Below are 57,197 nucleotides of genomic sequence, written 5' to 3' on the forward strand. Positions count from 1 at the left end.
CAAATTATGGGAGAAGATAAGGGCTGGGATTATATGAAGAAACTTCATGATAATATGGCAACTTATACGCATTCAGGTTCAAAACCAGCGAAATTAGCAGGGGCAGGTGAATATCCAGTTGGTGTATCAATGGTTTATAGTGCTTTGAAAGAGAAACAAAAAGGTGCACCAGTTGAAGTTGTACTGCCGAAAGAAGGATTAGGTTGGGAAGTAGAAGCGAACGCACTTATTAAAAAAGATAATGCAAAAAATGATAAATTAGCACAAGCATTTTTAGATTGGGCAATTACAGATGATGTAATGAAGTTATACTTTGAGAAAAATGGATTTGCGACAATTAAAAATGATTATAAACTTCCAGATGGGTTCCCTAAAGATGTGACAGAAAAGTTATATAAAAAGAATGACTTTAAATGGGCAGCAGAAAATCGCGACAAAATTTTAGAAAAATGGGAAAAAGAGTTTGGCCAAAAAGCAGAACCGAAAAAGTAAGTGAGTGGGAGAGAGAAAAATGAGCGAATATTTATCAATTCAACACATTCAAAAACAGTTTGATGCATTTACAGCGTTAAAAGATATTTCTTTTACTGTGAAAAAAAATGAGTTTGTTTGTTTATTAGGCCCAAGTGGTTGTGGGAAAACGACGTTGCTCAGAATTTTAGCAGGACTGGAAGAGGCAACAACAGGTAGTATTGCTGTGAATGGAAATGATATTACAGCATTACCACCTGGAAAGAGGAACTTCGGAATGGTTTTTCAATCGTATGCATTATTTCCGAATTTAACTGCACTTGAAAACATTGAATACGGCTTAAAGACAAAAAAATATGGAAAAGCAGAAGTAAAAGAGAAAGCGCTATCGGCGTTAGAACTTGTTGATTTGATGAATGTAAAAGATAAATATCCTGCTCAAATGTCCGGTGGACAACAGCAGCGAGTAGCACTTGCACGTGCGCTCGCTCTGTCTCCCGATATTTTGTTACTTGATGAGCCGTTATCTGCTTTAGATGCAAAAGTGCGTGAAAAGTTGCGTAGAGAAATGCGTGATTTGCAAGAAAAAGTGGGAGTAACAACTATTATGGTAACGCATGATCAAGAAGAGGCATTAACGATGGCTGATAAAATTGTTGTAATGAATCATGCGGAAATTATGCAGATTGGAACACCAGAGGAGATTTATCAAAGACCAGCCAATCCGTTTGTGGCAGATTTTATTGGTTCTATTAATTTCTTTTCGAAAAATAACGAAGAACATGCAATTCGTCCTGAACATGTAACTATTGTACAAAATAATGGTATTAAAACAGTTGTAGAAAGCATGGAATTTCGCGGGTCTGTATACCGGACGGAAGTGCGGGTCATAGAAGAGAGAACACACCTTTATAACGAGAAAATTGTAGTGGATATATTGGCATCAGAAGTAGAGGAAACTGCTATTAGAAAAGGAAAGCCAATTCAAATCTCTTTCTCAGAAAATCATATGTTGTCATATGGAAAGAAGGTCATTGTATAGATGGAGATGTTAGAAAACTTTAAGGCAGAAAGTACAAAAAAAAAGATTAAGAGACGTATCGGTAAAGAAGAGTGGATACAAAGACTATTAATTATTGGTATGCTTCTTTCATTTTTAATCATGCTTGTATTGCCTTTATTACAACTGTTTACACAAGCCTTTTATGATAAAGATGGAGCTTTTGTTGGTGTTGCGAATTTCAGTAAATATTTCACAACACCAACGCTAGTTCAATCACTACAAAATACGATATGGATTTCGGGCGCTACAACAATTATTTCGGTTACACTCGCTTTCGCTTACGCATATGCGATCGCTCGTACAAATGTTTTTGGAAAGCGCGTATTTCAATACATAGCATTATTACCATTATTCGCACCGACGATGATGCACGGTATTGCGCTTACATATTTATTTGGTAATCAAGGGTTAATAACAAAAGGGGTGTTTGGTTTATTTGAAGGAATACAAATACCGTTATACGGACCAGTAGGAATTGTAATGGCTGAAGTTATGTATACATTTCCGCAAGCATTCCTTATTTTATTAATTGCTCTTCAAGGTTCTGATTATCGTTTATATGAAGCTTCTAATATGTTAGGTGCAAGTAAAGTGAAACAGTTTTTTACGGTTACTTTACCTAGTGTGAAATACGGATTAATTAGTGCGATGTTCGTTGTATTTACACTTAGTTTCACTGATTTTGGGGCACCTAAAATTGTTGGAGGACAATATAACGTACTTGCTACTGACGTATATAAGCAAGTAATTGGACAGCAAAATATGTCCATGGGCGCAACTGTCGGAATGATTTTATTAATCCCAGCTATTTTCGCATTTGCAGTTGATCGTATTACGCAAAGAAAACAGGCGAATCTCTTATCCTCAAAAGCAGTACCTTATAGAATAATAAATAATAAGAAAAGAGATGTTATTTCATTCGTATATTGTAGCGTAGTCACATTTATGATCATTCTTTTATTTGTGGCAGTTGGTATTGCTGCAAGTGTGAAAGTGTGGCCCTACAATATGAGTTTTACACTTGAGCATTTTAATTTTTCAAGTTTGACAGGAGACGGACTTGAAGCATTTAAAAATAGTGTAATTGTCTCAGCCGTTACGGCAGTTATCGGGGCGATTTTAACATTTGTGTTCGCTTATGCGATTGAAAAAATAGAACAGCTACATTTTTTCAGAAAAGTAGGTTACTTTTTTTCTATTGTACCGTTAGCGATTCCTGGATTAGTACTTGGATTAGGATATGTCTTTTTCTTCAGTCAACCAACAATTCAAATTCTAGGACTTTCAGTAACAAATCCGTTTCATTCCTTATATGGCACAATTGCTGTTTTAGTATTAGTAAATATCATTCATTTTTACTCTGTAACGTTTGTTACCGCAACGACTGCTTTAAAGAAACTGGACCGAGAGTTTGAACTTGTTTCACAGTCGATGAGTGTACCATTCTATAAAACTTTCTTTCGAGTAACAGTACCGATGTGCTTACCAGCTATTTTAGAAATGGTTATGTACTATTTCGTAAATTCAATGGTAACTGTATCGGCAGTAGTGTTCTTATACGCGGCTGATTTTAAACTAGCTGCTGTATCAATTGTAAATATGGATGATGCAGGAAATGTAGCACCAGCAGCTGCAATGAGTGTACTTATTGTTGTTACAAATATTGTAGTGAGAGTTGTATATGAATGGGGAACGAAAGCACTTCGTAACCGAACTTCACAATGGCAAAAAAGATAAGTAAGAAGGGTGATGGATAGAATGAAAATTGAAGCAGTTATTTTTGATTGGGCAGGTACAACAGTTGATTACGGATGTTTTGCACCACTGGAAGTATTCATGAAAATTTTTCATAAACGTGGTGTTGAAATTACAGCAGAAGAAGCACGTAAGCCAATGGGATTATTAAAAATAGATCATGTAAGGGAACTAACAGAAATGCCTCGTATTGCGAATGAGTGGAAGCGTGTTTTCGGACAATTACCAACAGAAGCAGACATTCATGAGATGTATAAAGAATTTGAAGAAATTCTCTTTGCTATTTTGCCAAACTATGCCACGCCAATTGATGGGATAAGAGAAGTAATTACTTCATTACGTAAAAGAGGCATTAAAGTTGGCTCAACAACTGGCTATACGAGAGAAATGATGGACATTGTTGCAAAAGAAGCAGAGATACAAGGGTATAAACCTGATTTTCTTGTGACACCAAATGATGTTCCAGCAGGCCGTCCGTATCCGTGGATGTGCTATAAAAATGCGATGGAATTAGGTGTATATCCAATGAATCATATGATAAAAGTTGGAGACACCGTATCAGATATGAAAGAGGGCAGAAATGCTGGAATGTGGACAGTTGGTGTAATCCTCGGTAGTAGTGAGCTCGGTTTAACGGAAGAGGAAGTTGAGAATATGGATCCGTTAGAGCTTCGTGAAAAAATAGAAGTAGTTCGTAATCGTTTCGTTGAAAATGGGGCTCATTTTACAATTGAAACGATGCAGGAGCTCGAAAACGTAATTGAACATATCGAGAAACAAGAACTTATTATTTCATAAAGGAGGCATAGGGTCATGAATGAAAATCACTATTTATTATTAACGCCAGGACCATTAACGACAACAAAAACTGTAAAAGAAGTTATGTTATACGATTGGTGTACGTGGGATGTTGAATATAACACGATGGTGCAAGATGTAAGAAATAGGCTTGTATCGTTAGCGACAAAGGAAGAAGAAAAGTACACAACAGTTTTAATGCAGGGAAGCGGTACGTTTTCGGTTGAAGCAGTAATTGGTTCTGTTATTCCTAGAAACGGAAAGCTGCTAGTTTGTACAAATGGTGCGTACGGTAAGCGGATTGTACAAATGGCAGAGATGTTACATATAGATGTGGTGGTCAGTCAAACAGAAGAGTGGGAGCCTACTAATATTGCAGAAGTAGAACAGTTATTGCAACAAGATAAAAAGATTACGCATATAGCAGTTGTTCATTGTGAAACAACGACAGGTATTATTAATCCAATTGTAGATGTATGTGAATTAGGAAAACAATACGGAAAAGTTACACTGGTTGATGCGATGAGTAGTTTCGGTGGTATTGAAATAGATATCGCTGAGTTGCAAATTGACTTTCTAATTAGTAGTGCGAATAAATGTATTCAAGGTGTTCCCGGATTCGGTTTTGTCATCGCAAATCGTGATGAATTATTGAAATGCAAAGGGCAAGCCCGTTCTTTATCATTAGATTTATATGATCAGTGGGAAACGATGGAAGAGCAAAATGGGAAATGGCGCTTTACCTCACCAACCCATATTGTACGTGCCTTCTATCAGGCATTGCTTGAATTAGAAGAAGAAGGCGGGGTAAGAGCCCGTTACAATCGATATTATAACAATCAAAAACTATTAGTGAACAAAATGAAAGAAATAGGCTTTAAGTCATTAGTAGATGAAAAATATCAATCTCCTATTATTACATCTTTCATTTATCCAGAAGCAGGATTTGAATTTAAGCAGCTATATAACGAATTAAAGCAGTATGGATTTGTTATTTATCCAGGTAAAATTTCGAAAGTAGATACGTTCCGCATTGGAAATATCGGTGATGTACATGAAGAAGATATTAATCGCTTAGTTGATAGTATTGCTAAAGGGGTTGTTATAGGGTGAAAGTATTTTGCTTAGGTGGAGCAGGTAAAATTTGTCGTGAAGCAATTTTAGATTTAGTTCAATTTTCATCTTTTGAGACGATTACGGTAGCCGATTTTAATGAAGAGGAAGGCCGAAAAGTAGTAGAGTGGTTAAATGATCCTCGTGTTGATTTTGTAAAAGTCGATGTGACAAATCATGAGGATACGGTCGCAAAAATGAAGGGCTATGACATTGTAATGGATGGCACGACGATAAAGTTAAATGGCTTGTCTACTCGCTGTATTGCAGATGCCGGCTGTCACGGTGTGAACTTGAATGGATTTGGTGAAGAAAATAAATCCCATTCTATATTTGTTCAAAACGGAAAAGCATGTTTACCTGGGTTTGGTATGACGCCAGGTGTAACGCAAATGATGGCTATGTATGCAGCAAATCAGCTAGATACTGTAGAGTCAGTTAGAGTAAGTCATGGCTCATATCGTCCAATTGCTTTTTCTGCATCAATTACAGAAACAACGACATATGAATATGATCCACATTTACCGTCGCGTACAGTGTATGAAGATGGTGAATTTAAGCAAGTACCTCCGTTTGCGCGCCCGAGAGAAATTGAATTACCAGCGCCTTACGGAAAAACAATGCAGTATATCATCCCGCACTCAGAAACGATTACGTTAGCGAAGGCACTGGAGGATAAAGGTGTTGGGCTGATAGAAACGAGAGGTACTTGGCCAGAGCAAAATATGCAGCTCGTTCGTGCTTTATATGATTATGGTATATTGCGTAATGATCAAATTGAAATAAACGGTAAAGAAATTGGTATTATGGATTGTATTTCGAAGTATCTATTACAATCGAAAGAAGGGCAAGCAACAGAGCTTTATGGTTATGCACTTCATGTAGAAGTAGTAGGTATGAAAAATAATCAAAAACAGCGACATGTATTATACCATACACATCCGCTATCTGACGGTTCTGTAGTAGGTTGGGAGAAATTAAGAGCCTATACAAGAAATGTTGGTATCCCATTTGGAGTTGCTACAGAGTTAATTGCAAAAGGAGTAGTTAATAAAGTCGGTGTTATTACTCCTGAAGAAGCTTTTGAAAATCCACAAATTATTTTTGATGAATTGGAAAAGCGTGGTATTTATATTCATGAAGAAATTTTCACTGAAAAAGAAAATTATAACTTTGTATAAGTAAGGCAGTTTATGAGGTAGATATAAATGGGGTGAGGCTATGTCTGTAGTAGGTGAAGAGAGAAAGAGGACAATTCTTGAGAAGGTAGAGTTTAAAGGGAAAGTAAAAGTTTCAGAATTAGCGAGAGAGTTCGCAGTATCAACAGAGACGATTCGTCGGTATTTAGAAGAATTAGATCGTGAAAAAAAATTGAAGAAAGTGTATGGTGGAGCTGTTCAACTTCCGGGAGCTGGGATAGAGGCACCGATGTTAGAACGAGAGATGCTGCATATAGAAGAGAAGAAAAGAATTGGGTATAAAGCAGCAACGTTTGTGGAAGATGGGGATGTTATTGCGATTGATGATGGAAGTACACCACTTCAAATGGTGCCATATCTTGTTCATCGTAAAAATTTAACGATTGTTACGAGCTCTTTTCCAGTAGCGACACAATTAATATCTTCTATTAATAAAAAGATGTTTCACGGTGAAGTTTTATTTATAGGCGGGAAAGTATCTCCAAAACATTCACGTGTGTCGGGGTCTATTTCGCAGCAAGTGATTCATCAATTCCATTTTCATAAAGCATTCGTTTCGATTGATGGATTGTTACCTAGCTTTGGGGTTTCCAGCTTTGAATTAGAAAAAGCGAAACTGTCAGAAGCGATGATTAAATTATCGGAGAAAACGTATATTTTATGCGATCATACAAAGATAGGCGTAAAAGGGAACTACCGAATATCAGGATTTTCTCGTATTCAACATGTTATTTGTGATAAGAAAATGCCATATAGTTTTGAAGAAGAAGTTAAAAAGCATAATATTCAATGGACAGTTTGCTAGTAAGCGGCGGGAGGTTTCATCTTTCGTTAATTATTAGCAAGGACTAGCCACTCAAGCTTTTATGGATAGTGGGGCTTACTTAACAAAAATTTTGATATGCTCTCGAATAGTGAGAGAAAAGATTTGCATTCGTGCAAAAAGTGGACACATTTTCTCGCTTCCTTCATATAATTTACCAATAGAAAAAAAGTTGGCTGAAGGAAAGAGGGGACAGGAATGTCGGAACGAATATATAATAAGCTTGTAGTTTACACGAATATTTTGCAGAAGATCGGTGTTATTAATGAGAAGGAAAAAAGTGAAATTCTTCATACAATAGGTAAAAAAGCCCTTTGAATAAAGGGTTTTTTTATTTTTTATCGTCGGAAATATAATTTTAATGTAATATTCTCGTTGACAACGATAATGAGATTCATTATCATTTATTTGTAGGTAATTGATAAAAGTTATCAATTACTAAAAATTATATAAGACAAGGGGATATTATTTTGAAAAAAAATTATATTAAGGCGCTAGTAGTAGCAACAACATTAGCAATTCCATTTGCTGCGTATTCTACTCCAGCATTAGCAGCAATAAAAATTGAAGCAAATCAGTCGGTAGCAGCAGCGAGTGATCGTACGTATGATACTGAGATTAAAATTTATAAGGATCAAAAAGACGAGCCATCTATGGTTTCTCAATACATAAAAAATCCTAAAGTAGCGATTGAAGACGGGAAAAAAATTGTTACTGTAACTGTACAAGATAGCGATTATTTTCAATACCTTAGAATAGAAGATAGAAACCAGCCGGGTGTATTTCATGATGTGAAAGTTTTGTCAGAAGATAAGAGAAAAAATGGGACGAAAGTAGTTCAATTTGAAATTGGTGAATTTGAGAAGAAGCATAATATGCAAATGCATATACTTATTCCGGCTATTGGATATGATCATAAATATCAAGTTCAATTTGAAATTAAAGATCCGACTTTAGGCGAGAAAGAAACAGGGAAACCAGATGATGATTCTAATTCAGGCAATACGGAAACGGATACTCCAGTTGATAGTCAAAACATGATAACAGATAAGAAACTACGAGAACTTGTTAATAAAAAAGTATTTAATAGAAAAGATTTAAATACACCAATTACGAAAGAAGAGTTATTACAAGTAAATGATTTGTTTTTAAATACGAATGAGATTCTTGATTATAGTGCATTAAAATATATGCCAAATTTAAAATCTTTAACAGTTGCGAATGCGAAGATAAAAGATCCGTCGTTCTTTACGAACTTAAAGCAATTGAAACATTTGGCTTTACGCGCTAATGAAATTGTAGATGTAACACCACTTGTTAAGATGGATAATTTAGAATCTCTTGATTTAAGTAATAATAAAATTACGAACGTTGCACCACTAACGGAAATGAAAAATGTAACAAGTTTATATTTAGCAGGAAATCAAATTGAGGATGTAGCACCATTAGCGAAAATGGAACAATTAGATTACTTGAATGTGGCAAACAATAAAATTTCAAACGTTGCTCCGTTAAGTAAGTTGAAAAATGTAACATACTTATCTTTAGCAGGAAATCAAATTGAAGATATTACACCGCTGTATACGTTACCGTTAAAAGATTTAGTATTAACGCGTAATAAAGTTAAAGATTTATCAGGAATTGATCAATTGAATCAATTACAAGAGTTATGGATTGGGAAAAATGAAATAAAAGATGTTACTCCTCTAAGTAAGATGACACAGTTGAAAGTTTTAAACTTACCTAACAATGAGTTAAAGGATATTACTCCATTATCAAGTCTAGTAAACTTACAAAAACTTGATTTGGAAGCAAATTACATTTCAGACTTAACACCAGTTAGCAATTTGAAAAAGTTAGTATTTCTAAGTTTTGTTGCAAATGAAATCCGTGATGTTCGACCAGTTGTAGAACTAAGTAAAACGGCTTACATCAATGTTCAAAATCAAAAAGTATTTTTAGAGGAAACAGAAGTAAATAAAGAAGTGAAAGTACCTGTATACGAAAAAGATGGTAAAATCTCTACAAAAATTCGTTTGAAGAGTGAAGGTGGTACGTATAGTAACGATGTAGTTAAGTGGAGTACACCAGGTGAGAAAGTATATGAATTTGGTGTGAAAGATCCATTTGCGGATACAGGAATCTTCTTCACAGGGTCTGTTATTCAAAATGTTGTAAATGAAAAAGTAGCGGAAGAAGTAATTGAATTTAAAGATGTGCCAAAGGGTCATTGGTCAGAAGAAGCAATTAACTATTTAGCGAAAGAAAAGTTATTTATAGGCTATGGAAATGGGCAATTTGGATTTGGTGACAACATTACTCGCGGGCAAGTAGCACTTCTAATACAAAGGTATTTAAAATTAGACACTGATTTAGAACAAAAAACGATGTTTACAGATACGAAAGGAAATATGTATGAAAAGGCTATTGATGCAGTGGTACAAGCTGGAATTATGACAGGATACGGTAATGATAAGTTCCGTCCAGATGGAGTATTAACTCGTTATGAAATGTCAGTGGTATTACAAAGAGTATTCCAGTTAAAGGAAAATGAAAATAGTGTAGAGATCTTTAAAGATGTGCCATCTGGTCATTGGGCGGAAGGATATGTGAAAGCTTTAGTGGATAATAAAGTATCAAAAGGTGACGGAAAAGGTGATTTTTCAGGTGATGATTTCGTAACACGTGAACAATACGCACAATTTTTGTATAACGCAATAATTAAATAATAAATGAGAAAAATACGTTATTTTTTAATAAGAAGAATAACGTATTTTTTATATGTACAAAATCAGGTGCGAAATAGACAGGAGTGCTTATATGTGATATGCCTATTTTTCCGATAGGTGCTGAAACCGTATTGACAAAAAGGTATTCTCGTGTGATAATTCAATTAAATTTTTAGAATAATCAAAAAATATTCCTTTTACATAGAAAGGATTTGAACATTATATTAATATTACGCCGGGGGTGACGAAATGTTATTTTTTCTGAAGAAATGGAACGAATTAAAAGATGTGAAAGCAGAATTGGCACTTCGCGATTGGTTTTATGGTACAAAAATTAGTTTATCGCTGTGTACGTCAAAAGAGCCATTAACATTTTTAGTGAATGTAGAGGGAAGAGATAAAGGGGTATTTTCTGAAGAAGATTTTATTGTCGTAAATTGCATGTGTGAGCCAGTATTTGAAAACGAAGAAAAACCAGCTACAGAGTCATTTATGCATGCGGATATTTATAAAAAAAGTAGTGCAGAATGTATTTTACAAGTGCAAACTGTAGATAGTCATTTAATGTCAGAGCTATATGGGAAAGAAGGAGAAGTAACATTCGAAAAACGCAGTGTGGAACGTGTTTTTGGAAAAGAAGGTATTACAGAAATGACAATTCCGATTGTAGAAGATGAAAAGAAATTCGCTGATTTATTAGAAAGTAATGTTCCAAATTTTATTGAAGGCGGAGGAGTAGTTCTTGTTCATAATTACGGAATGATCGTGTGGGGGAAAACGCCAGAAGAAGCGAAAAAATGGTTGGAAGGTATAGAATATTTAATGAACTATCACGTAAAGCTTTTAATGATAAAAGGGGCAAAGAGCTCTGTTATATAAAAATGTATTCACAGTGGTTACCATTCCATAAAGAAATGAAAGCGTTTTAAAAATAATTTTACTCATAAAATATAGGTCTCCTTATTATATATAGATTACATGTTGACATGTAAGGAGGAACATATTTTGCGAGTTAAATATCATTTTCTGCCGAAACAGCAGGTGACATTTTGCAAAACGAATGATTCTGGTGAAAAGGCGTTACAAATTATGAATGAAACGGGATTCCGCGCAATCCCTGTATTAGCAGAAAATGAGAAGGAATTCACGGGGATTATTTATAAAGTAGATCTTTTAGAAAAGAAGTGTAATAGCAGATTAGAGGATGTAAGTACAGAAGATGTACTGGAAAATTCAAATTCGTTTATTTTTGAAAAAGATTCTTTTTTTAGAGCTTTTTACGTTATTCGCCGTCTCCCGTTTTTAGCGGTTTTAAATGAGTATAATGAATTTGTCGGCATTTTAACACATTCTAATGTATTTGATGTTATTGAGGATTCGTTCGGTATGCGGACGGGTGGTTATATATTAACAATTGCAACACAAGATTGTAAGGGCACAATTAAAGAGCTTGGGACATTATTAAAAGCATATAATATCGGTGGACTGTTTACGCTTGATAACGGTGATCAATATATTCGCCGTGTTATCGTAAATATATCGGATGAGTTAAATGAAAAAAAATTAAAGCAATTAATTGAAAAGATAGAGAAAAAGGGATTTAGGGTGAGTCATGTAGATTATATTTAAGTTAAACAAGGTACCTATCTGCTATGTGTAGATAGGTACCTTGTTTAGTGCGAGAAATGAATCTTATTTTGAAACAGAAGGTGGAGACAATGCTAAATCAGATAAAAAAATAAAGTCTGCATGCTCACGAATTTTAGGAATAGAAGTTTCTATAACACGTGATGTAATTTCACCTGGAGCCCCAACGTGTCCGATAGCTACCATAATGGGTTTGTCTTGGATTTTTTTAATGAGTAATTGTGCTTGTTTTGAAATGTGATTTACCGTATATACATCATCAAAAAATAATTGGTTTTCAATAATAGGCACGCCTAATTCTTTCCCGATTTTTGGGACAACACTATTAGGGTTTGTTTTACTATCTAAATAAAATAAACCGTGTTTTTTACAGGCAGAAAGTATAAGACGTACAATCCTTTCATCAGCGGTTACTTTTGATCCCATATGATTGTTCATACCTATTGCATGAGGTATTTCTTGAATTGCTTGTTCGAGTCGGTTGTTTATTTCTTCATCGCTTAAATCTGTTGTAATCGCTTTTGGTCCAAGCCACTCTTTTTTTCCTCTAATTGGTTCCATTGGCATATGTATAATAACTTCATGCCCTTTTTTATGGGCAGCTATTGCATCTTGTTTAGTAGAAGGAAGAAATGGCATAACAGCAACAGTGAGTGGAATAGGAAGTGATAACATCTTATCTGTGCCTTTCATATTATTGCCGAAATCATCGATGACAATAGCAACCTTATTCGTATGAGCGTTTGCTTGAATAGGAAATAAGAAGAAGGGTATGAACAGGGTGAAGACGAGAAATGTAATAGTATATTTGCGCATATAAATATTTCCTTTCTATTTTATCCCGCTATTTGCGGGCAGTAAGACTCCCACCTCAAAATTCGGCTGGAGCAAAGAAGTTAGGTGGGAGATCCACTGCCCGTAAACGCCCGATTGGTGAAGGCTAGTAATCGGTGGGGGATGAACAAAACCCCCACTGATTAAAGTTTCACTTTATCAATCATCATTATGTTTTGCGTTTTTATATAAATTAAACAAAAAATGTCGAAGAAAAGTACATTGAAAATAGAGAACCCACTGTTTACTGAGTATTTACAAAAAAGAAGATGAAAAAAATGTCTATTATTGCGAATGTATTTACAAAGATAGAATAATTTGTAATAATTCTCAAAGTGAGGGTAAAGATTTGTAAATTACAGGGGGAAAATGTTAAATTTTCTGATTCTTCAAATTCAAATAGGGTTAAGTGTTTAAAGGGCTAAAGTAGAAGAGGCGTTGAGAGTATGGAAGAAAAATAAGGGGGATATGGATGTTTACTGTAAAAAGGAAGTACACATTAGAAAAGCTTTCGCATGATATTCATATGAAACGTGAAGAAATGATTCATTTAGGATTAACAAGTGGGTTAAATAGTATGGAGACAATTCAAGTTAGTCAAGAATTGGACAAGCTTATCGTACAGTATCAGCGTTACAAAGAAAAACAAACACCGAAATGGTTTTCAATTATAAAGGTTCCTATTTTTCAAATTGGGTATGAAGGGAAATCGAGCAATTTTTGGAGAATGTTTGTGGCTGGTTTTATGAAATAAGTATAATTACCCTTTTAGGATAAGGATAATTATACTATGTGTAATGGAATCTCTATATGAACTGTCGTTCCTTTGTTTTCTTTACTATCAATAAATATATGCCCATTGTACATCTCTACAATTCGTTTACATATAACAAGCCCAAGACCTGTTCCAGTATCTTTATTAGTAAAGAACGGATGAAAGAGGTGTTTTTGAATATGTTTTGGAATCCCTTTTCCAGTATCAATAATTTGCAATTGTGCGTGTTTTTCGTTGTTTGTTACTACAATGGTTAATGTATCACCAGAAGCCATGGCTTCAATTGCATTTTTTGTAATGTTTAAAACCACTTGTTTCATATGGTCTTTTGAGCAACGTATATGAACAGGGTGGTCTGGCAAATGTAAATGAAATACAATGTTATGTAGATTCGCCTCGGATTGAATAATTAATGCTACCTCATTAAGAATCGTTCTTACATCATATGTTTGTTCAATGATAGCAGTTGGCTTTCCAAGAATAAGAAATTCGCTTACAATTTCATTAATACGTTCTATTTCTTGTTCAATCACTGAAAAATAAAACTGATCCTGTTCATCTTTATATTTTTCTTTTAACAGAGCAACGAGTCCTTTAATTCCAGTAAGAGGGTTACGGATTTCATGGGCTGTACTAGCTGCAAAAGTTCCAACCAATTCAATTTTTTGCAGTTCATTTTGTTGTCTTTCTAGTTTTGTTTGACGTTTTAATAACATATATTGAGCAAGTAAAAATAAAATAGACAGTAAAAATAAAGTAGCTATACACTCTATTGAAACCCACTGGTATAAAGTTTTTTGATGAATAGGTAACGGAGAAACAGAGACTTTCCAATTTAATCTTTGGAGTGGGGTAGTAAGCATATTAGAATGCCCATCGCTTGTTTCGTTATTATCATCGGTTAGAAAAACTACATCATGTTTATCAGTCACTTCGAAATGATATTGTGGTTTAATAGCATTTAAAGAATATGAAATGTAGTCGAAGCGTAGACTTGCTAACAGTAAGCCTGAGAGTTCCTTTTGTCTATTAAATATTGGAGAGGCAATCATAATAGCTTGATGTCCAAGAACGCGATCTGTAATAACTGATGATACAGTTGTTTTCTTAGATTGCAATGCATCTTGGATGTATTGGCGGTCAGAAACGTCAATAGGCGGCGAATCGCCTTGGGATGCGATTGTAATCATCCCATCTGTCGTAGCATAATATAGACCGGAAAAACGTTCATCATTTCCATCGGTATCATGTACAATTTGTTTAATCCCATTGATGTTTCCAGTTTCGGTCCCTACGACTTTTGCGAGCATTTCTAAGGCAGATATAGCTTCACCAAGGTGATGGTCTAAATAGTCTCTATATAAGAAGAGAACAGTGTGAGCAGATAGTTTGTTTGCCTGTTTCATTTGATAAGTGTGATACGAAAAAAATGTGGCACCAATCCCTATCGTTGGCAGGATAACAAGCAGTATGTAAAAAACTATGCTTTGTAATTTGACTTTCAAATTTGGTACTCCTTCTTTTTTTATTATCATTATATATAAACTATGTTAAAATTGTCATGTTTTTATTCAAGAATCATTTGCATTACATTAGGGAAAGGAAAAGGGATGAGTGAATATTCATTCGGCAGTTGTAATGAAGCGCTATGTTGCTTTTCTTTTTGTTGCGGAGAATTTAAGTGAAGGGTTGAAATGGTATGACATCAAATAATGAGCGAGAAGACATTTCTCAATCTTTAAAAGTATTTATTGCACTATCCCGTGTACATCGTTCTGTTATGGATACTACAAATAAATCCATACAAAGTAATGGATTAAATCCAACTGAGTTTGCTGTATTAGAATTACTATATCATAAAGGAGGCCAACCACTTCAGCAAATCGGTGAGCGTATTTTAATAGCTAGTGGCAGCATTACATACGTTGTAGATAAGCTAGAGAAAAAAGGGCTTGTAAAACGAATTCCATGCCCAAATGATAGGCGTGTTATTTATGCGCAATTAACGGAGTCTGGAGAGAGCTTTATTGCTTCTATTTTTCCAGGTCATGAGCAAGTTATACATCAGTCTTTTGAAATGTTAACGAAGGATGAGAAGGATGAATTACTTGATTTATTAAAAAAAATTGGAAAGTATGAAAAATGATGATATGTTCCAAAGAAGCTTTGGATAAAGAAATCCAAGGCTTTTTTGTGTGCATATATTCATGACATCATCTACCGCATTTTGCTGAAGAATAAGAGGAGATTTGTAAGTAAGCATTGAATTATAGTAATGATGCATATAATGGAGAGGGGGCTCGTTCATGTCATTTAAAGACTATGAATATAAACGGCCAAATATTGAAGAATTAAAAGAGAAGTTTATTGTTGCTTTAGAAAAGTTCGATAAGGCAAAAACGCTTGAAGAACAGCAACAAGTAATTAATTCAATTAATGAAATTCGTAATGATTTTGGTACAATGGGGAATCTTTGTTACATTCGTCATTCTGTTGATACGACAGATGCTTTTTATAAGGAAGAGCAAGATTTCTTTGATGAATACTCACCAGTTGTACAAGGATATGGAACAAAATATTATAAGGCGTTAATTAATTCGCCATTCCGTGAAGAATTAGAAGCGTATTATGGAAAGCAATTATTTGCTCTAGCTGAATGTGATTTAAAAACATATTCAGATGAAGTAGTGAAAGATTTACAATTAGAGAATAAATTGTCGTCACAATATACACAGTTATTAGCATCTGCAAAAATTGATTTTGCAGGAGAAGAGAGAACATTATCGCAACTTATTCCGTTTATGCAAGGAAAAGAAAGAAGCGAACGTAAAGCAGCAAGTGAAGCATACTACGGATTTTTAGCTGAGAATGAGGAAGAGTTAGATCGTATTTATGATGAGCTTGTTAAAGTGAGAACGAAAATCGCAAAAACACTTGGTTTTAAAAACTTTGTTGAATTAGGATATGCAAGAATGTATCGTACAGATTATAATGCTGAAATGGTAGCGAACTATCGTCAGCAAGTATTAGATTATATCGTTCCGGTTGCAACAGAGTTAAGAAATAGACAAAAAGCACGCATTGGTGTAGAAAAGCTCGCTTATTATGATGAAAACTTTGAGTTTGCTACAGGTAATCCAACTCCAAAAGGCGATGCCGATTGGATTATTAATCACGGGAAAACGATGTATAAAGAATTATCAGCTGAAACAGATGAATTTTTTAATTTCATGCTCGATAATGATTTATTAGATTTAGTTGCGAAAAAAGGAAAAGCTGGTGGTGGATATTGTACATATATCGAGAATTATAAAGCGCCATTCATCTTCTCAAACTTTAATGGAACGTCTGGTGATATTGATGTATTAACACATGAAGCTGGTCATGCTTTCCAAGTATATGAAAGTCGTAAGTATGAAATTCCAGAATATAATTGGCCAACATATGAAGCGTGTGAAATCCATTCAATGAGTATGGAATTCTTTACATGGCCATGGATGAAGTTATTCTTTGAAGAAGATGCGGATAAATATTACTTCTCACACTTAAGTTCAGCACTTCTATTTTTACCGTACGGTGTATCTGTAGATGAATATCAACATTATGTATATGAAAATCCAGAAGCATCGCCAGCAGAACGTAAGTCAGCATGGCGTAACATAGAGAAGAAGTATTTACCACATCGTGATTATGAAGATAATGATTATTTAGAGCGTGGTGGTTTCTGGCAACGTCAAGGCCATATTTATAGCTCACCGTTCTATTATATTGACTACACGTTAGCTCAAATTTGTGCACTGCAATTTTGGAAACGTGCAAGAGATAATAGACAAGAGGCTTGGGAAGATTATGTGAATCTTTGTCAGCAAGGTGGAAGTAAATCATTCTTAGAATTAGTAGAAGTTGCAAATTTAACATCACCATTCGCTGAAGGGTGTGTAAAAAGTGTAATTACAGAAATTGAAGAGTGGTTACGTGCTGTTGACGACACAAAATTGTAAAAAATCATGCACTTTTTTCACATGTTTAACATCGACATAATGGAAAAATGATGAGATAATAAAAGAAAATTCAGAATTATTTCAGGGGTGTTTCTAATGGGGAGCACCCCTTTTCACCAACAAAAAGGGGGAAAGCACTATGCTTCAATCTAATATGGATGTTAGTTTAGAAACTTTAGTCCACTCATTACAGTCTACACGAAGCACGCTGTTATCAGAAATTGAAATGTTAAATGATACGGAGGTGAATGTAAAGCCACGCCGTGATAAATGGAGTATTATTCAAATTTTGCATCATTTGCATTTAGTTGAACAGTCTGTCACATCTGCCCTTGTATATGCTTTGCAAAAAAAAGAAAGAAAACTTGCTCCATTTAAAGACCTCCAACTTACGCTTGATCGCACACATAAACGAGAAGCTCCTCAACAAATGAAACCAACAGAAACATTAATGAAAAAACTGCAAGGAATTCAATTACTAGAACATTCACGACAAGAATTGTTTCATGCACTTCATAGTGTGATAGATGAAAAAGAATTATTTGAAAATGGATTAAAACATCCTATTTTTAATGATTTGAATTTATATCAATGGGTTCAATTTCTGGATTTACACGAACAAAGACATCTTACACAGCTAAAAGAAGCTAAACATGCAATTTTACAGCGGTAAAGTGAAACTTTAATCAAGGGGCATATCACTGATTATTAGTCCGCAACAATCGGGCTGCCCTCAAATAGCGGGAAAAAGGAAAAGAAGCGGCGAACCGCTTCTTTTCCTTTTTTACTCATGCATAGTTTTATTTCTTATTTTGGAATACTACATGAGGAAGAGAAAAAGGAGTTGAAAAGTATGTCAAAGAAAAAGAGAGAAGAAGAGCGCGCTTGGAAAGCTCGGAAAGAAAATCAAAAGCCGCATGGAAAGGTGAAAGCTTTTGCAGAATTAGTTGAAGGAACAGAAAAAACGTGATGAACTTCATCACGTTTTTTGTATGATCGGGAAAGTTAATAAAAATGTTGTACCTGTTCCTATTTCACTCATAATGTCAACCTTTCCATTCATTGCTTGAATAACACTGAAGACGACCATCATCCCCAGTCCGGTCCCTTTTTCTTTCGTCGAGTAGAAAGGTGACCCGAGGCGTTTTACTTGTTCTTGATCCATACCAATACCTGTATCTTTTATATATAATTGTATATGTTTATGATCTGGAACTAATGTAAGAATAAGGTCACCACCGTTAGGCATAGCCTCAATACAGTTTTTTAAAATATTTAATAGGCATTGGTTCAGCTTTTGCTTTTCACCAGCTATAAAGAAGGATGTACTTTGTTTTATGTAATGTATACGAACATTTGTTAAATTGGCGAGAGGTGTAATTAAAGATAACGCATGGAGTAATTCTTCCTCTACTTGTAATTGTTGTTCTTTTTCAATACTCGGTTTTGCAAAAGTTAAGTAGTCTGTAAGAACATGATTTGCTTGTTCGATACCATTAATGGCTATGTCGATATATAATTTTCGTTCCTTCTCAGAACATGTATCTGACTGTAAAAGTTGCAAAAATCCTTTCGTTGAAGTTAAAGGGTTGCGAATTTCATGAGAGATAGAAGCTGCCATTTCACCGATTAAATGAAATTTTTCAGCATTCATAAGTTCATTTTGGAGACGAACTTGCGTTTGTAATATGTGTAGCAAATATAAAATAAGGATTGTACCAAGCATCGTACATAGTTCGTACACGATAATATGTGGTATATAATCTGCCGTATTTGTAACCTCTGAAAGGAAAAATGGTATCCAGCCAAATCCGAATATGAGGCTGTAAAAGATAGCGAGTGCTATTTTTATACGATTAGAACTTCGGTTAAACAGTTTGTATGTTAATAGTAGAACAATGAATAGTAGAACCGAAGCTATAAAGGATGGGAAAACACCTATCCCTCCTAATAAAAAGCGATATATGTTTAATACAGATAAGATGGAAGCACCGGCAATAGGACCTCCTGTTAATGTACCGACAATTAATACGATATGACGCATATCAAATTGAAATCCATAGTTTGTTTTTGCTGCGAAAGTGATACATAGTATGGTAGCGAGGCAACATAATACAATAAACATAGCTGAATTTAATTTAGGAGAGCGTTTCCCTTTTTGATTCCAAAATAAATGATATAAAAGCATTGTAACAAGGATGGATAATATATTTAAAAAGAGATAAATAATAAAGAGTTTCAGTGGGATGTCTCCTCTCTTCTAACATTAAATTAATCATACTATAAAATGAAAGAAATGAAATATGAAATAGCGGAAAAAATCAGAAATTTTTTCTGGTAGTATACAATATGTTACAATAATCTTTGTCAATGAAAGAAGAAATTCCGTGCACTGCATGGGAGAGGTTCGCGAACTCCCTCTATAAAAAACTATGGAAACAACAATATCATTAGGTATTGTTTTGTTTTTTTATTGTGACAGTTCAAGAACGTTCTTTCTTCTTATTCGTAGTAGAGAAGGAGAATGAGTGAAATGAAAAAAGAAAAAGCGGTTGTTGTTTTTAGTGGTGGACAAGATAGTACAACATGTTTATTTTGGGCAATACAACAGTTTGCAGAAGTGGAAGCTGTAACGTTTAATTACAATCAACGTCATAAGTTAGAAATTGATTGTGCAGTGGAAATCGCGAAAGAGTTAGGAATTAAACATACGGTACTAGATATGAGTTTATTAAATCAACTTGCTCCAAATGCATTAACGAGAACGGATATGGAGATTACACATGAAGAAGGTGAATTGCCATCAACATTTGTAGATGGACGAAATTTACTGTTTTTATCATTTGCGGCTGTATTAGCAAAACAAGTTGGAGCACGTCATATTGTAACGGGTGTATGTGAAACTGATTTCAGTGGTTATCCAGATTGTCGTGATGTGTTTGTGAAATCATTAAACGTTACATTAAATTTATCTATGGATTATCCGTTTGTTATTCATACACCACTTATGTGGATTGATAAAGCAGAGACATGGAAATTATCTGATGAACTTGGAGCATTTGAGTTTGTTAGAGAAAAAACATTAACATGTTATAACGGAATCATTGGTGATGGTTGCGGTGAATGTCCAGCATGTCAACTTCGTAAAGCAGGATTAGATACGTATCTACAAGAACGCGAAGGAGCGAGCAACTAATGGATAACTTTTTTGGATTTCGCATCGTAGAAAATTTGCAAAAAATGGACAAGGATATTCAGCGTGAACAACTCAAATATCATAATAAAAGAGTAATGGTCAGCAAGGAATTTACATTTGATGCAGCGCACCATTTACACTGCTATGAAGGGAAATGTAAAAATTTACATGGACACACATATAAAGTCGTATTTGGAATTAGCGGATATGTAAATGAAATAGGCCTTGCAATTGACTTTGGCGATATAAAAGAGATTTGGAAAAATGAAATAGAAATTTATTTAGATCATCGTTATTTAAACGAAACATTGCCAGAAATGAATACGACTGCTGAAAATATGGTCGTTTGGATTTATGAAAAGATGGCAGAAGCATTAACGAAAGATAATCGTGCGAACGAATACAAGGGAGCTCGTGTTGAATTTGTTCGTCTTTTTGAGACGCCGACTAGTTATGCGGAAGTAAGACGGGAGTGGATGCTCGATGAGTAAAATCCCCGTCTTAGAAATATTTGGTCCGACCATTCAAGGAGAAGGGATGGTTGTAGGACAAAAGACAATGTTTATCCGTACAGCGGGCTGTGATTATAGCTGTGCTTGGTGTGATTCTGCTTTTACATGGGATGGATCGGCCAAAGATCAAATTAAACAAATGACACCGGAAGACATTTGGAATGAGCTTGTAGAAATTGGTGGAGAAAATTTTTCTCATGTTACGATTTCGGGTGGAAATCCTGTTTTGCTGAAAAATATGCAATTTCTTCTTTCTATATTAAAGGAGAATGGAATGCGAACAGCGGTAGAAACGCAAGGGAGTAAATGGCAAGATTGGTTGCTTCAAATTGATGAGGTAACGATTTCTCCAAAACCACCAAGTTCAACTATGCAAACAGATTTTCAGATGTTAGATTCTGTTATTCATAAACTAGCAGAGAAAGATTTTAGTTTAAAAGTAGTAGTATTCGATGATCAAGATTTTGAATATGCAGTTAAGATGCACGAGCGTTATCCGAATGTACCATTCTTCTTACAAGTAGGAAATGATGATACGAAAACAGTGGATGATGCGGTGCTTATAAAAAACTTATTAGAAAAATATGAATGGCTTATTGAAAAAGCTGTGAATTGTAAAGAAATGAATGATGCGAAAGTACTGCCTCAGCTTCATGCATTAGTATGGGGAAATAAACGAGGGGTATAATGAGAAGGGATGTTTAAAATGGCAGGAAGATTAGATGAAGATTTAAAAGATGTAACATTATTAGGAAATCAAAATACAAAATATTTATTTGAATATAGCCCGGGAATTTTAGAGGTATTTGATAATAACCATCCAAACCGTGATTACTTTGTAAAATTCAATTGTCCTGAATTTACAAGTTTATGTCCGAAAACAGGACAACCAGATTTTGCAACAATTTATATTAGCTACATTCCAGAACAAAGAATGGTAGAGAGTAAATCTTTAAAGCTATATTTATTTAGCTTCCGAAATCATGGTGACTTCCACGAAGATTGCATGAACGTTATTATGAATGATTTAATTAAATTAATGGATCCACGCTATATTGAGGTATGGGGGAAATTCACACCACGTGGTGGTATTTCAATCGATCCTTACTGTAACTACGGCCGCCCAGGAACTAAGTATGAGAAAATGGCAGACTACCGTATGATGAATCACGATTTATATCCAGAAAAGATCGATAATCGTTAATATAGAAAGAAAGGATCTGTATGATATACAGATCCTTTCTTTCTATTATATTATGCATGTTGATTAATGACAGTATAGTTTTTATGGCTTACAACTGTAAGAGGTTCCATATCTAGTTCTCTAAAATTCTCCATAATTGTTATATCAACAATAACGGAGTTTTGATTTACCTTTTGAACACGGCCTTGCATTCCACCTTTAAATTCAATGATATCTCCAGTTTCTGCGATCTGCATAAGCAACTCTCCTTGTTCCAGTTTTCCCAAAAAAAGAATAATTTGGGCTTTTTTATTTCCTCTTATTTTGAACTATATTTACTACTTTGTAAATGTTTCCAAAGTAAAAATTCGAAAAATATTCACTTTTTGTAAGGAAATATGTAAAAAATATTGTTTAGGAGAGGAATGATGAAAGTGCATACATCTTTATATAGGAGTATAATGAAAGATACAATAACCTACTAAAGTGGGAGAAATTAGGGGCGGTAAAATGATGTTTGAAGTTGTGGGGAGCTTTATAGCGATTTTATTATTTTTATTTTCTTATATGCAGTTGAAGAAAGTGCGTCATCATGAAACAACTACATATTTTGATGGACTGGATGGTGTGCACACATCGATAACATATGATAGTGGTGGGGATATATAACTTTCTTTTTATGCATGGTATGATGGCAATAAGAAATAGTACGTAATATAGTTCGTAAGTGATGAATGGGGAGTGGAAAGAATGCGAATTTCTTTTATTCGTCATGGTCGTTTGGACAGTACTATAGAGCCAATGACAATTATTTCATTTCGTGAATGGATGAAGCAATATGATTTAGGGACTACAGTAAAAAAAACTCCTATACCAATTGAAACAATTGAGATGATTGAATCAGCGAATTTGGTCGTAACGAGTGATCAGAGGCGTGCTGCGCGATCAACAGCCGAATTAACGGATTCTTTATCTTTTGTGCAAAATCCTCTTTTTAGGGAAGCTGAAGTTCCAACGAGTTTTTATGCTCCAAAATGGTTGAAATGTAAACCTAATGTATGGATGTTTATTGGACGTACACGATGGATAGTTGGTTATAGTAAAGATGTTGAGTCTTATAAGGAAGTACGAGAAAGAGCAAGGCAAGCTGCTAATATGTTGCACCGTTATGCGCTTGTACATGGACGTATTGCCCTTGTAGGTCATAGTTATTTTAATCCGATGATTGGGACTGAACTGAGGGCAATGGGGTGGTCTGGTTCGCCTATTTTCCATAGGAAGCCATGGGGATGTACAACGTATACATTTCATGAGGCGATGGATGGAAATGTATTAAATACAAAATTAACTTAAAAGAGGCTGTCCCTTTGGCAGCCTCTTTCTCTACATAACAAGCAAAAAAAGAATTGTCTTTTTAAGATATAGAAACCAATGACCGTAATGGTTTTATTAGATGGGCATACGGTTCGCCAACGAGCATAACGGTTGTATCTTTTTTATAACCAAGTTTTTCATATAGTGAAAAAGCACGTTTGTTTTCTAAATTAACAAGTAAGGCAATTTTTTCATGACCTTTTTCAGTTGCATGAAGTTCAGCGGCATCGATTAATTTAGAGCCAATGCCACGTCCACTGTACATATTTGAAACTGACAACGTGTCAATATAATACTCATCAAGTTCAGCTTCTTTTTCTAACGTAATGGATTCATCTTCATGTAGTTCTCTTAAGTGGTGTACGATTGGTGCATCAAGTTGCTCAGCGTCACTACCGTGATAAACGACAATAACTCCAACTACTTTTCCATCTTGTTCAGCCACTAAACAGTTTTCATAGCTCAATCGATTATTTTCTTTTGCGAACCATGTTTCAAGTCCTAGTATTACTTTTGCTTCAATTGTGCTACCTGTGATTTTTTCAGCAATTTCGTGCAGAGCGTCATACAGTAAAGGTGCTACTCCTACCGCATCTGTCTTTTTTGCTTTCCGAATCATAGTATCCCTCCTAGTTCTATGTATATATTGTAGCATAAAATAAAATAACAAACAGTGGCTTGGAACTTTGTTATACAGAGCGTCAAAAAGTTTGATATAGAGAAGTAGCTATGTTAGTATATGATATTTAGTGCGAATATAATAAAGTGATATAGCTATAAAAATAATGAAAGTGAATTACATAATAGCAACGGGATAATTTTACCGTTGTCGACCTATAGAAGATGCGATAAAATAAACTATTGCAGAGAGGTGAAATACATGGATAAACAATTAGCAAATGCAATTTTGGATCAGCTGAAAAATGGTGAAATAAAGGAGTATGTTGCGACGAAAGATGTATTTTATACGTTCAGGGAAGTTGTTGTAAATCGAGAAGATTTTAAACATATTATCGGGAACGCACAGCGCGGTGGACAGGTAATTTATACATATTCAGAAACACCACGTTCATAAATAGAAGATAAAGGAGAGGAGAATTATGGGGGATTTTAAACAAGGCATCTTGCCACATTGGGATTACATGTGGAAAGATAGAGCTGGGAATAGGTTTATGGGAATGGTTATGTATCCAGAGAAACGAAAATGTTCAGCAAAAATGCTTCAGAAAATAAAAAGAGCATATGAGCAAGCAATAGAAATTAAAGTAACTGTACAAGTTCAACATACATATCAGTACGTAGAAGGAATGATTGTATACTTTGATGAAGAAGCTCCTGTATGCACAATGCTTGATAAAGATGAGAATCCACATCATATATTTGTAAAAGATATTTTGCGTATTGAGCACCCTGAATAATTTTTTTCATAAATAAATTGAAGTTCCATAATAATAATCTTTTTCTATAATAGTTATCTTTTAGTATGTAACGAGGAACGAAAGAGTATGTATAAATATTTAATAAAGTAAAGTTGATAAATGTAATCGTTTTTTGGAACAGATTATCGTTTAAGGTCTGTTCTTTTTTGCGTGATGCTGGAGAAATATATTACTCCAGCATTTACTGTTTTATGACAAAAAATATTGTTAACTTTTTTAAAAATAAGGTTAAATTCGTTGACAACTTTTTTGAAAAGCACTTTATTGACATGAGTTTTAGAATGTTGTTTCATAGTCTTTGTATTGAAAAAAATCGACGGTCATGTCGAAAAGTAAAAGTTAAAAAAAGAAAGAATTTATACATATATCTTGTGTCTTATTTTGAAACGTAATACAATATATAGAGAAATCAAGAAACGACATACAGAGAATATAGATTGGAGAGGGAGGGTCGGAAATGTTAGTTGCATATGATTCTATGACAGGAAACGTGAAGCGTTTCATCCACAAATTAAATATGCCGGCCGTTCAAATTGATGAAGCTCTAGTATTAGATGAAGACTTTATTCTTATTACGTATACAACAGGTTTTGGAAATGTACCGGAACGTGTTTTAGACTTTTTAGAACGCAATAATGAAAAATTAAAAGGCGTATCTGCAAGTGGCAATCGTAATTGGGGAGACATGTTTGGTGCAAGTGCTGACAAAATTTCTACTAAATATGAAGTGCCTATTGTATCAAAATTTGAGTTATCTGGAACAAATAATGATGTAGAATATTTTAAAGAAAGGGTGCGGGAGATTGCGACACATTGAACTGAATAATGAAATCACGCAAATGCAGGACGGTTTTTATCAGCTTCATAAAGATAAAGAGGCATTAGAAGTCTTTATGGAAGAAGCTAGAGAGAATACCGTTCATTTTAATAGCGTGGCAGAGCGAATGGAGTATATGAAAGAACATGATTACTATTACAACGTTCTGGACGAGTATAGCTTGGAGGAAGTAGAAGGAGTTTATAACATCGCTTATGGTGAAAACTTCGAGTTCCAATCTTATATGGCAGCATCTAAGTTCTATAAAGATTATGCGTTAAAAACGAATGATCAAAAACAATACTTAGAAAGCTATGAAGATCGTGTAGCAATTGTGTCATTATACTTAGGACGCGGTGATGTTGCGAAGGCAAAACAATTCGCAAGCATGATTGTAAAACAAAACTACCAACCAGCGACACCAACCTTTTTAAATGCGGGAAGAAGCAGAAGAGGAGAAATGGTGTCTTGTTTCTTGTTAGAGATGGACGATAGCTTAAATTCAATCGGTTTTAACATTAATACTGCGATGCAATTATCGAAAATCGGTGGTGGAGTAGCTTTAAACTTATCTAAGCTACGCGCACGTGGTGAGCAAATTAAAGGTATTGATAACGCCGCAAGTGGTGTAGTGCCTGTTATGAAATTGCTTGAAGATTCGTTTTCATATGCGAATCAACTTGGCCAACGAAAAGGTGCCGGCGCTGTATACTTAAACATTTTCCATTGGGATATTATAGAATTCCTTGATACAAAAAAAATAAATGCCGATGAGAAGAGCCGTATTCAGTCTCTATCAATCGGAATTATCATTCCAAGTAAGTTCTTTGAGCTTGCTGAGAAAAACGAACCTTTCCATGTTTTCGCGCCTTATACAGTATTTAAAGAGTACGGAAAACATTTAGATGATATAGATATCGACGAAATGTACGATGAATTAATGAGCAATCCGAAAGTGAAGAAGAAGCCACTAGATATTAGTGCGCGTGATATGCTTATTAAAATTGCTATGATTCAGCTTGAGTCTGGTTACCCATACTTAATGTTTAAATCAAATGCAAATAACCAGCATCCACTGAAGGATATTGGAACTGTGAAGATGTCGAACTTGTGTTAAATATGTAGCACCTTCTAGCAGAAATGCTAGTCGAAAACTCCGTTAAACGGGGAAAGCCTCAAGTTTGAGGTAACCTACCGTGCTAAATCTTATCTTAGAATGAAAATATAAAAGTTCAGAATGTATCTTATTATTTTGTATAGCAGAGTTATTGAACAACATAAAGTAATAAGAGACTTTCTGAAAGATTAAGATAAGTAAAAGCCTAACGACTATCCCATTTGGGAGTAGAGCGCAAGCGATTGGCGCTCGAAAAGCGGAGCACCTAACCAGGTAATGCTGTAGGTGATGATATAGTCTGTCCTGTATGGTGACATACAGCAGTTGCATGAGCAACGGACTGAGGAGTAGCGAACTCGGTTGAACATTCGAGACAGAAATCTTCCAGCTTCAAGAAACTTCTGAAATAAATGATTACGGTACAGAAGACATTATCCGCCGTGATATTAACTGTAACTTAGGATCGTTAAATATCGTAAACGTAATGGAAAATAAAGAAATTCGTGAAGCAGTTCATGCGGGAATGGAAGCTTTAACAGCTGTTTCTGATATGACGATCATTCCGAATGCCCCAACTGTGAAAAAAGCAAATGATGAGCTTCATTCAGTTGGACTTGGAGCAATGAACTTACATGGATATTTAGCAAAAAATAAAATCGCTTATGAAAGTGCTGAAGCGAAAGAATTCGCTCGTACATTCTTTATGATGTTAAATTACTACTCGATTGAGAAAAGTATGGAGATTGCTAAAGAAAAAGGCGAAACATTTAAAGACTTCGATAAGTCTGATTATGCAAACGGCACATACTTTGAAAAGTATGAAACAACAGATTACAGCCCAGTAACTGAAACAGTTCAGCAATTATTTGAAGGAATTCATATTCCAACAAAAGAAGATTGGACAAGTTTAAAAGAGCAAGTACAGAAGAATGGTTTATACAACTCATATCGTCTTGCAATCGCTCCGACACAATCGATCAGTTACGTTCAAAATGCAACTTCAAGCGTAATGCCAATCGTAAGTCAAATTGAATCAAGAACGTATGCGAATGCGACAACATATTATCCAATGCCGTATTTATCAAAAGATACGTTCTGGTACTATAAATCTTCTTACGATATGAATCAGTTTAAATTAATTGATTTAATCGCAGAGGTTCAAGAACATATTGACCAAGGAATTAGTACCATTCTTTATGTTAATAGTGATATTTCAACACGTGAGTTAGCACGTTACTACATTTATGCACATAAAAAAGGCTTGAAGAGTCTTTATTATACGAGAACACGTAAATTAAGCGTGGAAGAGTGCGTGGCTTGTACCGTTTAATATAAAAAGTGAGACATTATGAGCAGGGTTTTTCTGAACCCTGCTCATGCTTAGTTATCAATTTTTTATGTTTATTTAGAGAAGGGGCGATTTAATGCGTGCGGTAAACTGGAACAAAAAAGAAGATGATTTTAGTTTAATGTTTTGGAAGCAAAACATCGCTCAGTTTTGGACAGAAGAAGAAATCGCAGTGTCTTCTGACAAAAATACTTGGGCACAATTATCAAAAGAAGAGCAAATTGCTTATAAGCGTGTATTAGGTGGTTTAACACTTTTAGATACGAAACAAGGCGGCGAAGGGATGCCTCTTGTACTTGTTCATCTTGAAAATTTACAAGCGAAAAGTGTATTAGCTTTCATGGGCGCTATGGAAGAAGTACATGCGAAGAGTTACAGCCATATTTTCACAACGTTAGCTACTGAAGAAGAAATTGATGATATTTTTGAATGGGTAGATAACCATCCATTACTTGAGAAAAAAGCTGGTATTGTTACTAGTTACTATCGTCGTTTATTAAAGCCTGAAGTAACGAAAAAAGAGTTATACATGGCAATGGTAGCAAGTGTGTTCTTAGAAAGTTACTTATTCTATAGTGGGTTCTTCTATCCACTTTACTTAGCAGGTCAAGGCAAATTGACGGCAAGTGGTGAGATTATTAACTTAATAATTCGTGACGAGTCAATTCACGGCGTATTCGTTGGTATTTTAGCACAACAAATCTTCACAGAACTTTCTGCAAAAGAGCAACAAGAAGTACAAACGGAAACGCAAGAGTTATTAATGGAACTGTATGAAATTGAATTGGCATACACAGAAGAAATTTATACTTCTATCGGTCTTGTAGAGGATGTAAATCGTTTCGTTCGTTACAATGCGAATAAAGGACTTATGAACTTAGGACTTGAGCCGAAGTTTGAGGAAGAAGAAATTAACCCAATCGTTTTAAATGGTTTACGTACAGATACGAAAAACCATGACTTCTTCTCTGTAAAAGGAAATGGTTACGTAAAAGCAACGAATGTTGAAAAGTTAGCAGACGATGACTTCGTATTCAATTTTTAATATAGTGTTATAGAAAAAGCTGTCTTTATAGAAAAGACAGCTTTTTTGCTATGAATAGTTTACATAATGTTATTATTTCATGGAAATATTTTAATCTTGTAAAAGCCCAATTTTTGAGGAAGTGGGAATAAAAAAACAAGGATTAAAGTTTTATTTTTCATATTTAGCCGTATGAGAGATTGAATAACTTATGCCAAAATGAATAAAAAATGAGAAGAAATGAGACCCAACTCCACCTATACGTTCTTTTTACTATTGAATTTTTAAATGCTAGAAATTTTGGCTTGAAAATTGCATGAATATTTAAAAAGTAAAGAAAAGGGAGGTAATATCCGGTGTGATATACAGTTAATTGAAAACGCTTCCTTTTAACTGTCGATTTTTAAATGGAAATTAGATAGAGAAAGTAGGGGGAATGATAGGTGGGAAAAGTAGTTGGTTTAAAACGTTCATTAGGGCTTTGGTCAATTGTTATGCTAGGGGTCGGGTATATGACACCGATGGTTGGGTTTGATACATTTGGAATCGTTTCTGAAAAAACGGGTGGTCATGTTCCAGGAGCTTATCTTATTGCATTAGCGGGGATGTTGTTTACCGCTGCAAGCTACGGCAAAATGGTAAAGGTTTTTCCTACCGCTGGATCAGCGTATACGTATACACAGAAGACAATTAGTGCAAGGCTTGGGTTTCTTGTTGGATGGTCCGCGTTATTGGATTATTTGTTTCTACCGATGGTGAACGCACTATTAACGAGAATTTATATGTCAGCATTTTTCCCAAGTGTTCCTAGTTGGGTATGGGTCATTGGCTTTGTTCTCCTTGTTACATTAATAAATATGATTAGCGTAAATGTTACTGCTAATTTCAATACGTTCTTAGTAATATTTCAAGTGTTAGTAATGGCCGTATTTGTTTTTCTAGTTATAAAAGGCTTATTAGCGGGAGAGGGAACAGGAGAAGTTTTTTCCATTCAGCCGTTTTTTCAATCAGATATACAAATATCACCGTTAGTTGCAGGTGCAACAATTCTTTGTTTCTCATTTTTAGGTTTTGATGCAGTAACTACATTTTCAGAAGAGACACCAAACGCGAAGAAAACAATTCCTCGAGCTATTTTTCTTACTGCTTTAATCGGTGGAGTTTTATTCATTACTACTACGTATTTTACACAATCTATGTTTCCAGATACATCTGTATTTAAAAATCAAGAATCAGCATCTCCAGAAATTGCACTATATGTTGGTGGGAAATTATTTCAAGCTTTCTTTTTAGTAGGAACCCTTATGGGGACACTTGCGTCTGGTTTAGCTTCTCATACAAGTGTATCCAGGTTATTATACGTAATGGGGCGAGATAATGTAATTCCGAAGAAAATATTCGGGTACATTCATCCTCGCTGGCGAACTCCAGTATATAATATTATTTTTGTAGGAATTATTTCGCTCTTCGCTATATTCATTGATTTAGAAACAGCAGCATCTCTTATTAACTTTGGAGCGCTTATTGCATTTACATTTGTTAATTTGTCTGTGATTTCTTACTATATAATCAAGAAAAAAAGATATAAAACGATAAAAGATTTCTTAAATTACCTAGTTATGCCTATTTTGGGTGCTGCTACTGTAGCAGTACTATGGTTTAACCTCAATATCCATTCACTTATTTTGGGACTTTGCTGGGCTGCTATTGGAATTGGGTACCTTCTATATATTACGAACATGTTTCGTTCAGCTCCTCCGCAAATGCATTTTGAAGAAGTACAGGAAATATAAAGTGAAACTATAATCAGTGGGGGTTTTGTTCATCCCCCACTGATTATTAGCCCTCACCAATCGGGCGTTTACGGGCAGCGGGGCTCCAACCTAACTTCTTTGCTCCAGCCGAATTTTGAGGTGGGAGTTTTACTGCCCACAAATAGCGGGATAAAAAAGAAAAAGACATCGGGAATGGATCCGATGTTTTTTGCTTTGAAGATTGGGCAATCATGCAGTATTGCATAATTCATTCAACGATTCATAAGGAAGAGGGGCAAGTCTAGGGAGGATGGCTGATAAATGATGGTCAACATGGTATTTTCTTTTGGCACAATTATTGCTTTGTACAATTAGTAAAAATATAAAAGCGGGGTGTTATGGTCGTAATCCAAGCAGAAAACAAATACAGTTGAACTTGAAAATCATTTCATTGAAGGTGGTTGCGAAGTTGTAGAAATATTACGTCTAATATGCTAGTTGCATTTTTAACCTAAAGGAGGGACCAAATGAAACTGGATATTTTATTAGAAGAAGTGGAGAGACAACAAATCGGCTATTATTGCATTTTGTCGAATAGTCATCGTTACGATATAGCTGTTACGTATTCGCAACAGTTTCTTGGAAAAGCAATGGTTACCTCAATTCAAAATGGGAGAATGGTTTTATTAAGTCAAGAAGATATTGGAGAGGAACAATATTGGGCACCAAGGCTAGGAATTGAGGTAGAAGATATAGAAGAGCTTCAAAACTTTTTCTATATGATTCTTCAGTCACAAAGGTTAGAAGAACAATATTAATAGAATAAAAGAAAGGGATGATTGATTGTGTATTATGATATTATTACGAGCCCATGTTATGGAATAATTGAAAAAGTGTCTATTAATAAGGATTCTCGAATTTATGAATGGGAGCCATTATTCTCTATTAAAGATATGAATGGTAAACTGGAAGTAATTAAGATGGGATGTAGTGGAGAAGTTCAATCTTTAGAAGTAGAGGCAGGAGATAAAGTAATTCCAGGCATGGTATTAGCTTATATTCAAGAAGATCTTTTCGTTAATGGTAGTGATTAATAATAGAACAATGAGGAAGATGGAGGCGTTCATCTTCCTTTTTTTATTAAGTAAAGAAAAAAATGCTTTATTTTCAGATTAATTAAAAAAATCTGCATTTAATGATACAATACAAATTATATAGTTCAAAGGAGGAATAGCAGCATGTTTTCCATTGCTCATAAAAAAATTAGACCTATTGTTTCTCTATCTATCGATCAATCTGAAAAGGAATGGAATATAGATGTTAAAAATATAAAAGAATCTTTTCTATTTTTAAAAAGAGAGGAGAAATTATTTGCATACGTTCATGTGAAGGATCTGCTATCAAATAGTAAGGGATTAACTTCTAAGGTATTGCTTTCAAATGCTGTTTCACTAGATACAATATGTCATCTTAGTAAAGATATTTCTTTAACAGCTCTTTTTCAAATTATTGGAGCGCCGATTGCGATAGTAAAAAATGAAATGGATGAGCTAACAGGATATATAAGAAGAGAGGACGTTTTTGCAGAACTATTTAAACAAGAAAATCAGAGTGTTGATATATTGAAAATTATTTTAACGTCTATTCCAATGGGGATTTTTGTAGTAGATCGTGAAAAGAAAATTGTAAATTGCAATGAGTCTGGTTTGAAGATGATTAAATCGACTCCTGAAAAAGTTATGAATGTACCAGCAGAACTGATTTTTAATGAAGAGCACATTAATAACGTATTTACAACGGGAAAAACGATCTTGAATCAATTACAAATCACAAATGAGATGGGTGTATTAGTTGACTATAGTCCGATTCCAAACTTTGATCAAAGTATTGAAGGAATGGTTATTATTGTGCAAGATTTGCCGATGGTCGAGGACATGGCGATGGAAATTGAATATATAAAGGATTTAAATGAAGATTTACATGCAATCTTGTCTAGTATTTATGATGAAATATTAGTTGTTAATCATAAAGGGGAATTAATTCGTTATAGTGAAACTGTTATCAATGATTTTTGGGGGAGTAATTTGAAAGACCTTTTAGGAAAAAATCTTTTAGACTTAGAAAAGAAAGGATTATTTAGTCCATCTGTTACGCGATTAGTGTTGGAAAAACAAAAAAAGGTATCAGTTGTACAAGAAACAAAAAGCGGAAGAAAAATATTAGCAGTTGGAAACCCTGTATTTAATGAAAACGGAGAGCTTCATCGTATTATTATTGCATCAAGGGATATTACCGAAGCGACGAGATTGAAGACGGAATTACATGAAATAAAGAAGATATCAGAGCGATATAAGAAGGAGTTAGATGACTTTAAAAATAAAGATCGTTTTCTTAAGAAGCTTATTTACTGTAGTCCAAAAATGGAGCAAATTATTAACCAAGCTAAAAAAATAGCAGATTTTTCTTCCAATGTTCTTATTTCTGGAGAATCTGGCGTCGGAAAAGAAGTAATTGCTCAGGCAATTCATCAACTTGGAAACCGGTCTTCAAAGCCATTCTTAAAATTAAATTGTGGTGCAATTCCAGAAACTTTGTTAGAAAGTGAACTATTTGGTTATACGAAAGGTGCTTTTACAGGAGCCGATAAAAATGGAAAAGAAGGATATTTTAAGCGGGCTGATCAAGGTATTTTATTTTTAGATGAAATTGGAGAAATGCCTTTACATTTGCAAGTGAAATTACTTAGAGTCTTGCAAGAACAAGAAGTAATTCCTATTGGAAGTACAATACCTACGAAAATAAATGTACAAATTATTGCTGCTACAAATAAGAGTCTTGAAAAGATGGTGGAATCTGGAACATTCCGTGAAGATTTATTTTATCGCCTAAATGTAATTCCGTTGCGAGTTCCTTCTCTACGAGAGCGAATGGAAGATGTTCCGGTACTTGCCTTTCATTTCTTGCAACAGTTAAATGAAAAATATAATAAAAATTATCATTTAACTCCAGATGCGCTTAGCTTACTAGAGTTTTACTCATGGCCAGGAAATGTACGTGAATTACAAAATATGATTGAACGTTTAGTCGTATCAGCAGACGATCCAGTAATTGAAGCGGAGTTTGTTAGTAAGTTTTTAACACCTGGTTATGACTTTAAAAAATCAAAACCAGTTATTACAAGAGTATTACCATTACAAGAAGCACTACATTCTGTAGAAGAACAATTGATTTTACTTGCAATGAAGCAGTATAAAACAACGACTAGGGCTGCAAAAGCTCTTGGAATCAGCCAATCTTCAGTGAGTCGTAAATATCAAAAAATTGTTAGTGAAAAAGGGATAGCGGCTGATATCATCTCTTATTCCTAAAAAAGGAGAAGGTCACATAGACTTCTCCTTTTTGTGTGCGCCCAGCATGTACATATTCTCTAGAGTTCAAGTCCGGGGTCGTGAAGGCGGTAGCGGAAATGATTAACGTTCCGGTTTATGCAAAATGGAATAGTGTATGCGAAAATGCATAAATTATTTGTTGTTTTTAAGAAAATAGTCAGTTTATCCCGCTATTTGCGGGCAGTAAAACTCCCACCTCAAAATTCAGGTGGAGCAAAGAAGTTAGGTGGGAGCCCTGCTGCCTGTAAACGCCCGATTGGTGAGGGCTAATAATCAGTGGGGGATGAACAAAACCCCCACTGATTAAAGTTTCACTTTATGTATGATTCCTTTGAATTTTAAATATTGGCATGAAATTTGCTTATAAATATATAAACGATCGATAAAGGAGGATTCAATATAGTGCTAGATTTAAAAATGTATGTAAACGGTGAATGGATAGATTCTAGTAATCAAGAGAAAAGAACGATTATTAACCCTGCGAATGGCAAGGGTATAGCATATGCACCTGAGGGAACGATTGAGGATGCAAAATACGCGATAGAAGTGGCAAGAGCGGCTTTCGATAGTGGAATTTGGTCAGAAACATCCACTGCTGAAAGGGCATCATATTTATTTAAAATAGCAGATGAAATTGATAAAAATATAGAAGAATTAGTATACCTTGAAACAATGGATAATGGGAAAACGTACCGTGAGGCAGAAGGAGATATTGGAGATGCAGCGGCTTGTTTTCGCTATTATGCCGGATTGATTACAAAGCCAGATGGTCAAACATATCATGTAGCCGATCCGATGCAAGCGATGGTTGTAAGAGAGCCAGTTGGTGTTTGTGGATTAATTGTTCCATGGAATTATCCACTATTGATGAGTGTATGGAAAATTGCACCTGCTTTAGCAGCTGGAAATACAATTGTGTTTAAACCTTCTGAAGTGACACCAATCACTGCAACAAAGCTATTCGAAATCCTTGAAAAAGTAGGGCTACCAAAAGGTGTTGCCAATATGGTAATGGGGGCCGGTCCAATAGTAGGAAATGAAATTGCAGCGAGTAATAAAGTGGACATGATTTCCTTTACAGGTGGAACAAAAACAGGTAAGCACATTATGAGAACAGCGGCAGATAATATGAAAAAGATTTCGTTAGAACTTGGAGGGAAATCTCCAAATATTATTTTTGCAGATGCAGATTTTGAGACCGCTATTGATTATGCTCTATTCGGTATTTATGCAGGTAGCGGACAAGTATGTTCAGCAGGATCAAGAATCCTTGTAGAAGAAAAGATTTATGATAAATTTGTTAATAGTTTTGTAGAGCGAGCACAGCAAATTAACGTTGGGCCTGGTGATAATCCAGAATCAGAAATGGGGCCACTTGTAAGTCAAGAACATATGGAAAAAGTATTACGTTATATTGAAATTGGGAAAGACGAAGGTGCAAACGTTGCTTGCGGAGGTAGACGAATAATGGAGGATGGAAAAGGTGATGGTTTCTTTATTGAACCAACAGTCTTTGTCAATGTAAAACCTGATATGCGTATTGTCCAGGAAGAAATCTTCGGTCCTGTTGTAGTAATTCAAAAATTTAAAGACGAACAGGAAGCAATTGAGTTGGCAAACGGTACAGACTATGGTTTGGCTGGAGGGGTATTTACAGTTGATGGTGCAAAAGCAATGCGTGTGATTCGCAAACTTCGCGCAGGAATTACGTGGATTAATAGCTATCATCCAACATACAATGAGGCACCTTGGGGCGGATATAAGCAAAGTGGTATAGGTCGTAGTCTAGGAACGTTTGGTTTAGAAGAATTTCAAGAAATTAAGCAGATTAATATAAATCTAGAAGTAGAACCAATAGGCTGGTTTGCAAATAAAAAAAATGTAGGAGTGAAATAGATGGGAACGAACGTAGAAAATAAATTGAATGAGAAAGATGTAAAAGGTTCAAATATAAATGAGTATATTACGAAAGTACTACAGTTAATTGAAAAAGAAAAGGTTACTGAAGAAGAGGCGAACTGGATTCAAAAAGAAACAGTAGATGGATTTAGAGAGCATGTAAACCCTGGTTTTCTTGCTTATAGAAAAACAGTAACAAAAGATGGACAATTTGCAGCAGTAGAATGGTCAGATGAAGGATCTTGTTTCATGGATATTAACGGTAAAAGATATATTGACTGTTTAGGTGGATTTGGAATTTATAATGTTGGTCACCGTAATCCGAAAGTGGTAAAAGCTGTGACAGATCAATTAAAACGTCAAGCATTGCACAGTCAGGATTTACTGGATCCACTTCGAGCAATGCTTGCAAAGATTTTAGCGGATATTACACCGGGTGATTTGAAATATTCCTTCTTTACAAACAGTGGTACAGAAAGTGTGGAGGCAGCATTAAAACTAGCAAAAATGTATAGTGAACGAACAACTTTCATTGCTACAACTCGTGCCTTCCATGGTAAGAGTCTTGGTTCCTTATCAGGAACGGCAAAAGGAATGTTCCGTAAGCCATTCTTACCATTGATTCCGGGTTTTCGTCACGTTCCATTTGGCGACATTGATATGATGAGAAAAACATTTGAGACATGTGCATTAGTAGGAGAAGATGTTGCAGCAGTTATTTTAGAACCAATTCAAGGAGAGGGCGGTATTATTTTACCTCCAGAAAATTATTTGAAACAAGTACGAGAGCTTTGTGATGAGTTTGGATCACTCCTTATTTTTGATGAAGTACAAACTGGAATGGGACGTACAGGAAAAATGTTTGCTGCAGAATTATATGATGTAGTGCCGGATATTATTTGTCTTGCGAAGGCGTTTGGTGGAGGTGTAATGCCGGCGGGAGCTATTGTTGCGAAAGAAGATGTATTCAAAAGTTGGTTTGAAAATCCATTTATGCATACAACAACATTTGGAGGAAATCCTCTTGCATGTGCTGCTGCAATTGCAACAATCCATGTATTATTGGAAGAGAAATTACCGGAACGAGCTATGGAAGTTGGGGAGTATTTCTTGAATGGATTGAAACAAGCAGCAGCAGGGCACGAAGATAAAATCTTTGAAATTCGTGGTCAAGGTTTAATGATTGGGATTGAATTCCATAAAGACGAGATTGGTTATGAAGTGTCAAAGGCGATGTTTGATCAAGGAATTCTTGTTGCGGGAACATTAATTAACTCAAAAACAATTCGTATTGAACCATCCCTTACAATTAGTTATGAAGAAGTAGATACAGTTATTAATACGTTTAAATCTGTGCTAACTCAAGTAAAAGGAAAATAAATTTCGCAAAAGGTTATATGTGAATTCAAACGATTGAAACTATAATTAGCATAGATTTACCTGTATTTTATTACAGGAAGGCAGTGTAACGAAAAGTTACACTGCTTTTTTATTACATTTTATTCCGCTATTTGCGGGCAGTAAGACTCCCACCTCGAAATTCGGCGAATACGAGGAAGTTATGTTGTAAGTATTTACATATAATTTGTCTTAGTGTACTATTTAACTAACACACTAAGACAGGAGGGGGAAAATGAAAATCGAGTTTTCTCCAAACACACCAATTTACATTCAAGTAATGGAATGCATAAAAAAGGAAATTGTAACAGGACATTTATTGTCTGGTGATAAAATTCCCTCCGTACGTGAATTAGCGAGTGAATTGCAAGTAAATCCAAATACGATTCAACGTACATTTCAAGAGCTAGAACGGGATGAAGTTGTTGTAACACGTAGAGGAATGGGGCGATATGTAACGAATGAAGGGGAGAAAATTATGGAGCTGCGAAAAGATATGGCGAAAGAATTACTTCATTCTTTTATAGATGGAATGGACAATTTAGGTTTTTCAGAAGAAGAAATTCTTTCAATTCTTCGTTCTTCATTAAATAAGAAAAGGGAGGAGAACGAATGACAGAGCTATTAAGAATAGAGAATCTATGGAAGCGATACGGATTGAAAGCGGTGATCCGGGAATTAAACATAGAGATTACAGAAGGAAAAATCGTTGGGCTTGTTGGAGATAACGGGAGCGGGAAAACGACGTTATTGAAAATGATTGCAGGCTTGCAACATCCTTCAGAAGGTAGCATAGCAATTAACGGTAAAAAAATAGGGTTAGAGACGAAAGAAATCGTTTCATTTATGTCTGATAAGCCAGTCTTTGATGATTGGATGACTGTAAAAGATGCATTATTCTTTTATAGAGATTTTTATAAAGACTTTGATATTCAAAAAGCAGTAGATACGATTGCGGAATTTAAAATACCATTAGAAGAAAAAATTACAGCATTATCAAAAGGTATGGTTGAAAAGCTTCAAATTATTTTAACGTTTTCTCGAAAAGCGAAGTTATACGTACTGGATGAACCACTTGGCGGGATTGATCTCGTTTCTAGAGAGCACGTATTGGATCTCATTCTACAATTTTATAGAGAAGATTGTACGATACTAATCTCAACTCATTTAATAAATGAAGTTGAAAATATTTTTGATGAAGTAATCTTTTTAAAAGATGGAGAAATTGTATTGTATGAAAATGTGGAAGAGTTACGTTTTCAGAGAGGGAAAGCAGTTCATGAATTGTTTAAGGAGGTGTTTAGTAAGTGAAGTCGTTACTTTCTTATTTATGGAATGTGAATAAGAAAAAATATATTGTTACTTTTTTAATTTTTGTGTTAATTGAAGCGATTTTATTTTCACAAATGATTGTAAAAAAGAGTGAAACAGCTGTGATAAAACAAGAAGCGATATTCGGATTTATTATTATGATCTTCATATTTTATGTATTGTATATGTTTTTACAAACGATGAAGTCGTGTTCACGTTTACTAACAAATCCATTGCTACGGGTTACAGCGATATCTGGGAAACAATATGTTTTTTCTATCCTTATCTTCTTTTTTATTGTAATGGCTATATGGTATGGAATATGTGGAATTCTTTTCTATGTGGGTTATGTATTAGCATTTCCTACGACGTATGTATATATAGATGCAAAAGAGGTTATGCAAGCAGGTATAATAAATAATTTAATATACACAATGAGTGATTTGTTTGAATTTTCATTTGCGGTGTTACAAATTTTATTAGCAGTTACTCTCGTTAAATTGCTTACTAAGAAGAAGAAGATACAAAATATAATGATTGTCATTATTTCTCTAATAGTAAGTATATCGATTACTTTAGTGACAACATTGCTAGGAAAATTAGCTCCAGCTTTCCAAGGGTTGCGAAGAGTAGAATATCGTAGTGAAAGTGACAATCTGTTTATTGATATGTTTCAAGAAAATGGATTTAATATGTTTAATATAAGTTTTATGATAATTGTTAGTGCCTTACTAGTATATGTAATTGCTTATATCATCGACAAAAAACTAGAAGTCTAAAGGAGGAGTCAGCATTGGGAAACGTAGTAGTGAAATTAGAAAATGTTCGAAAAAAGATTGGTAAGACAGAAATTATTCGGGGCTTATCATTTGAGGTTCAAGAAGGAGAAGTATACGGGTTCCTTGGACCGAACGGTAGTGGTAAGACGATGACAATTCGTATGATGACAGGTCTTATTTCGATGACAGAAGGTGATATTACAATTTGTGGCCATAGTATTCGCACAGAGCGTGAAAAGGCGCTAGAGCAAATTGGAGCGATTGTAGAAAATCCCGAGCTATATGATTATATGACAGGAATGCAAAACTTAAAGCAGTTTGCAAACATGGCAATTACCCCAATTAGTAAAGAGCGTATCGCTGAAATTATAAAGCTTGTTGATTTAGAGCATGCCATTCATAAAAAGGTGAAAACATATTCACTTGGAATGAAACAACGCCTAGGAATCGCACAAGCGTTACTTCACCAACCAAAAATATTAATTTTAGATGAACCGACAAATGGATTAGATCCAGCTGGTATTCGCCAAATTCGTGACTATTTACAACGATTAGCGAAGGAAGAAAATATTGCAGTCATTGTATCAAGTCATTTATTAAGTGAAATTGAATTAATGTGTGACCGCGTCGTTATTATAAAGCAAGGTGAGTTTGTGCAAGAGTATAACTTACATGAACAAGCGAAGCATGATGAAACGGTAGTTGTAGCGTTTGAAGTAGATCAAGTTCAGAAAGCAAATGAAATCATTAAAGGTAAGGAACAAGGGAATGTAATTGTGACACCTATAATGAAAGAAGGGATTCCGCAAATTGTAAAAGAGCTAGTAAATGCTGATGTACTCGTATACGGTGTTACTGTTCAAAATAAAACGTTAGAGGATGAATTCTTAGCGATTACAGGGGGAGTGAAAGCGTAATGTTTAAATTAATTCAAAATGAATTTTTGAAGTTACATGCGAAAAAAGGTATGTACATTTTAATAGGTGTAATTGCAGCATTGGAGATTTTGGGAGTTTTAGCGATGCTGAAATGGGGAGGAGGACATGAGTTTAAAGGATCATATTTAGATTTTGTAAGTTCAGATATTGGTTTAATTACCTTGTTTGCAACAATTTTTGGAATTACGATTGCTTCTCGTACAATTACTGATGAGTTTCAAAAAGGTACAATTAAGCAGTTATTAATCCGTCCGAGAAAACGAATTATAGTTTTGTTCTCTAAATATATTACAGTGTTACTTACTATATTATTTATCATATTTGCTAGCACGTTAATCGCAATGATTATTGGTGGGATTGTAATGGATGGTAGTAAAACAGAATTAACGTTAGGAATCATAATGAAGTCCATTTTATATCAAGTACTTTCACCGTTCTTCTTTGCAACTCTTGCCTTTTTCTTAGCAAACGTATTTAGAAAGTCTGTATTACCATTAATTATTACGTTGTTCCTATTTTTCTTGCAAGGAGCAATTAATATGGTGCTAATAATGTTTGCAAAAGGTGTAGCGAAATTTGTGGTGTTTTTCCATCTAAATTTAAGTGTTTACGACAGCAATAAATTAGTAAGTGGCGGAGTAGAACCACCATTTACAGAATTTACGTTTACAACTTCATTATTACTTGTAGTTGCATACTTTGCTGTATTACTTGTAGCATCAAGTGTATTATTCCAAAAACGTGACGTATTATAATAGAAAGAATCCCCGTGTTAACGGGGATTTTTATTAACCAAATTTTTTTGATTTATATAGTTTTTAAGTGTGGCAAATACATATTTACTTAGGAATATAATTGTAACTAAGTTGAAGAACATCGATATCGTATATCAAATAAGGTCGTTATTATATAATTTAATAAATATGTTGTCCGAAATTATTTGAGAAAAATAGGAAGATTTTCAACTATATTCATATTATAATTTAGTTATTCGGCCATTTGTGGGAGAAGGGCTACCCATAAAACACTGATTAAAGTTTCACTTTATCCCGCATTAACGGGCAGTAAAACTCCCACCCAAAAATTCGGCTGGAGCAAAGAAGTTAGGTGGGAGATCAACTGCCCGTAAAAGCCCGATTGGTTCAACTAATAATCAGTGGGGGATGAACAAAACCCCCACTGATTAAAGTTTCACTTTATATCATCTCTGGAGGTGTTCAATATGCAATATGCATTTTCACGTATAAGGCTACGTAGTTTTTTTGGATGGATGATTATAGGGATGTTCCTGACGATGATTCCATTAACTTTATCAGGTGCTTCTGACAATACGATAGAGTTCCTGTCACAAATATCAATCTTTTTCGCATTTCCACTATTGTGGCTATATTTAAAAACAAGTAAAAATAATGTTGTTTTTAAAAGTTTTTTTGATAAACCCGGACGTTTACATTGGGGGTTAATTGTATTAGCAACGATAATGGGAATAATTTTTTCAGTCGGTATATCTCAAATTCAATTTTATATTTTAGCACATACTGTACCAAATTTCTTAGTTACTATGTTAGAAGATGGAAATGTAATTAATACGAGTAACATATACATGACGATATTTACTTTCATTTCAGCATGTGTATTAGCCCCAATAATGGAAGAGGTTATTTTTAGAGGTTTTTTCTTACAACGAATGGCTTACAAATGGGGGATTAAACGTGCAGTTATTATATCCTCTCTTATTTTTGGACTAGGCCATTTTGATGTTATCGGTGCTTTCATGTTCGGTGTTATTATGTGCCTTCTATACATAAAGACAAAAAATATATGGACGAATATTGCTGTGCATGCTCTAAATAATTTGATTGCAACGAGTATGCAATTTGTAGGTGGAGATGGAAGTGACGCAATCTCGATTACTGAATTACAAGCACAAAGTAATTTATGGATCGGCATTGGTCTTGCGATTATCGGTTTATTATGGTTAATTCCTTTTACTTGGAAACAATGGCGTACTGTAAAAGAAGTAGGTGTGCCACCGCTTCGCTTAATAAATGAAGAAAAAGTGATGAATTCATCACGTGAAAATGAAATGTATAGCCAAGTTATACTAACGAATAGATTGATGGCGGTGGAACTGCCAGATGAGGCTGTCAACCAGCTCAAGTTAGAAGAAAATGAGTATGTAACAATAGCTGTAGAAGAAGATAAGATTATTATAAAAAAGGCGGATTATAGGCCATGAAAAAGTAGCTCTCCAGTATGAAAAGGAGAGCTGCTTTTTAATTTGTAATAATCTCTACACGGAAGTTATTTCCATTTTTCACGTATTTAATATCTGTAACGATCCGAACGGTTTTTAGAAGTTCAACTTTTTCACCAATTCGAGGGATGGTCGGAACATTGTCCCAAATACCAAGCAAGTCATCTAATTGTGCCGTTTTTTCATAAAACCAGATTTTCAATGTAAAGCCCCTTTCTCGAACTTTGTGTATTTTAATACATGATATATCATTTTTATTCTCAATGTAAGAGGTTTTTACTCTTTTTTGTGAATAAAGATGAATTAATCTTCTGGGAAGATATGTTCAATATCCGGAGTAAGAGCTACTTCTGATAATACGATATGAGAAACTGTCGTTGCATATGAAGAAACATCATTGATAAATTCTTCAAGTTCAACGAGTGAAGGAACAGAGATTTTTACAATGTAGCATAAGCTTCCTGTTACTCGGTAACAAAAACTTGCAGATGGATAAGACTGAATAAACTGTTGCATACGTGTTGTATCACCATTTTTTAAAGTGATTTCTAAAATACAATCTAAAACAAGTCCTGCTTTTTTATAATTGATATCGATTGTGTATTTTTGAATAATTCCTTCACTTTCAAGTTTACGAACACGCTCTGTAGTAGACGGAGCGGATAAGTTTACTCGTTTTGCCAATTCGCGCATCGAAAGGCGACTATCATTATATAATTCATTTAAAATTTTTCGATCAACACGGTCTAATTGCATTTGTAAATATACCTCCAGTAAAATGATAATTTTTGTAAAGGAAAATTATAAATTAAGATTCATATGAAATGTAAAGTGAGCTTTATTTATTTTACAATAAAAAAGAGGGAAATAGGAGGGGAAATGATGGAGAGAATTATATTATCAAATATAGGAGATACAAAGTTTCAAAAATTATTAGGGCATAATCCGGATATATTAAATTCGTGGAGTACGTTAGAGAATACACTGTATAGTACAGGGACCCTTTCCGCAGAGTTAAAGGAGCAAGTAAGAAGAACATTAGCGTTTGGGAATGAATGTCCGTACTGTATGGCAAAGGGAAAGCCGGATGATATACAAAAGATAGAAGAAATTAGCGTAGCCGTTACTTTTGCACATGCATTTGTTCATAACCAAAAGGCGATAGATGATAATATGTTTCATGTATTAAAACAATATTGGACTGAAAAAGAAATTGTAGAGCTTTGTGCCTATATTTGTTTTATTGCTGCGTCACAGCAACTTGGTTTTCTGTTTCAATTACAGCCCAATTAACTAGGAGGATAATATGCTTAATCACGCAGCACTTATAATCATTGATGTACAGGAAGCATTTAACTTACCGTACTGGGGCACAAGGAATAACCTTTTTGCGGAAGAAAATATGAAAATTTTGTTAGAAGAATGGAGAAAAAGAGAATTACTAGTTATTCATATTCAGCATGTGAATAAAGAAAATGTGGAGTCAATGTTTCATCTAGATGCAGAAACAGTACGTTTTAAAAAAGAAGTGAGGCCATTACCAGGTGAGATTATTATTCAAAAGGTTGTTAACAGTGCGTTCATTGGGACAAATTTAGAAGAGATATTACGAGTAAAAGATTATACTTCTTTAGTAGTTGTAGGATTAACGACAAATCATTGTGTAGAGACGACAACACGGATGGCAGGTAATTTAGGATTTACAACGTATGTAGTGAGTGACGCGACGGCTACTTTTAACCGCATCGGTCCAGATGGCACAGAGTATAGCGCAGAGGATATTCACAATATGACGCTTTTAAACTTGCATGATGAATTTGCTGCTAGTGTGACGGCGAAAGAAATATTAAAAACTATTTCGATAAAATAATTGCAGAATTATGTAGAAAAAAATAAGAATATTTCGTATAATCTAAGTATAATCATTTTGAAAATAGGGGTGTCATCATATGAAGCAAATTCCAGTAAAGAAAATAGAAGAAGTACTCGTTTTAGCAGGAGATGATAAACAAAAGCAAAAGGAATTTTATGAATTGCTCTTAACAACGGAGTTTTATGTTGCTGGTTCATTAGAAGCAGAGGACGGGGCAACAGAAGGCACACTTCGTTTACGTCATTTCCAAGGAGAGGGTAGATGGATTGTTCCATTCTTTACACAATTGGAATTTGTAAAAGCTGTGTTGCCAGAAGGGACACCCCTTATTACGATACGTGGAAAAGAATTATTGGGTAGCATCGAGAAAGATGCTACAGCTGTATTAAATGTTGGAACAGATATGAGTAAAACATTTATTCCAGAAGAAATTGCAGAGATAGCATCAGGACGAATCTTTAATTATTATAAGTAAAAGGAAAAGCTTAGCAGCTTTTCCTTTTTAATTTGAACATGGAGTGGCTATACCAGAAGAAATAGAAACAGTTTTGTTAGTTGTATTTATTGTTGCTGTAGCTCCGAGGGGAATACCGATATTTGGACTTATATGTCCAATCGGTAAACCGAATAACACAGGTATATTATATGGCATGAAATATTCATATAATATTGTTTGCAATGATTGAGATGGCTTAGAAGGGTTGCAGTCGTGACAACTTGTAAAAATAACGCCACTGCATTCATTAAACTGTCCAGATAAAAGTAGTTGATTTAACATCCGGTCAATGCGGTACGGTTCTTCACCAATATCTTCAAGCAATAAAAGTCTATTTGACGTATTTATCTCATAGGGCGAGCCAATTATACTTGTTAACACAGTTAAATTCCCTCCAACTAATGTGCCTGTAACTGTACATGGAGAGGTAGGTACGATACATTCTGATGCATATAAGATAGATGAATACGGATGGAATAGTTGATTGAAAGAAGATAAAGAGAGAGAATCTATACCTTTTCCTAATTCTTCAATCATTGGACCATGAAAAGTTACAAGCTCTGCATAACGTGAAAAGGCAGTATGTAAAGCCGTAATATCGCTATATCCCCAAAAAATCTTTGGATTCCGTTGAATGATTTCATATTGAATGTAAGGGAGGAGACGAGCGCTGCCGTAACCACCTCGTGCACAAAAGACTGCTTTGACCTCAGTATTTGTAAATGCTTCATGTATATCATCAAGACGAACTTGATCACTTCCAGCTAAATATCCATACTTTTCATAAACGCTCTTTCCAATTATTACAAATAAACCCATCTCTTGTAATACGTTCACACCTTTTAATACATTCTCAAGTGTTGGTGGGCCAGACGGTGCAATAATCATTACTGTATCACCTTTTTGTAACGCATTTGGATAAATCATTGTTCTCAGCCTCCTTCTCTTTCAATATATTCGCTTGAGCGAAAGTTCAATCCTTGTAAAAGAAGGGGAAAGCATGTCATATAAAGAAGGTATAGGGAAAGTAGGAGGGAAAATGATGTTTACAAGTCGAGTAATAGATATATTACAAATTAAGTATCCGATCATTCAAGCAGGTATGGCAGGAGCGATTACAACGCCAGAATTTGTTGCAGCTGTGAGTAATAGCGGAGGATTAGGTACGCTTGGAGCAGGATATATGAGCCCAGAACAAATCCGTGAAGCGATTTATAAAATAAGGGAACTAACAAATAAGCCTTTCGGTGTTAATTTACTTTTAACGAAAGAGATACAGATAGAAGAAGAGAAGGTAAACGAGGCGAAAGTATTACTTAGTGGAGTGAATAGAGAATTAGGTATAGAAGAAGAAAAGACTTTAAAACTTCCAAAAAGCTATAAAGAACAATTACAAGTATTATTAGAGGAAAAGGTACCAGTCGTTAGTTTTGCATTTCAAACGTTAGAAAAAGAAGAAATAGATGATTTGAAAAAGGAAGGGATAAAAGTTATCGGAACAGCTACCCATGTAGCGGAAGCGAAAGCACTTGCTAAGTTAGGGGTAGATATTATCGTCGGGCAAGGTAGTGAGGCAGGAGGGCATAGAGGAACGTTTATTGGGAAAGAACAAGATGCGATGATTGGTACATTTGCATTAATCCCGCAATTAGTAGCGGAAGTACTTCATATCCCGATTGTTGCAGCAGGTGGTGTAATGAATGGGCAAGGGCTTGTTGCGGCATTTGCGTTAGGGGCAGAAGCTGTTCAAATGGGATCAGCCTTTTTAACGAGTGAAGAAAGTATTACGCATGACGTGTATAAAGAGGCGATTTTACATAGTACAGATACGAGTACAACGGTAACCCGTGCGTTTTCCGGGAAATATGCACGGGGTATTCGTAATGAATTTATAGAGAAACATGAAGGAAGAGAAGAGAATTTACCGATGTATCCAGTGCAAAACGTATTAACTTCAAAAATACGTCAAGAAGCAGCGAAGCAAAATAAGGAAGAGTATATGTCGCTTTGGGCGGGACAAGCATCATCATTAGCACGAACGGAATCAGCTCAGCACGTAGTGAAACGTGTCATGAAAGAAGCAGAGAACGTAATTGAACAATTACAAGGTGTATATAGAAAAAGACCACTTGAATAATTCAAGCGGTCTTTTCGTTAGTTTGCTTTATAAAATTGTTGGATAGCTTCGTCGATGTAAACCCAGCCTTTCCAACCTAAGTGCATATGATCTTTTAAGAAGTACTTATCATATTCATGATTTGAGAAATCAGCAATTGGATAGCCAGCTTGCTTAATTTGCTCATGAACTTTATTGTAGTATAATTCGCGTTTTTCTTTCGGGAAGCCAGCGTAATCATACCAAGGACCTTTTACAGGAACAGAAATGAAGAGCGGTTTTGCGCCAGATTGTTTTAATAAATCAAGTACAATTTGTAAATCTTCATATTCTGGTGATTGGTCATAAGCATCATTTTTTAAGTAACCTTCACGTTGCTTTAATTTCTTCTTAATTTTGCTATTGAAGTAATCATCTTCGATACCGTATTCGTTAGAGCCTGATTCTACTGCACCTGTTTGATCAGCATGTTTACGAGCTTCTTCCCAGTTCATTTGTTTCAATGATGGGTCAAGCTTTTCTTTATGCGGCTTAATATTAAACATAACTGTAAATAAATCTTTACGATCTAGAATGTTACGATAAATATAAGCGAAAGGTTTAGCAGCAAGTGCTTTTACTTTATACTTTGTATCATCGTAGGCGATACCTTCAAGTGAAATTTTTAATAAAGTTTCTTTTTTAACAATCTCAAAGTTTAATAAGCGTTTTGCAATTTGTTTTTTCATTTCAGGTTTTAAATCATCGTTGAAAATGAAGTGGTAACCTTGTTGTTTTGAAAAGTTAGGTGCAAAATGTGTCTCATCAATACCTTGTGGTACAAACCATTGCGGAGAAAGAACGAATATCATTTTCTTATCTTTCAATTGATCCATTGTAGATGCGAAGTTTAATACATGTACAAGGTCTTGTGTTCCGCCGCGTCCAAGTAAGAATGGTGTGAACCCTTCAGGCTTTACTTTGAAATAATTCGATGGATGGAAAGCATCCATACGTGCGAATTCCGATGAACCGTACATCGGAAGATATTTCGGGTCTGCTAACATCTTTTGCTGTAAAATCATACTTTGAATCTTTTCTTCTTTTAAAGAAGTCGCAGCTTGTTCTACTTTCTCATCACTTAAAAGTGGGAGTAGGAAGCGCGTAGGAATAAGTAAGAATACAGCAAAAAGGGCCAATGCTAAAAGCATCGGACCAAATTTTACTTTGTTCATCGGATTTCTTCCAACTTTTTAATAACCATATTTGGTGTAGCCCACTCATCGCGGTCAAAATCAGAAATAGAAACTTCAATCTCTAAACGCTCTTGGAATTCTACTAATAAAGATACTACAGCGAAAGAATCAAGAATACCTTCTTCAAATAATTGAACATCTAAGTTTTCTTTCACAATATCGTTTTCACATACTTCTTCTAAAATATCTAATACTTGCTCTTTGAATTCTGCCATTTTTAAAATCTCCTTCATATCCGAATATATTATATGTGCAACTTCTTAATAGAATAAGAAGGGTGCATTAAAAGTATCTGTTAAGGTGTCCAGAGAAAATAAGGAAACCGAAACATACAACGTGGAACGTAATTACAATCGCAAGGACGTGTGTAAATTTATTGTTTGGCCAAAACTTATGCTTCTTGTTTTTTCGTTCGAAAATATCGAATAAGATAAACAAGGCAGCGTGATAAAGACCATAAATAATGTATTGATACACATGCTCACCAGTAATATGCCATATTCCCATGATGAAAAAGTTTAAAAATGCACCGATATACGAAATTGTGTAACGGTTTTTAATTAACTTTTTCTTCGTTGCGAAAAAGACGAAACGCATGTAAATAAAGTCACGGAACCAGAATGATAAACTCATGTGCCAGCGATTCCAGAAGTCTTTAATGTTACGACTAATGAATGGTTTATTAAAGTTTTCTGGAGTTTTAATCCCCATCATATAACTTACACCAATTACAAATGAGCTATAACCAGCAAAGTCAAAGAATAAATATAAGCTATAGCTATACATGTAAATCATATTTGATAGGATTGTATCTTGCTGAGCGAATGCCGGATCCATAAAATATTGCTTTATTAAGTAAGCAATAATAAATTTATACAAGAAACCTTGGAAAATACGGTTTAGCCCTGTATATAGTAAATTTTGATATTCTTCTGCACTAGGTGGCTTTTGAATATCTTTTTGGAATCTGCGGTAACGATCGATAGGTCCCGTTGAGATAGCCGGGAAGAATAAAATGAATTCCCAAAAATTAAAGAAGGAAAGTTCTTTAATTAAGTTATCACGAACTTCAAATACCATTTGTACTGCTCTAAATGTTACATAGGACATTCCTAAAAATACAACAAACTTTAGCTCAGGTACAAACGGTGCGATTTTTGCCAAAATAAGCGGTAAAATCGATAAAATAACAGCTATACAAAACGTGAATGTACTATTATTTTGTTTTCTTAACATTAAATAGCCTTTAATAAGGACATATTGCCAAATAATAAATGCGGCTAACATGATTGCTTGCTTCGGTTTATCAGAGAAGATAATAACAAGCATTACTAATGTTAAAAAGGCATTATATTTACGCAACATTTTACCTTTAAATCCAGCTATGATAGTAGGTATTAATAAAATGCCTACTATAGCGAAAAAATAAAATGATCCATATGCGGTCATGCTGTAACCTCACTCAATAATTTTTTGCGATCTACCTTTCCATTTGGTGTCATTGGAATAGAAGATTGATACATGAATTTACGTGGAATCATGTAGTTTGGTAATCGCTCATTGAGTTCTTTTTTAATTGCAGATGTTAATTTGAATTCTTTTTCAAATGAATGCTCTCCAGGAACAACAACCGCTAATAAATAATCGTATTTTTCACCTTTTTTAATTGGAACAATAACTGCTCCTTCTACGTAAGAACACGCACGAAGGTGATGCTCAATTTCTTCTAATTCCATTCGATAACCATGAAGCTTAATTTGGAAATCAAGACGACCATTATAGAATAGAAGACCATTTTCTACATAGCCAGCATCGCCTGTTTTATAGGCGCGCTCACCATCAATCATGGTAAATGCTTTTTCTGTTAATTCAGGGCTTCCTAAATATCCAACGCTTACGCTTGGACCAACAATTACGATTTCACCCTTTTCACCATCAGGTGCAAGTGTGCCGTCTTCTTTCATAATAAGAAGGCGACAGTCTGATTTACAGTAGCCGACTGGAAGTGATTTGTATTGATCAAGCACTTCTTCTGTAACATGAATACCTGTTACAGCGACAGTAGCTTCTGTTGGACCGTACGTATTCATAATTGTAGCTTTCGGGAAACGCTCAATTAATTTTCTAGCCACTTCATTTGGTAACACCTCACCGCAGAATAAGAATGTTTTCATGTTTGGTAGCATACTCTCAGAGAAAGAAGCTTCCATTAAACACATTTCAGCGAAAGATGGTGTTGAAGTCCATACTTGAATATCCGATTGCTCTAAAGAAGCAAACAAGTCTTTTGGACGTGCAATCATATCTTTATCGATTGCCCAAAGTGTACCACCTGTTACTAATGATGGGTAAATATCCATTACAGATAAATCGAATGAGAAAGGTGCTTGGTTTAAGAATACTTGCCCTGTTTGTAAGTTGAAATCTTCTACAGCCCATTTTGTAAAGCTAACAAGACAGTTATAAGTAATCTGAACCCCTTTCGGATTACCTGTACTTCCTGATGTGTAAATAATGTAGAAGTTCTCATCACCTTTTACCGCATGTTCAGGATTTGGAATGTTCCCTTTATGAGTAAAGAAAATATCTTTTAAGTTGTCTTCACTTACGATACGAACTGGTAAATCAGTTACAGTTACTTCTGTTCCTGATAAAAGTAATTTCGCACCAGAATTTTCAGCGATACGTTGTACGCGATCAGCTGGGATAGATAAATCTACAGGAATGTAAGCATGTCCAGCTTTTACACAACCTAAAAAGTTAATAATCATTTCAGGTTGCATATGGCCATAAACCATAATTGGTGAACGATCATCTGGATACTCAGAAGAAATCCAATGTGCTAACGCATCAGAATCTTCCTTTAATTGTTTGTACGTAATTTTCGCATCTCGCCAAACAAAAGCGGTTTGATCAGGCGTTTCTACAGCCCACTTTTCAATTTGTTCTAATAACTTCATAACGTTCCCACCCTAGAATTCATTGTAAATAAATGTACTTGTGTTTGTATCATGGAATCCATACAACCAAAGTAATGCAAATAAAATTGCAAGGTAATAAACCGTCTTTGCAACCCATTGTGTGAGTGGTTGAGACCATATCTCTTTTAATCTTTCCATGTCGTTCCCTCGCTTAATGAAATAATAGCTCTTTGTAGGTATCATGTCCTACATTATTGTGAAAAAAACAAAATCCCACATTTTAGGTAAAAATAAGTCAAAAGGCTCTTTTCTGATATTAGCACTAAATACTAAAAAAGAAAATCCCTAACTTAGCAATTATATTACATTCAGCATGAATTTGTAATGGGTTTGACATGTAAATAGAAAGTGGATTGTGTGAATACATAAAAGTGGACTATAAGAATACATGAAAATATAATATTTGTTTTTTATTAATCGGTAGAGACTGAGCAAACTTTAAATTACTAGATCTTTTTAAAAGGAGGAAATTATCATGAATAGAGTGTGGAAGAGTCTTATTTCAGAAGAAAATATTATGAAATGGAGACGGCATTTCCATAAGTATCCGGAATTATCGTTTCATGAAAAAGAAACTTCGCAATTTATATATGATACATTATGCTCATTTTCTTCTTTTGAAGTAACGAGACCAACGAAGTACAGTGTACTAGCAATTAAAAGAGGAACGGAACAAGGGAAAGTAGTTGCGATTCGAGCGGATATAGATGCTTTACCAATTCAAGAGGAGACAAGGAAATCTTATGCGTCTGTGAATAAAGGGATGATGCATGCATGTGGGCATGATGCTCATGCAGCTATTTTGTTAAGTACAGCAGAAGCGCTATCAAATATAAAGGAAGATTTTGTAGGAGAGATTCGTCTATTCTTTCAACACGCAGAAGAGGTGTATCCCGGTGGCGGACAAGAAATGGTGGAGGCCGGTGTTATGGACGGTGTCGATTATGTAATAGGTTTGCATGTTATGTCTGGATTAGAAAGTGGGAAGGTAGGAATTGTATATGGCCCTATGATGGCAGCACCAGACGTATTTACAATTGAAATTTTAGGAAAGGGTGGTCACGCGGCACGACCAGAAGAAACGATAGATCCTATTGCTATCGGAGCACAAATTATTACAAATTTACAACATATCGTATCAAGAAATACAAGTGCTTTTATGCATAGAGTGGTGTCAGTTACACAATTTCATGGGGGGATGGCCGATAATATCATTCCAAACAAAGCATCTTTAATGGGAACTGTTCGATCTTTTAATCAAACATTAAGAGAGGAAGCAAAAGAAAAAATTGAGCAAATTGTGAAAGGAATTACAGAAGCGCATGGAGGGGATTATACATATACGTATCGTTACGGATATGATCCAGTTGTTAATAATGAGTACATTACGAAAATAGTAGAAAAAAGTGCGATAAAATTGTTCGGAAATCAGCGTATTGTGCATCTTGAACCTTCTATGGGAGGAGAAGATTTTTCAGCGTATTTAAGAAAAGCACCTGGTTGTTTCATTAAATTAGGAACAGGGAATAAAAATATTGATACTTGTTATCCACATCATCATCCGAAATTTGATGTAGATGAATCAGCTTTAATTTATGGAGTAGAACTATTTTTAGAAACAACGATAAGGTTACTAAAATCATAGAAAAGTATAAAAAAAGGCAACTGCGCTCTATCGCAGTTGCTTCTATTTCTTCCGTCAGAGAGGGCTGAGAAAGAACTATGCTCATTTATAGTATATGAATAGCTAACGGACAAGCTTGTACATTTTAACTATTTTTTTAAAAATAGTTATTGACTTTGATAATCAATTTCAATTAATCTAATGATATAATTGAAATTGATAATTATTATCAATGAAGTAGATGAGGAACCTTAATGAGAAAAACATTTCACCTTTTACGAAGGGGATTAAAAAATAAAGATGTTGATAAGCATATTGAATGGCAACGAAATATAATTCGTTCTGAATATGTAGATGAGAAGAGTACACTTCCAACAGAAAAAGAGATACAAGGTAAAAGGAGAGGTTCAGTTGAGTAAGTTAGTAATGATTTTTGCAAGTATGAGTGGAAATACGGAGGAAATGGCTGATCATATTGCGGGTGCAATTCGTGAAACAGAAAATGAAATTGAAGTCATTGATATTATGGATTCACCAGAAGCTTCTATATTAGAGCAATATGACGGTATTATTTTAGGTGCTTATACTTGGGGAGATGGTGATCTTCCGGATGATTTTTTAGATTTTTATGACGCAATGGATTCTATTGATTTAACTGGGAAAAAAGCGGCAGTATTCGGGTCATGTGATTCAGGTTATCCAAAATACGGGGTAGCGGTTGATATTTTAATAGAAAAGCTGCAGGAGCGCGGGGCAGCAGTTGTGTTAGACGGATTGAAAGTAGAATTAACGCCAGAAGATGAAGATGTAGAAAAATGTTTACAGTTTGGAGCTGAATTTGTAAAACACCTTTCTTAATGGCAGAAGGGAGATGAAGAGCAATTGCATGAAAAAATCGCAATCAAAACGATGACAGATTACCATTTGTATGATTTTATGCGTTGTCCACACAAATTTTATTTCCGTCATATAAAAAGAAGAGAACCATCTTCATTTGAATGGCAACAAATAGCACAAATGATTGTGAATCAAATTATTAATGAATATTACACGCTACCTGCGGGCCAACAAACGAAAATTGTACTTTTAATATTAATAGAAAAGTATTGGAAAAAAGTAAGGGTTAATATGTTTGCTTCAAAGGCGGAGTATTATATTGTTTTAGCGAAGCTAACTGATCACTTATTACAGTTTGTTGAAAGGGATGATAGTCAGACGCCGCCGTTATTTTTATATGAGAAGTTTCAAACATATATGGAAGAGTTAGGTGTTCATATTTCAATGACATTTGAAGTTGGTGAGTGGAGTACAGAATCATTTACAATTAAAAAGTATGTTATTGATGCAAATGAAGAAATGCTAGCTCTTTGTCAGAAGTTAATGACTGTGTTTAGTTATAAGGCTTTCGGCATTCTTCCAGGAAAAATCGAAGTGATTAATTTAATAGAAGGAACTAAGTATGAGTACATTCCAAAACAGGAAGATATTATAACTGGAATGGCTGATTTATTTAGAATGAAAGAAATGTTACAGCAACCTGAGCACTACACAGAGCGTCATTTTCGTTCTGAGTGCATGAGTTGTGCTTTTCGTGGTGAGTGCCAAGTGGAAGAGGAAAAAGAGAAAACGCTGCAGAAGAAAAATATCGTACATTAAAGGATGCAATTTTGCATCCTTTTTATTATTGACATGAAAAGCTTTTCATCATTTACGGTATATGAGTAGCAGATTTTAATAAGAGGAGGAATAATCAATGAAAGATGAAACGAAAGTATTTCAATGGTTAAAAGAACAGAATGCTCCTTTTGGAATTCAACTACAAATTTTACAGGCGTTTCAATTGTATAAAGTTATTGTTGAAATGGATAAAAAGTTAATGATGTATGAGGAGAGAGAGTATAGGGAGAGAATTTAATCTCGTCCCTGTAGTATTGCCTTCAATTGTTCTTTACTCTTGTTTAATTCTATTTCGTTATTTGTTTCAATGTTATAAATAAGGTTATGTAGTAAAGGGCTGTATTGATAAAAGGTAGTGATGCGGTGAATGAGTAATGGGTCGCGGTGAGAAATAACTGCACTGTATTGTTCATATACAGATGTAGTAAACTCATGACCGAAATCATAATATAGCCCAGCAAAATCAAAAGCGGGATCGCCAATTTGAGCATCTCCAAAATCGATAACACCTGAAATGGTTTTGTTTTGGTTGTTAAATAAAATGTGATGATGTGTAAAGTCAGCATGAATAATTGTATTTTGAAAGGTAGATTTAGCTATATAGGAAAAGAAATTTTCGAATAAACGATTTAAGGCTGACTTCTGTAATGAAGTAAGACTGTTAGTAAGATATTGATTTAATTTTGTGTGTAGTTCTTTCCAGTAGGTAAGTGTTTTTTCGATAGGGAATCCTAACGTTTCAGCATGCTTTAAAGGAATGCTATGTAAAGCCGCAAGGAAAGTGGATAATTGTGTAATAATTACTTCAAGTTCTTTTTTCTCTAACTGGGCAACTATTTCAGTTTTTAACGGTTTACCATGAATGAGAGGATAATAGCTACAAAATGGAACAGTATCACAATTATTCTTATACAATACGCGATACTTAGGGACTTCGATTCTTTGTAATGAATGAGAAAGAATGGTACACAGCTCCTTTTCTAACGGAATTCGCTTTGCATATTCAAGTTTTCTCGGAAAACGAAACAGTAGCTCGTCATTTATAATCACCGCTATATTATCCCAGCCCTCTTCATTTTGCGCATATGAATGTATAGAAAGACCGGGCAGAGCTTCTTTTATATATTGTTTGTAAGAGTCCATAATTGTTCCTCGTTTCTAAGTTAAAGGTAGGTTATTCCACTTTATGATATCAGAATTTTCTTTCTATATGTTAAAATATAACTATCATTATGGAGGAGGTCGGGGTGTATTACGAAGAAAAGAATATTAATCATTTCTCTATGTATCGTTTTTGGATTGTTTTGGTCATATAAAGAGGAGGTTTTTGCCACCTTTAAACCGATAGATCGCTACGAGTTAAATAAGGAATTAAAGAACAAAAGTATAGAAACTTTAACTCATAAAGAAAAGAAAAAGGTAGGAGAACACTTTGTGACAGCGCAACTAGCAGTGTTTGAGTTTAATAATAAAGAAGATGTGAAACGAAAAGGTGAAGAAATATTTGTAAATAGAGGGTATGAACAGTTAATAGAAAATTATTACCCAAACCGTTTTCGGGATTTAGAGTATAAATTTACAAACGAGGAGATACGTGAAGAGACAGATGAAAGTTTTCGCTATCATGCTGTAGCGTACGTTGCTGGTACTGAAAATGGTAAGAGAAGTGAAATGAAATTAAATTATGACATGAAAATTGTAAAGGTTAATAATATATTTAGGGTGTTAGATCAAAAGCAGTACGTACAATGAAAAATCCCTCAAGGAGAAGAGGGATTTTAAAGATTTTCATTTTGTTGCCCAAGTTCTTTTTGAGCAATGTATAAATTTCCTTGCTCAACTTGTTTCAGTGTATGAACAGAATCTCCTGCATATCCTTTTTCTGTTTTAACAGTTCTTTTTGAACGATTTGAATCTTGTTTCTTCATGTAATAGACCACCTTTCCTTAAAAATAGACGAAAATGATGAGCACGAGTAATACAGCTGCGAAAATGGTAATGCCCATTAAAAAAGAAGTATTTTTATATTTAGGTGGCTTATGTACATCTTGCCGATATCCAGGTGAAATTTCAGGGGCGAATTCTTCATCGAATGATTGTTTCTTTTGTTTTTCGTCCATATTGTATCCACCTTTCTTTTTCATTATGTTACACGTTACAAGAAAAAATATGCATGAAGAAAACAGCCGCTATATCATTAGCGGCTGCTTTGCGTTGTATATTTTCTTTGTACTTGGAAGAGACGGATAAGC

The 57,197-nt window shown here is 34.7% G+C and carries 65 protein-coding genes, 1 pseudogene and 1 riboswitch (2 of these 67 only partly in view); of the genes and pseudogenes, 49 read left to right on the top strand and 17 right to left on the bottom strand.

What is annotated here, in order from left to right; genetic code table 11:
• The 10 genes from NSQ47_RS01510 to cbpA form a co-directional block, all read left to right on the top strand.
• On the top strand, positions 1-492 hold the final stretch of the coding sequence (locus NSQ47_RS01510; RefSeq protein ID WP_002201253.1) for a putative 2-aminoethylphosphonate ABC transporter substrate-binding protein. It extends 585 nt beyond the left edge of the window; the window shows 492 of its 1,077 coding nt (coding positions 586-1,077); the start codon falls outside the window, past its left edge; its stop codon occupies positions 490-492.
• A gap of 19 nt (positions 493-511) precedes the next feature.
• A complete protein-coding gene (locus NSQ47_RS01515) occupies positions 512-1,513 on the top strand; it encodes a putative 2-aminoethylphosphonate ABC transporter ATP-binding protein (protein WP_002202702.1) in 1,002 nt (333 codons plus the stop codon).
• The gene (locus tag NSQ47_RS01520) at positions 1,514-3,271 is read left to right on the top strand and encodes a putative 2-aminoethylphosphonate ABC transporter permease subunit (protein WP_341035920.1); all 1,758 of its coding nucleotides are present in this window, start codon (positions 1,514-1,516) and stop codon (positions 3,269-3,271) included.
• Between the two features lie 21 nt (positions 3,272-3,292).
• The gene (phnX, locus tag NSQ47_RS01525) at positions 3,293-4,087 is read left to right on the top strand and encodes a phosphonoacetaldehyde hydrolase (RefSeq protein ID WP_070138972.1); all 795 of its coding nucleotides are present in this window, start codon (positions 3,293-3,295) and stop codon (positions 4,085-4,087) included.
• 15 nt (positions 4,088-4,102) lie between these two features.
• Entirely contained in the window at positions 4,103-5,200 is a 1,098-nt protein-coding gene (gene phnW / locus NSQ47_RS01530) for a 2-aminoethylphosphonate--pyruvate transaminase (protein ID WP_002201249.1), read from the top strand.
• Entirely contained in the window at positions 5,197-6,381 is a 1,185-nt protein-coding gene (locus NSQ47_RS01535; protein WP_341035921.1) for a saccharopine dehydrogenase family protein, read from the top strand. Before phnW ends, NSQ47_RS01535 begins: the two co-directional genes overlap by 4 nt.
• A gap of 40 nt (positions 6,382-6,421) precedes the next feature.
• Entirely contained in the window at positions 6,422-7,204 is a 783-nt protein-coding gene (locus tag NSQ47_RS01540) for a DeoR/GlpR family DNA-binding transcription regulator (protein ID WP_002201247.1), read from the top strand.
• Between the two features lie 488 nt (positions 7,205-7,692).
• Positions 7,693-9,951: an NEAT domain-containing leucine-rich repeat protein gene (locus NSQ47_RS01545; RefSeq protein ID WP_341035923.1), complete on the top strand. Its 2,259-nt coding sequence runs from the start codon at positions 7,693-7,695 to the stop codon at positions 9,949-9,951.
• 249 nt (positions 9,952-10,200) lie between these two features.
• Positions 10,201-10,830 carry a class II aldolase/adducin family protein gene (locus tag NSQ47_RS01550; RefSeq protein WP_341035924.1) on the top strand — a complete coding sequence of 210 codons (630 nt, stop codon included), beginning with the start codon at positions 10,201-10,203 and terminating at the stop codon, positions 10,828-10,830.
• Between the two features lie 126 nt (positions 10,831-10,956).
• Positions 10,957-11,580, top strand: a complete 624-nt coding sequence (gene cbpA, locus NSQ47_RS01555; protein WP_088078084.1) for a cyclic di-AMP binding protein CbpA — start codon at positions 10,957-10,959, stop codon at positions 11,578-11,580.
• A 63-nt stretch (positions 11,581-11,643) separates the two neighbouring features.
• Here cbpA and NSQ47_RS01560 read toward each other — a convergent pair whose 3' ends face one another.
• Positions 11,644-12,414, bottom strand: coding sequence for a divergent polysaccharide deacetylase family protein (locus NSQ47_RS01560; protein ID WP_215581033.1), 771 nt, complete (start codon positions 12,412-12,414; stop codon positions 11,644-11,646).
• A 490-nt stretch (positions 12,415-12,904) separates the two neighbouring features.
• On the opposite strand from NSQ47_RS01560, the gene NSQ47_RS01565 reads away from it, so the two are divergent.
• Positions 12,905-13,186, top strand: coding sequence for an aspartyl-phosphate phosphatase Spo0E family protein (locus NSQ47_RS01565; RefSeq protein ID WP_002149628.1), 282 nt, complete (start codon positions 12,905-12,907; stop codon positions 13,184-13,186).
• Positions 13,187-13,215: 29 nt separating this feature from the next.
• Here NSQ47_RS01565 and NSQ47_RS01570 read toward each other — a convergent pair whose 3' ends face one another.
• Positions 13,216-14,712 carry a DUF3149 domain-containing protein gene (locus NSQ47_RS01570; protein WP_341035926.1) on the bottom strand — a complete coding sequence of 499 codons (1,497 nt, stop codon included), beginning with the start codon at positions 14,710-14,712 and terminating at the stop codon, positions 13,216-13,218.
• 194 nt (positions 14,713-14,906) lie between these two features.
• Here NSQ47_RS01570 and NSQ47_RS01575 point away from each other — a divergent pair, with 194 nt between their 5' ends.
• From NSQ47_RS01575 to NSQ47_RS01590, 4 genes are all read left to right on the top strand, one after another.
• Positions 14,907-15,353, top strand: coding sequence for a MarR family winged helix-turn-helix transcriptional regulator (locus NSQ47_RS01575; RefSeq protein ID WP_000203343.1), 447 nt, complete (start codon positions 14,907-14,909; stop codon positions 15,351-15,353).
• Positions 15,354-15,513: 160 nt separating this feature from the next.
• On the top strand, positions 15,514-17,208 hold the full coding sequence (locus NSQ47_RS01580) for a M3 family oligoendopeptidase (protein ID WP_002201243.1): 1,695 nt from the start codon (positions 15,514-15,516) through the stop codon (positions 17,206-17,208).
• Positions 17,209-17,347: 139 nt separating this feature from the next.
• Entirely contained in the window at positions 17,348-17,881 is a 534-nt protein-coding gene (locus tag NSQ47_RS01585; protein WP_002149622.1) for a DinB family protein, read from the top strand.
• A 180-nt stretch (positions 17,882-18,061) separates the two neighbouring features.
• Positions 18,062-18,178 (top strand): DUF6254 family protein, encoded by a 117-nt coding sequence (locus NSQ47_RS01590; protein WP_000038354.1) that lies wholly within the window; start codon positions 18,062-18,064, stop codon positions 18,176-18,178.
• A 9-nt stretch (positions 18,179-18,187) separates the two neighbouring features.
• Here NSQ47_RS01590 and NSQ47_RS01595 read toward each other — a convergent pair whose 3' ends face one another.
• Positions 18,188-19,396 (bottom strand): ATP-binding protein, encoded by a 1,209-nt coding sequence (locus NSQ47_RS01595; protein WP_341035927.1) that lies wholly within the window; start codon positions 19,394-19,396, stop codon positions 18,188-18,190.
• 208 nt (positions 19,397-19,604) lie between these two features.
• A riboswitch (PreQ1 riboswitch) is annotated at positions 19,605-19,648 on the top strand.
• A gap of 93 nt (positions 19,649-19,741) precedes the next feature.
• Here NSQ47_RS01595 and queC point away from each other — a divergent pair.
• Genes queC through queF form a run of 4 tightly spaced genes read left to right on the top strand, consistent with a single transcriptional unit; the run spans position 19,742 to position 22,120 of the window.
• Positions 19,742-20,404, top strand: a complete 663-nt coding sequence (gene queC / locus NSQ47_RS01600) for a 7-cyano-7-deazaguanine synthase QueC (RefSeq protein ID WP_002158728.1) — start codon at positions 19,742-19,744, stop codon at positions 20,402-20,404.
• Positions 20,404-20,895 (top strand): 6-carboxytetrahydropterin synthase QueD, encoded by a 492-nt coding sequence (queD, locus tag NSQ47_RS01605; RefSeq protein WP_002011526.1) that lies wholly within the window; start codon positions 20,404-20,406, stop codon positions 20,893-20,895. The genes queC and queD overlap by 1 nt, the downstream gene beginning before the upstream one ends.
• Positions 20,888-21,604 carry a 7-carboxy-7-deazaguanine synthase QueE gene (queE, locus tag NSQ47_RS01610; protein WP_078179566.1) on the top strand — a complete coding sequence of 239 codons (717 nt, stop codon included), beginning with the start codon at positions 20,888-20,890 and terminating at the stop codon, positions 21,602-21,604. The genes queD and queE overlap by 8 nt, the downstream gene beginning before the upstream one ends.
• 18 nt (positions 21,605-21,622) lie before the next feature.
• Entirely contained in the window at positions 21,623-22,120 is a 498-nt protein-coding gene (gene queF, locus NSQ47_RS01615; RefSeq protein WP_002158726.1) for a preQ(1) synthase, read from the top strand.
• Between the two features lie 50 nt (positions 22,121-22,170).
• Here the strand turns inward: queF and NSQ47_RS01620 are convergent, their stop codons facing one another.
• On the bottom strand, positions 22,171-22,356 hold the full coding sequence (locus tag NSQ47_RS01620) for a YkvS family protein (protein ID WP_002064385.1): 186 nt from the start codon (positions 22,354-22,356) through the stop codon (positions 22,171-22,173).
• A 253-nt stretch (positions 22,357-22,609) separates the two neighbouring features.
• On the opposite strand from NSQ47_RS01620, the gene NSQ47_RS01625 reads away from it, so the two are divergent.
• On the top strand, positions 22,610-22,768 hold the full coding sequence (locus tag NSQ47_RS01625) for a hypothetical protein (protein ID WP_033710437.1): 159 nt from the start codon (positions 22,610-22,612) through the stop codon (positions 22,766-22,768).
• A gap of 81 nt (positions 22,769-22,849) precedes the next feature.
• Positions 22,850-23,452, top strand: a complete 603-nt coding sequence (locus NSQ47_RS01630) for a hypothetical protein (protein ID WP_002158724.1) — start codon at positions 22,850-22,852, stop codon at positions 23,450-23,452.
• Positions 23,453-23,513: 61 nt separating this feature from the next.
• On the opposite strand, the gene NSQ47_RS01635 is transcribed toward NSQ47_RS01630, so the two are convergent.
• Complete coding sequence (locus NSQ47_RS01635; protein WP_002158723.1) at positions 23,514-24,092, bottom strand: GNAT family N-acetyltransferase; 579 nt, start codon at positions 24,090-24,092, stop codon at positions 23,514-23,516.
• A gap of 261 nt (positions 24,093-24,353) precedes the next feature.
• On the opposite strand from NSQ47_RS01635, the gene NSQ47_RS01640 reads away from it, so the two are divergent.
• From NSQ47_RS01640 to NSQ47_RS01725, 18 genes and pseudogenes are all read left to right on the top strand, one after another.
• Positions 24,354-24,548 (top strand): hypothetical protein, encoded by a 195-nt coding sequence (locus tag NSQ47_RS01640; RefSeq protein WP_002149609.1) that lies wholly within the window; start codon positions 24,354-24,356, stop codon positions 24,546-24,548.
• A gap of 25 nt (positions 24,549-24,573) precedes the next feature.
• Positions 24,574-24,891, top strand: a complete 318-nt coding sequence (locus tag NSQ47_RS01645) for a hypothetical protein (protein WP_002158721.1) — start codon at positions 24,574-24,576, stop codon at positions 24,889-24,891.
• A gap of 478 nt (positions 24,892-25,369) precedes the next feature.
• Entirely contained in the window at positions 25,370-25,729 is a 360-nt protein-coding gene (nrdI, locus tag NSQ47_RS01650) for a class Ib ribonucleoside-diphosphate reductase assembly flavoprotein NrdI (protein ID WP_000959445.1), read from the top strand.
• A pseudogene (locus NSQ47_RS01655) lies at positions 25,716-26,843 on the top strand (ribonucleotide reductase N-terminal alpha domain-containing protein); the annotation flags it as partial. The gene nrdI and the pseudogene NSQ47_RS01655, both read left to right, overlap by 14 nt.
• Before the next feature lie 382 nt (positions 26,844-27,225).
• A complete protein-coding gene (locus tag NSQ47_RS01660; protein WP_306292130.1) occupies positions 27,226-28,176 on the top strand; it encodes a ribonucleotide reductase in 951 nt (316 codons plus the stop codon).
• Positions 28,177-28,270: 94 nt separating this feature from the next.
• Complete coding sequence (nrdF, locus tag NSQ47_RS01665; RefSeq protein WP_002064394.1) at positions 28,271-29,239, top strand: class 1b ribonucleoside-diphosphate reductase subunit beta; 969 nt, start codon at positions 28,271-28,273, stop codon at positions 29,237-29,239.
• A gap of 422 nt (positions 29,240-29,661) precedes the next feature.
• A complete protein-coding gene (locus NSQ47_RS01670; protein WP_215581044.1) occupies positions 29,662-31,011 on the top strand; it encodes an APC family permease in 1,350 nt (449 codons plus the stop codon).
• Between the two features lie 488 nt (positions 31,012-31,499).
• Positions 31,500-31,790, top strand: coding sequence for an SAV0927 family protein (locus NSQ47_RS01675; protein WP_002202687.1), 291 nt, complete (start codon positions 31,500-31,502; stop codon positions 31,788-31,790).
• A gap of 27 nt (positions 31,791-31,817) precedes the next feature.
• Complete coding sequence (locus tag NSQ47_RS01680; protein ID WP_078173247.1) at positions 31,818-32,066, top strand: hypothetical protein; 249 nt, start codon at positions 31,818-31,820, stop codon at positions 32,064-32,066.
• Between the two features lie 144 nt (positions 32,067-32,210).
• Positions 32,211-34,340, top strand: coding sequence for a sigma 54-interacting transcriptional regulator (locus NSQ47_RS01685; RefSeq protein ID WP_341035929.1), 2,130 nt, complete (start codon positions 32,211-32,213; stop codon positions 34,338-34,340).
• Positions 34,341-34,763: 423 nt separating this feature from the next.
• Positions 34,764-36,257: an aldehyde dehydrogenase family protein gene (locus NSQ47_RS01690; RefSeq protein ID WP_002158716.1), complete on the top strand. Its 1,494-nt coding sequence runs from the start codon at positions 34,764-34,766 to the stop codon at positions 36,255-36,257.
• Entirely contained in the window at positions 36,258-37,640 is a 1,383-nt protein-coding gene (locus NSQ47_RS01695; protein WP_341035930.1) for a putrescine aminotransferase, read from the top strand. It abuts the gene before it with no gap.
• 253 nt (positions 37,641-37,893) lie between these two features.
• Entirely contained in the window at positions 37,894-38,274 is a 381-nt protein-coding gene (locus NSQ47_RS01700; RefSeq protein WP_002158714.1) for a GntR family transcriptional regulator, read from the top strand.
• Positions 38,271-38,969: an ABC transporter ATP-binding protein gene (locus tag NSQ47_RS01705; protein ID WP_341035931.1), complete on the top strand. Its 699-nt coding sequence runs from the start codon at positions 38,271-38,273 to the stop codon at positions 38,967-38,969. The genes NSQ47_RS01700 and NSQ47_RS01705 overlap by 4 nt, the downstream gene beginning before the upstream one ends.
• A complete protein-coding gene (locus tag NSQ47_RS01710) occupies positions 38,966-39,748 on the top strand; it encodes an ABC transporter permease (protein ID WP_341035932.1) in 783 nt (260 codons plus the stop codon). Before NSQ47_RS01705 ends, NSQ47_RS01710 begins: the two co-directional genes overlap by 4 nt.
• A gap of 14 nt (positions 39,749-39,762) precedes the next feature.
• Positions 39,763-40,665: an ABC transporter ATP-binding protein gene (locus tag NSQ47_RS01715; protein WP_341035933.1), complete on the top strand. Its 903-nt coding sequence runs from the start codon at positions 39,763-39,765 to the stop codon at positions 40,663-40,665.
• Positions 40,665-41,441 carry an ABC transporter permease gene (locus NSQ47_RS01720; RefSeq protein WP_341035934.1) on the top strand — a complete coding sequence of 259 codons (777 nt, stop codon included), beginning with the start codon at positions 40,665-40,667 and terminating at the stop codon, positions 41,439-41,441. Before NSQ47_RS01715 ends, NSQ47_RS01720 begins: the two co-directional genes overlap by 1 nt.
• Before the next feature lie 467 nt (positions 41,442-41,908).
• The gene (locus NSQ47_RS01725) at positions 41,909-42,925 is read left to right on the top strand and encodes a CPBP family intramembrane glutamic endopeptidase (protein ID WP_341035935.1); all 1,017 of its coding nucleotides are present in this window, start codon (positions 41,909-41,911) and stop codon (positions 42,923-42,925) included.
• A 37-nt stretch (positions 42,926-42,962) separates the two neighbouring features.
• On the opposite strand, the gene NSQ47_RS01730 is transcribed toward NSQ47_RS01725, so the two are convergent.
• On the bottom strand, positions 42,963-43,145 hold the full coding sequence (locus NSQ47_RS01730) for a DUF3913 family protein (protein ID WP_000707108.1): 183 nt from the start codon (positions 43,143-43,145) through the stop codon (positions 42,963-42,965).
• Positions 43,146-43,246: 101 nt separating this feature from the next.
• Complete coding sequence (locus NSQ47_RS01735; protein WP_002011610.1) at positions 43,247-43,699, bottom strand: Lrp/AsnC family transcriptional regulator; 453 nt, start codon at positions 43,697-43,699, stop codon at positions 43,247-43,249.
• A 123-nt stretch (positions 43,700-43,822) separates the two neighbouring features.
• Here NSQ47_RS01735 and NSQ47_RS01740 point away from each other — a divergent pair, with 123 nt between their 5' ends.
• The 3 genes from NSQ47_RS01740 to NSQ47_RS01750 all read left to right on the top strand — a co-directional run bounded on the left by NSQ47_RS01740 (position 43,823) and on the right by NSQ47_RS01750 (position 45,291).
• A complete protein-coding gene (locus NSQ47_RS01740) occupies positions 43,823-44,236 on the top strand; it encodes a carboxymuconolactone decarboxylase family protein (RefSeq protein ID WP_195743212.1) in 414 nt (137 codons plus the stop codon).
• 13 nt (positions 44,237-44,249) lie between these two features.
• Positions 44,250-44,813 (top strand): cysteine hydrolase family protein, encoded by a 564-nt coding sequence (locus tag NSQ47_RS01745; RefSeq protein WP_341035937.1) that lies wholly within the window; start codon positions 44,250-44,252, stop codon positions 44,811-44,813.
• Positions 44,814-44,892: 79 nt separating this feature from the next.
• Complete coding sequence (locus tag NSQ47_RS01750) at positions 44,893-45,291, top strand: SseB family protein (protein ID WP_002158706.1); 399 nt, start codon at positions 44,893-44,895, stop codon at positions 45,289-45,291.
• Between the two features lie 27 nt (positions 45,292-45,318).
• On the opposite strand, the gene NSQ47_RS01755 is transcribed toward NSQ47_RS01750, so the two are convergent.
• Positions 45,319-46,239 carry a S66 peptidase family protein gene (locus NSQ47_RS01755; RefSeq protein ID WP_016104270.1) on the bottom strand — a complete coding sequence of 307 codons (921 nt, stop codon included), beginning with the start codon at positions 46,237-46,239 and terminating at the stop codon, positions 45,319-45,321.
• A 73-nt stretch (positions 46,240-46,312) separates the two neighbouring features.
• On the opposite strand from NSQ47_RS01755, the gene NSQ47_RS01760 reads away from it, so the two are divergent.
• A complete protein-coding gene (locus NSQ47_RS01760) occupies positions 46,313-47,449 on the top strand; it encodes an NAD(P)H-dependent flavin oxidoreductase (protein ID WP_341035938.1) in 1,137 nt (378 codons plus the stop codon).
• 17 nt (positions 47,450-47,466) lie between these two features.
• Here NSQ47_RS01760 and dltD read toward each other — a convergent pair whose 3' ends face one another.
• The 5 genes from dltD to NSQ47_RS01785 form a co-directional block, all read right to left on the bottom strand.
• Entirely contained in the window at positions 47,467-48,642 is a 1,176-nt protein-coding gene (gene dltD, locus NSQ47_RS01765) for a D-alanyl-lipoteichoic acid biosynthesis protein DltD (protein ID WP_002158703.1), read from the bottom strand.
• Entirely contained in the window at positions 48,639-48,878 is a 240-nt protein-coding gene (gene dltC / locus NSQ47_RS01770; RefSeq protein WP_002011622.1) for a D-alanine--poly(phosphoribitol) ligase subunit DltC, read from the bottom strand. Before dltC ends, dltD begins: the two co-directional genes overlap by 4 nt.
• A 67-nt stretch (positions 48,879-48,945) precedes the next feature.
• Positions 48,946-50,112 (bottom strand): D-alanyl-lipoteichoic acid biosynthesis protein DltB, encoded by a 1,167-nt coding sequence (gene dltB / locus NSQ47_RS01775; protein WP_002158702.1) that lies wholly within the window; start codon positions 50,110-50,112, stop codon positions 48,946-48,948.
• The gene (dltA, locus tag NSQ47_RS01780) at positions 50,109-51,623 is read right to left on the bottom strand and encodes a D-alanine--poly(phosphoribitol) ligase subunit DltA (protein WP_002158701.1); all 1,515 of its coding nucleotides are present in this window, start codon (positions 51,621-51,623) and stop codon (positions 50,109-50,111) included. Before dltA ends, dltB begins: the two co-directional genes overlap by 4 nt.
• 12 nt (positions 51,624-51,635) lie before the next feature.
• A complete protein-coding gene (locus tag NSQ47_RS01785; protein WP_002011626.1) occupies positions 51,636-51,782 on the bottom strand; it encodes a teichoic acid D-Ala incorporation-associated protein DltX in 147 nt (48 codons plus the stop codon).
• A gap of 337 nt (positions 51,783-52,119) precedes the next feature.
• Between NSQ47_RS01785 and NSQ47_RS01790 the strand changes: the two genes are divergently transcribed.
• The 5 genes from NSQ47_RS01790 to NSQ47_RS01810 all read left to right on the top strand — a co-directional run bounded on the left by NSQ47_RS01790 (position 52,120) and on the right by NSQ47_RS01810 (position 55,183).
• Positions 52,120-53,289 carry an amidohydrolase gene (locus tag NSQ47_RS01790; protein ID WP_341035941.1) on the top strand — a complete coding sequence of 390 codons (1,170 nt, stop codon included), beginning with the start codon at positions 52,120-52,122 and terminating at the stop codon, positions 53,287-53,289.
• Positions 53,290-53,522: 233 nt separating this feature from the next.
• Positions 53,523-53,687 carry a hypothetical protein gene (locus NSQ47_RS01795; RefSeq protein ID WP_002158699.1) on the top strand — a complete coding sequence of 55 codons (165 nt, stop codon included), beginning with the start codon at positions 53,523-53,525 and terminating at the stop codon, positions 53,685-53,687.
• On the top strand, positions 53,680-54,126 hold the full coding sequence (locus NSQ47_RS01800) for a flavodoxin (RefSeq protein ID WP_071151091.1): 447 nt from the start codon (positions 53,680-53,682) through the stop codon (positions 54,124-54,126). The genes NSQ47_RS01795 and NSQ47_RS01800 overlap by 8 nt, the downstream gene beginning before the upstream one ends.
• 24 nt (positions 54,127-54,150) lie before the next feature.
• Complete coding sequence (locus NSQ47_RS01805; protein ID WP_341035943.1) at positions 54,151-54,924, top strand: hypothetical protein; 774 nt, start codon at positions 54,151-54,153, stop codon at positions 54,922-54,924.
• A 97-nt stretch (positions 54,925-55,021) separates the two neighbouring features.
• Positions 55,022-55,183 carry a hypothetical protein gene (locus tag NSQ47_RS01810; protein ID WP_002149564.1) on the top strand — a complete coding sequence of 54 codons (162 nt, stop codon included), beginning with the start codon at positions 55,022-55,024 and terminating at the stop codon, positions 55,181-55,183.
• On the opposite strand, the gene NSQ47_RS01815 is transcribed toward NSQ47_RS01810, so the two are convergent.
• Positions 55,180-56,088, bottom strand: a complete 909-nt coding sequence (locus NSQ47_RS01815; RefSeq protein ID WP_341035945.1) for an aminoglycoside phosphotransferase family protein — start codon at positions 56,086-56,088, stop codon at positions 55,180-55,182. The two genes, NSQ47_RS01810 and NSQ47_RS01815, sit on opposite strands and share 4 nt — an antisense overlap.
• A 108-nt stretch (positions 56,089-56,196) precedes the next feature.
• On the opposite strand from NSQ47_RS01815, the gene NSQ47_RS01820 reads away from it, so the two are divergent.
• The gene (locus tag NSQ47_RS01820; protein ID WP_340826878.1) at positions 56,197-56,697 is read left to right on the top strand and encodes a biotin transporter BioY; all 501 of its coding nucleotides are present in this window, start codon (positions 56,197-56,199) and stop codon (positions 56,695-56,697) included.
• A 26-nt stretch (positions 56,698-56,723) separates the two neighbouring features.
• Here NSQ47_RS01820 and NSQ47_RS01825 read toward each other — a convergent pair whose 3' ends face one another.
• The 3 genes from NSQ47_RS01825 to NSQ47_RS01835 all read right to left on the bottom strand — a co-directional run.
• The gene (locus NSQ47_RS01825; RefSeq protein ID WP_000743737.1) at positions 56,724-56,873 is read right to left on the bottom strand and encodes a hypothetical protein; all 150 of its coding nucleotides are present in this window, start codon (positions 56,871-56,873) and stop codon (positions 56,724-56,726) included.
• An 18-nt stretch (positions 56,874-56,891) separates the two neighbouring features.
• The gene (locus NSQ47_RS01830) at positions 56,892-57,065 is read right to left on the bottom strand and encodes a hypothetical protein (protein ID WP_000343684.1); all 174 of its coding nucleotides are present in this window, start codon (positions 57,063-57,065) and stop codon (positions 56,892-56,894) included.
• A 77-nt stretch (positions 57,066-57,142) separates the two neighbouring features.
• On the bottom strand, positions 57,143-57,197 hold the 3' portion of the coding sequence (locus tag NSQ47_RS01835) for an MATE family efflux transporter (RefSeq protein WP_002158693.1). The gene runs 1,304 nt beyond the window's last position; the window shows 55 of its 1,359 coding nt (coding positions 1,305-1,359); its start codon lies beyond the right edge, outside the window; the stop codon is at positions 57,143-57,145.

Source organism: Bacillus sp. FSL R10-2780, assembly GCF_038006125.1.
Classification (GTDB): Bacteria; Bacillota; Bacilli; order Bacillales; family Bacillaceae_G; genus Bacillus_A; species Bacillus_A cereus_U.

Excerpts from the sequence above, each read along its gene's own strand:
- NSQ47_RS01515 (WP_002202702.1), top strand. The coding sequence starts at position 512 with ATGAGCGAATATTTATCAATTCAACACATTCAAAAACAGTTTGATGCA.
- NSQ47_RS01520 (WP_341035920.1), top strand. The coding sequence starts at position 1,514 with ATGGAGATGTTAGAAAACTTTAAGGCAGAAAGTACAAAAAAAAAGATT.
- phnX (WP_070138972.1), top strand. The coding sequence starts at position 3,293 with ATGAAAATTGAAGCAGTTATTTTTGATTGGGCAGGTACAACAGTTGAT.
- phnW (WP_002201249.1), top strand. The coding sequence starts at position 4,103 with ATGAATGAAAATCACTATTTATTATTAACGCCAGGACCATTAACGACA.
- NSQ47_RS01540 (WP_002201247.1), top strand. The coding sequence starts at position 6,422 with ATGTCTGTAGTAGGTGAAGAGAGAAAGAGGACAATTCTTGAGAAGGTA.
- NSQ47_RS01550 (WP_341035924.1), top strand. The coding sequence starts at position 10,201 with ATGTTATTTTTTCTGAAGAAATGGAACGAATTAAAAGATGTGAAAGCA.
- NSQ47_RS01560 (WP_215581033.1), bottom strand. The coding sequence starts at position 12,414 with ATGCGCAAATATACTATTACATTTCTCGTCTTCACCCTGTTCATACCC.
- NSQ47_RS01565 (WP_002149628.1), top strand. The coding sequence starts at position 12,905 with ATGTTTACTGTAAAAAGGAAGTACACATTAGAAAAGCTTTCGCATGAT.
- NSQ47_RS01575 (WP_000203343.1), top strand. The coding sequence starts at position 14,907 with ATGACATCAAATAATGAGCGAGAAGACATTTCTCAATCTTTAAAAGTA.
- NSQ47_RS01580 (WP_002201243.1), top strand. The coding sequence starts at position 15,514 with ATGTCATTTAAAGACTATGAATATAAACGGCCAAATATTGAAGAATTA.
- NSQ47_RS01585 (WP_002149622.1), top strand. The coding sequence starts at position 17,348 with ATGCTTCAATCTAATATGGATGTTAGTTTAGAAACTTTAGTCCACTCA.
- NSQ47_RS01590 (WP_000038354.1), top strand. The coding sequence starts at position 18,062 with ATGTCAAAGAAAAAGAGAGAAGAAGAGCGCGCTTGGAAAGCTCGGAAA.
- NSQ47_RS01595 (WP_341035927.1), bottom strand. The coding sequence starts at position 19,396 with ATGCTTTTATATCATTTATTTTGGAATCAAAAAGGGAAACGCTCTCCT.
- queC (WP_002158728.1), top strand. The coding sequence starts at position 19,742 with ATGAAAAAAGAAAAAGCGGTTGTTGTTTTTAGTGGTGGACAAGATAGT.
- queD (WP_002011526.1), top strand. The coding sequence starts at position 20,404 with ATGGATAACTTTTTTGGATTTCGCATCGTAGAAAATTTGCAAAAAATG.
- queE (WP_078179566.1), top strand. The coding sequence starts at position 20,888 with ATGAGTAAAATCCCCGTCTTAGAAATATTTGGTCCGACCATTCAAGGA.
- queF (WP_002158726.1), top strand. The coding sequence starts at position 21,623 with ATGGCAGGAAGATTAGATGAAGATTTAAAAGATGTAACATTATTAGGA.
- NSQ47_RS01620 (WP_002064385.1), bottom strand. The coding sequence starts at position 22,356 with ATGCAGATCGCAGAAACTGGAGATATCATTGAATTTAAAGGTGGAATG.
- NSQ47_RS01625 (WP_033710437.1), top strand. The coding sequence starts at position 22,610 with ATGATGTTTGAAGTTGTGGGGAGCTTTATAGCGATTTTATTATTTTTA.
- NSQ47_RS01630 (WP_002158724.1), top strand. The coding sequence starts at position 22,850 with ATGCGAATTTCTTTTATTCGTCATGGTCGTTTGGACAGTACTATAGAG.
- NSQ47_RS01635 (WP_002158723.1), bottom strand. The coding sequence starts at position 24,092 with ATGATTCGGAAAGCAAAAAAGACAGATGCGGTAGGAGTAGCACCTTTA.
- NSQ47_RS01640 (WP_002149609.1), top strand. The coding sequence starts at position 24,354 with ATGGATAAACAATTAGCAAATGCAATTTTGGATCAGCTGAAAAATGGT.
- NSQ47_RS01645 (WP_002158721.1), top strand. The coding sequence starts at position 24,574 with ATGGGGGATTTTAAACAAGGCATCTTGCCACATTGGGATTACATGTGG.
- nrdI (WP_000959445.1), top strand. The coding sequence starts at position 25,370 with ATGTTAGTTGCATATGATTCTATGACAGGAAACGTGAAGCGTTTCATC.
- nrdF (WP_002064394.1), top strand. The coding sequence starts at position 28,271 with ATGCGTGCGGTAAACTGGAACAAAAAAGAAGATGATTTTAGTTTAATG.
- NSQ47_RS01675 (WP_002202687.1), top strand. The coding sequence starts at position 31,500 with ATGAAACTGGATATTTTATTAGAAGAAGTGGAGAGACAACAAATCGGC.
- NSQ47_RS01685 (WP_341035929.1), top strand. The coding sequence starts at position 32,211 with ATGTTTTCCATTGCTCATAAAAAAATTAGACCTATTGTTTCTCTATCT.
- NSQ47_RS01695 (WP_341035930.1), top strand. The coding sequence starts at position 36,258 with ATGGGAACGAACGTAGAAAATAAATTGAATGAGAAAGATGTAAAAGGT.
- NSQ47_RS01700 (WP_002158714.1), top strand. The coding sequence starts at position 37,894 with ATGAAAATCGAGTTTTCTCCAAACACACCAATTTACATTCAAGTAATG.
- NSQ47_RS01705 (WP_341035931.1), top strand. The coding sequence starts at position 38,271 with ATGACAGAGCTATTAAGAATAGAGAATCTATGGAAGCGATACGGATTG.
- NSQ47_RS01720 (WP_341035934.1), top strand. The coding sequence starts at position 40,665 with ATGTTTAAATTAATTCAAAATGAATTTTTGAAGTTACATGCGAAAAAA.
- NSQ47_RS01725 (WP_341035935.1), top strand. The coding sequence starts at position 41,909 with ATGCAATATGCATTTTCACGTATAAGGCTACGTAGTTTTTTTGGATGG.
- NSQ47_RS01735 (WP_002011610.1), bottom strand. The coding sequence starts at position 43,699 with ATGCAATTAGACCGTGTTGATCGAAAAATTTTAAATGAATTATATAAT.
- NSQ47_RS01740 (WP_195743212.1), top strand. The coding sequence starts at position 43,823 with ATGATGGAGAGAATTATATTATCAAATATAGGAGATACAAAGTTTCAA.
- NSQ47_RS01745 (WP_341035937.1), top strand. The coding sequence starts at position 44,250 with ATGCTTAATCACGCAGCACTTATAATCATTGATGTACAGGAAGCATTT.
- NSQ47_RS01750 (WP_002158706.1), top strand. The coding sequence starts at position 44,893 with ATGAAGCAAATTCCAGTAAAGAAAATAGAAGAAGTACTCGTTTTAGCA.
- NSQ47_RS01755 (WP_016104270.1), bottom strand. The coding sequence starts at position 46,239 with ATGATTTATCCAAATGCGTTACAAAAAGGTGATACAGTAATGATTATT.
- NSQ47_RS01760 (WP_341035938.1), top strand. The coding sequence starts at position 46,313 with ATGTCATATAAAGAAGGTATAGGGAAAGTAGGAGGGAAAATGATGTTT.
- dltD (WP_002158703.1), bottom strand. The coding sequence starts at position 48,642 with ATGAACAAAGTAAAATTTGGTCCGATGCTTTTAGCATTGGCCCTTTTT.
- dltC (WP_002011622.1), bottom strand. The coding sequence starts at position 48,878 with ATGGCAGAATTCAAAGAGCAAGTATTAGATATTTTAGAAGAAGTATGT.
- dltB (WP_002158702.1), bottom strand. The coding sequence starts at position 50,112 with ATGACCGCATATGGATCATTTTATTTTTTCGCTATAGTAGGCATTTTA.
- dltA (WP_002158701.1), bottom strand. The coding sequence starts at position 51,623 with ATGAAGTTATTAGAACAAATTGAAAAGTGGGCTGTAGAAACGCCTGAT.
- NSQ47_RS01785 (WP_002011626.1), bottom strand. The coding sequence starts at position 51,782 with ATGGAAAGATTAAAAGAGATATGGTCTCAACCACTCACACAATGGGTT.
- NSQ47_RS01790 (WP_341035941.1), top strand. The coding sequence starts at position 52,120 with ATGAATAGAGTGTGGAAGAGTCTTATTTCAGAAGAAAATATTATGAAA.
- NSQ47_RS01795 (WP_002158699.1), top strand. The coding sequence starts at position 53,523 with ATGAGAAAAACATTTCACCTTTTACGAAGGGGATTAAAAAATAAAGAT.
- NSQ47_RS01810 (WP_002149564.1), top strand. The coding sequence starts at position 55,022 with ATGAAAGATGAAACGAAAGTATTTCAATGGTTAAAAGAACAGAATGCT.
- NSQ47_RS01815 (WP_341035945.1), bottom strand. The coding sequence starts at position 56,088 with ATGGACTCTTACAAACAATATATAAAAGAAGCTCTGCCCGGTCTTTCT.
- NSQ47_RS01825 (WP_000743737.1), bottom strand. The coding sequence starts at position 56,873 with ATGAAGAAACAAGATTCAAATCGTTCAAAAAGAACTGTTAAAACAGAA.
- NSQ47_RS01830 (WP_000343684.1), bottom strand. The coding sequence starts at position 57,065 with ATGGACGAAAAACAAAAGAAACAATCATTCGATGAAGAATTCGCCCCT.